53 protein-coding genes and 3 tRNA genes (2 of these 56 cut by a window edge) are annotated in these 56284 nt (G+C 72.3%); 25 read left to right on the top strand and 31 right to left on the bottom strand.

Annotated features, from left to right (window positions below; genetic code table 11):
• Together FH608_RS22960 and FH608_RS22955 are read left to right on the top strand one after the other, a co-directional pair.
• Nucleotides 1–41: the final stretch of a TIGR00645 family protein gene (locus FH608_RS22960; protein ID WP_139632623.1), read on the top strand. 532 nt of this gene lie to the left of the window's left edge; the window shows 41 of its 573 coding nt (coding positions 533–573); its start codon lies off the left edge, out of view; its stop codon occupies nucleotides 39–41.
• Between the two features lie 10 nt (nucleotides 42–51).
• Nucleotides 52–315, top strand: a complete 264-nt coding sequence (locus FH608_RS22955; protein WP_139632622.1) for a hypothetical protein — start codon at nucleotides 52–54, stop codon at nucleotides 313–315.
• Between the two features lie 164 nt (nucleotides 316–479).
• Here the strand turns inward: FH608_RS22955 and FH608_RS22950 are convergent, their stop codons facing one another.
• Nucleotides 480–1274, bottom strand: a complete 795-nt coding sequence (locus FH608_RS22950; RefSeq protein WP_193318568.1) for a Cof-type HAD-IIB family hydrolase — start codon at nucleotides 1272–1274, stop codon at nucleotides 480–482.
• Nucleotides 1275–1323: 49 nt separating this feature from the next.
• A complete protein-coding gene (locus tag FH608_RS22945; RefSeq protein ID WP_139632621.1) occupies nucleotides 1324–1800 on the bottom strand; it encodes a DUF2283 domain-containing protein in 477 nt (158 codons plus the stop codon).
• 122 nt (nucleotides 1801–1922) lie between these two features.
• Between FH608_RS22945 and pyrF the strand changes: the two genes are divergently transcribed.
• Nucleotides 1923–2756, top strand: a complete 834-nt coding sequence (pyrF, locus tag FH608_RS22940) for an orotidine-5'-phosphate decarboxylase (protein ID WP_139632620.1) — start codon at nucleotides 1923–1925, stop codon at nucleotides 2754–2756.
• Here pyrF and leuA read toward each other — a convergent pair.
• A complete protein-coding gene (leuA, locus tag FH608_RS22935; RefSeq protein WP_226899794.1) occupies nucleotides 2747–4492 on the bottom strand; it encodes a 2-isopropylmalate synthase in 1746 nt (581 codons plus the stop codon). The genes pyrF and leuA overlap by 10 nt on opposite strands.
• A gap of 176 nt (nucleotides 4493–4668) precedes the next feature.
• Here leuA and FH608_RS22930 point away from each other — a divergent pair, with 176 nt between their 5' ends.
• Nucleotides 4669–5367 carry a FadR/GntR family transcriptional regulator gene (locus FH608_RS22930; protein WP_139632619.1) on the top strand — a complete coding sequence of 233 codons (699 nt, stop codon included), beginning with the start codon at nucleotides 4669–4671 and terminating at the stop codon, nucleotides 5365–5367.
• A 46-nt stretch (nucleotides 5368–5413) separates the two neighbouring features.
• Here the strand turns inward: FH608_RS22930 and FH608_RS51595 are convergent, their stop codons facing one another.
• The 6 genes from FH608_RS51595 to FH608_RS22900 form a co-directional block, all read right to left on the bottom strand.
• Complete coding sequence (locus tag FH608_RS51595) at nucleotides 5414–7225, bottom strand: hypothetical protein (protein ID WP_193318567.1); 1812 nt, start codon at nucleotides 7223–7225, stop codon at nucleotides 5414–5416.
• A gap of 35 nt (nucleotides 7226–7260) precedes the next feature.
• Nucleotides 7261–7965, bottom strand: coding sequence for a FadR/GntR family transcriptional regulator (locus FH608_RS22920; RefSeq protein WP_139632618.1), 705 nt, complete (start codon nucleotides 7963–7965; stop codon nucleotides 7261–7263).
• 60 nt (nucleotides 7966–8025) lie between these two features.
• The gene (locus FH608_RS22915) at nucleotides 8026–8853 is read right to left on the bottom strand and encodes a carbohydrate ABC transporter permease (RefSeq protein ID WP_226899793.1); all 828 of its coding nucleotides are present in this window, start codon (nucleotides 8851–8853) and stop codon (nucleotides 8026–8028) included.
• Nucleotides 8850–9785: a carbohydrate ABC transporter permease gene (locus FH608_RS22910; protein ID WP_226899822.1), complete on the bottom strand. Its 936-nt coding sequence runs from the start codon at nucleotides 9783–9785 to the stop codon at nucleotides 8850–8852. Before FH608_RS22910 ends, FH608_RS22915 begins: the two co-directional genes overlap by 4 nt.
• A gap of 25 nt (nucleotides 9786–9810) precedes the next feature.
• The gene (locus FH608_RS22905; RefSeq protein ID WP_139632616.1) at nucleotides 9811–11061 is read right to left on the bottom strand and encodes an ABC transporter substrate-binding protein; all 1251 of its coding nucleotides are present in this window, start codon (nucleotides 11059–11061) and stop codon (nucleotides 9811–9813) included.
• Between the two features lie 120 nt (nucleotides 11062–11181).
• Nucleotides 11182–11391 carry a hypothetical protein gene (locus tag FH608_RS22900; RefSeq protein WP_139632615.1) on the bottom strand — a complete coding sequence of 70 codons (210 nt, stop codon included), beginning with the start codon at nucleotides 11389–11391 and terminating at the stop codon, nucleotides 11182–11184.
• 44 nt (nucleotides 11392–11435) lie between these two features.
• On the opposite strand from FH608_RS22900, the gene FH608_RS22895 reads away from it, so the two are divergent.
• Nucleotides 11436–11927: an NUDIX domain-containing protein gene (locus FH608_RS22895; RefSeq protein WP_139632614.1), complete on the top strand. Its 492-nt coding sequence runs from the start codon at nucleotides 11436–11438 to the stop codon at nucleotides 11925–11927.
• Nucleotides 11928–11935: 8 nt separating this feature from the next.
• Here the strand turns inward: FH608_RS22895 and rbsK are convergent, their stop codons facing one another.
• Genes rbsK through FH608_RS22850 form a run of 9 tightly spaced genes read right to left on the bottom strand, consistent with a single transcriptional unit; the run spans nucleotide 11936 to nucleotide 21436 of the window.
• Entirely contained in the window at nucleotides 11936–12820 is an 885-nt protein-coding gene (gene rbsK / locus FH608_RS22890) for a ribokinase (RefSeq protein ID WP_139632613.1), read from the bottom strand.
• Nucleotides 12817–14223 (bottom strand): ADP-ribosylglycohydrolase family protein, encoded by a 1407-nt coding sequence (locus tag FH608_RS22885; protein WP_139632612.1) that lies wholly within the window; start codon nucleotides 14221–14223, stop codon nucleotides 12817–12819. The genes rbsK and FH608_RS22885 overlap by 4 nt, the downstream gene beginning before the upstream one ends.
• Nucleotides 14220–15359, bottom strand: coding sequence for an ADP-ribosylglycohydrolase family protein (locus FH608_RS22880; protein WP_139632611.1), 1140 nt, complete (start codon nucleotides 15357–15359; stop codon nucleotides 14220–14222). The genes FH608_RS22885 and FH608_RS22880 overlap by 4 nt, the downstream gene beginning before the upstream one ends.
• Nucleotides 15356–16330 carry an ADP-ribosylglycohydrolase family protein gene (locus FH608_RS22875; RefSeq protein WP_139632610.1) on the bottom strand — a complete coding sequence of 325 codons (975 nt, stop codon included), beginning with the start codon at nucleotides 16328–16330 and terminating at the stop codon, nucleotides 15356–15358. Before FH608_RS22875 ends, FH608_RS22880 begins: the two co-directional genes overlap by 4 nt.
• A 6-nt stretch (nucleotides 16331–16336) precedes the next feature.
• On the bottom strand, nucleotides 16337–17308 hold the full coding sequence (locus FH608_RS22870; protein WP_139632609.1) for an ADP-ribosylglycohydrolase family protein: 972 nt from the start codon (nucleotides 17306–17308) through the stop codon (nucleotides 16337–16339).
• Nucleotides 17305–18615, bottom strand: coding sequence for an ABC transporter substrate-binding protein (locus FH608_RS22865; RefSeq protein ID WP_139632608.1), 1311 nt, complete (start codon nucleotides 18613–18615; stop codon nucleotides 17305–17307). The genes FH608_RS22870 and FH608_RS22865 overlap by 4 nt, the downstream gene beginning before the upstream one ends.
• Before the next feature lie 9 nt (nucleotides 18616–18624).
• On the bottom strand, nucleotides 18625–19470 hold the full coding sequence (locus FH608_RS22860) for a carbohydrate ABC transporter permease (protein WP_193318566.1): 846 nt from the start codon (nucleotides 19468–19470) through the stop codon (nucleotides 18625–18627).
• Nucleotides 19467–20381 carry a carbohydrate ABC transporter permease gene (locus FH608_RS22855; protein ID WP_139632607.1) on the bottom strand — a complete coding sequence of 305 codons (915 nt, stop codon included), beginning with the start codon at nucleotides 20379–20381 and terminating at the stop codon, nucleotides 19467–19469. The genes FH608_RS22860 and FH608_RS22855 overlap by 4 nt, the downstream gene beginning before the upstream one ends.
• On the bottom strand, nucleotides 20378–21436 hold the full coding sequence (locus tag FH608_RS22850; protein WP_139632606.1) for a LacI family DNA-binding transcriptional regulator: 1059 nt from the start codon (nucleotides 21434–21436) through the stop codon (nucleotides 20378–20380). The genes FH608_RS22855 and FH608_RS22850 overlap by 4 nt, the downstream gene beginning before the upstream one ends.
• Nucleotides 21437–21698: 262 nt before the next feature.
• Between FH608_RS22850 and FH608_RS22845 the strand changes: the two genes are divergently transcribed.
• Nucleotides 21699–22130 (top strand): MFS transporter, encoded by a 432-nt coding sequence (locus FH608_RS22845; RefSeq protein ID WP_139632605.1) that lies wholly within the window; start codon nucleotides 21699–21701, stop codon nucleotides 22128–22130.
• Between the two features lie 251 nt (nucleotides 22131–22381).
• Here FH608_RS22845 and FH608_RS22840 read toward each other — a convergent pair whose 3' ends face one another.
• Nucleotides 22382–23731, bottom strand: a complete 1350-nt coding sequence (locus tag FH608_RS22840) for an MFS transporter (RefSeq protein WP_226899792.1) — start codon at nucleotides 23729–23731, stop codon at nucleotides 22382–22384.
• 26 nt (nucleotides 23732–23757) lie between these two features.
• On the opposite strand from FH608_RS22840, the gene FH608_RS22835 reads away from it, so the two are divergent.
• The 3 genes from FH608_RS22835 (at nucleotide 23758) to mihF (ending at nucleotide 26001) form a co-directional block, all read left to right on the top strand.
• Complete coding sequence (locus FH608_RS22835; RefSeq protein ID WP_226899821.1) at nucleotides 23758–25080, top strand: ROK family protein; 1323 nt, start codon at nucleotides 23758–23760, stop codon at nucleotides 25078–25080.
• A gap of 106 nt (nucleotides 25081–25186) precedes the next feature.
• Nucleotides 25187–25591, top strand: coding sequence for a GlcG/HbpS family heme-binding protein (locus tag FH608_RS22830; protein WP_139632603.1), 405 nt, complete (start codon nucleotides 25187–25189; stop codon nucleotides 25589–25591).
• A gap of 104 nt (nucleotides 25592–25695) precedes the next feature.
• Nucleotides 25696–26001 (top strand): integration host factor, actinobacterial type, encoded by a 306-nt coding sequence (gene mihF / locus FH608_RS22825; RefSeq protein WP_043641121.1) that lies wholly within the window; start codon nucleotides 25696–25698, stop codon nucleotides 25999–26001.
• A 124-nt stretch (nucleotides 26002–26125) separates the two neighbouring features.
• Here mihF and FH608_RS22820 read toward each other — a convergent pair whose 3' ends face one another.
• Together FH608_RS22820 and FH608_RS22815 are read right to left on the bottom strand one after the other, a co-directional pair.
• Nucleotides 26126–26773, bottom strand: a complete 648-nt coding sequence (locus FH608_RS22820) for a response regulator transcription factor (protein WP_139632602.1) — start codon at nucleotides 26771–26773, stop codon at nucleotides 26126–26128.
• The gene (locus FH608_RS22815) at nucleotides 26764–28011 is read right to left on the bottom strand and encodes a sensor histidine kinase (protein ID WP_139632601.1); all 1248 of its coding nucleotides are present in this window, start codon (nucleotides 28009–28011) and stop codon (nucleotides 26764–26766) included. Before FH608_RS22815 ends, FH608_RS22820 begins: the two co-directional genes overlap by 10 nt.
• A gap of 185 nt (nucleotides 28012–28196) precedes the next feature.
• On the opposite strand from FH608_RS22815, the gene FH608_RS22810 reads away from it, so the two are divergent.
• The 4 genes from FH608_RS22810 (at nucleotide 28197) to FH608_RS22795 (ending at nucleotide 33242) form a co-directional block, all read left to right on the top strand.
• The gene (locus FH608_RS22810; protein ID WP_139632600.1) at nucleotides 28197–29471 is read left to right on the top strand and encodes an acyltransferase family protein; all 1275 of its coding nucleotides are present in this window, start codon (nucleotides 28197–28199) and stop codon (nucleotides 29469–29471) included.
• Between the two features lie 47 nt (nucleotides 29472–29518).
• Nucleotides 29519–30016: a GNAT family N-acetyltransferase gene (locus FH608_RS22805; RefSeq protein ID WP_139632599.1), complete on the top strand. Its 498-nt coding sequence runs from the start codon at nucleotides 29519–29521 to the stop codon at nucleotides 30014–30016.
• A 30-nt stretch (nucleotides 30017–30046) separates the two neighbouring features.
• Entirely contained in the window at nucleotides 30047–32554 is a 2508-nt protein-coding gene (locus FH608_RS22800; RefSeq protein WP_139632598.1) for a DEAD/DEAH box helicase, read from the top strand.
• Nucleotides 32555–32744: 190 nt separating this feature from the next.
• Nucleotides 32745–33242, top strand: coding sequence for a DUF2087 domain-containing protein (locus tag FH608_RS22795; protein WP_193318565.1), 498 nt, complete (start codon nucleotides 32745–32747; stop codon nucleotides 33240–33242).
• Between the two features lie 64 nt (nucleotides 33243–33306).
• Here FH608_RS22795 and FH608_RS22790 read toward each other — a convergent pair whose 3' ends face one another.
• The 7 genes from FH608_RS22790 to FH608_RS22760 are packed head-to-tail and all read right to left on the bottom strand — an operon-like array spanning nucleotide 33307 to nucleotide 42850.
• Nucleotides 33307–34905 carry a beta-N-acetylhexosaminidase gene (locus FH608_RS22790; RefSeq protein ID WP_394367694.1) on the bottom strand — a complete coding sequence of 533 codons (1599 nt, stop codon included), beginning with the start codon at nucleotides 34903–34905 and terminating at the stop codon, nucleotides 33307–33309.
• A 26-nt stretch (nucleotides 34906–34931) separates the two neighbouring features.
• Nucleotides 34932–36896: an NPCBM/NEW2 domain-containing protein gene (locus FH608_RS22785; RefSeq protein ID WP_139632596.1), complete on the bottom strand. Its 1965-nt coding sequence runs from the start codon at nucleotides 36894–36896 to the stop codon at nucleotides 34932–34934.
• Between the two features lie 12 nt (nucleotides 36897–36908).
• Complete coding sequence (locus FH608_RS22780) at nucleotides 36909–38456, bottom strand: alkaline phosphatase D family protein (protein WP_139632595.1); 1548 nt, start codon at nucleotides 38454–38456, stop codon at nucleotides 36909–36911.
• A gap of 8 nt (nucleotides 38457–38464) precedes the next feature.
• Complete coding sequence (locus FH608_RS22775) at nucleotides 38465–39772, bottom strand: ABC transporter substrate-binding protein (RefSeq protein ID WP_139632594.1); 1308 nt, start codon at nucleotides 39770–39772, stop codon at nucleotides 38465–38467.
• Between the two features lie 31 nt (nucleotides 39773–39803).
• Nucleotides 39804–40613 (bottom strand): carbohydrate ABC transporter permease, encoded by an 810-nt coding sequence (locus FH608_RS22770; RefSeq protein WP_139632593.1) that lies wholly within the window; start codon nucleotides 40611–40613, stop codon nucleotides 39804–39806.
• Nucleotides 40614–40622: 9 nt separating this feature from the next.
• Entirely contained in the window at nucleotides 40623–41552 is a 930-nt protein-coding gene (locus FH608_RS22765; protein ID WP_226899791.1) for a carbohydrate ABC transporter permease, read from the bottom strand.
• Nucleotides 41549–42850, bottom strand: a complete 1302-nt coding sequence (locus FH608_RS22760; RefSeq protein WP_139632592.1) for a glycoside hydrolase family 36 protein — start codon at nucleotides 42848–42850, stop codon at nucleotides 41549–41551. Before FH608_RS22760 ends, FH608_RS22765 begins: the two co-directional genes overlap by 4 nt.
• Nucleotides 42851–43015: 165 nt before the next feature.
• Here FH608_RS22760 and FH608_RS22755 point away from each other — a divergent pair, with 165 nt between their 5' ends.
• Nucleotides 43016–44170 (top strand): ROK family transcriptional regulator, encoded by a 1155-nt coding sequence (locus FH608_RS22755; protein WP_139632591.1) that lies wholly within the window; start codon nucleotides 43016–43018, stop codon nucleotides 44168–44170.
• Here the strand turns inward: FH608_RS22755 and FH608_RS22750 are convergent.
• Nucleotides 44167–45039 (bottom strand): AraC family transcriptional regulator, encoded by an 873-nt coding sequence (locus tag FH608_RS22750; protein ID WP_226899790.1) that lies wholly within the window; start codon nucleotides 45037–45039, stop codon nucleotides 44167–44169. The genes FH608_RS22755 and FH608_RS22750 overlap by 4 nt on opposite strands.
• 56 nt (nucleotides 45040–45095) lie before the next feature.
• On the opposite strand from FH608_RS22750, the gene FH608_RS22745 reads away from it, so the two are divergent.
• Nucleotides 45096–45875 carry a phytanoyl-CoA dioxygenase family protein gene (locus FH608_RS22745; RefSeq protein ID WP_226899789.1) on the top strand — a complete coding sequence of 260 codons (780 nt, stop codon included), beginning with the start codon at nucleotides 45096–45098 and terminating at the stop codon, nucleotides 45873–45875.
• On the opposite strand, the gene dusB is transcribed toward FH608_RS22745, so the two are convergent.
• On the bottom strand, nucleotides 45872–46984 hold the full coding sequence (gene dusB, locus FH608_RS22740; protein WP_139632588.1) for a tRNA dihydrouridine synthase DusB: 1113 nt from the start codon (nucleotides 46982–46984) through the stop codon (nucleotides 45872–45874). The two genes, FH608_RS22745 and dusB, sit on opposite strands and share 4 nt — an antisense overlap.
• Before the next feature lie 123 nt (nucleotides 46985–47107).
• On the opposite strand from dusB, the gene FH608_RS22735 reads away from it, so the two are divergent.
• The 6 genes from FH608_RS22735 to FH608_RS22710 all read left to right on the top strand — a co-directional run bounded on the left by FH608_RS22735 (nucleotide 47108) and on the right by FH608_RS22710 (nucleotide 50212).
• Nucleotides 47108–47179: transfer RNA gene (locus tag FH608_RS22735), tRNA-Gly, on the top strand.
• Nucleotides 47180–47195: 16 nt separating this feature from the next.
• Nucleotides 47196–47269, top strand: a tRNA-Cys gene (locus FH608_RS22730).
• Nucleotides 47270–47271: 2 nt separating this feature from the next.
• Nucleotides 47272–47346: transfer RNA gene (locus tag FH608_RS22725), tRNA-Val, on the top strand.
• 159 nt (nucleotides 47347–47505) lie between these two features.
• Nucleotides 47506–47856, top strand: coding sequence for a YciI family protein (locus FH608_RS22720; protein ID WP_139632587.1), 351 nt, complete (start codon nucleotides 47506–47508; stop codon nucleotides 47854–47856).
• Nucleotides 47857–47861: 5 nt separating this feature from the next.
• Nucleotides 47862–49100 (top strand): RNA polymerase sigma factor, encoded by a 1239-nt coding sequence (locus FH608_RS22715; RefSeq protein ID WP_226899788.1) that lies wholly within the window; start codon nucleotides 47862–47864, stop codon nucleotides 49098–49100.
• 95 nt (nucleotides 49101–49195) lie between these two features.
• Complete coding sequence (locus FH608_RS22710) at nucleotides 49196–50212, top strand: LacI family DNA-binding transcriptional regulator (RefSeq protein ID WP_226899787.1); 1017 nt, start codon at nucleotides 49196–49198, stop codon at nucleotides 50210–50212.
• Nucleotides 50213–50305: 93 nt separating this feature from the next.
• Here the strand turns inward: FH608_RS22710 and arfA are convergent, their stop codons facing one another.
• Nucleotides 50306–51796 (bottom strand): arabinosylfuranosidase ArfA, encoded by a 1491-nt coding sequence (gene arfA / locus FH608_RS22705; RefSeq protein ID WP_139632586.1) that lies wholly within the window; start codon nucleotides 51794–51796, stop codon nucleotides 50306–50308.
• Between the two features lie 219 nt (nucleotides 51797–52015).
• Here arfA and FH608_RS22700 point away from each other — a divergent pair, with 219 nt between their 5' ends.
• The 4 genes from FH608_RS22700 to FH608_RS22685 form a co-directional block, all read left to right on the top strand.
• On the top strand, nucleotides 52016–53350 hold the full coding sequence (locus FH608_RS22700; protein WP_193318564.1) for an extracellular solute-binding protein: 1335 nt from the start codon (nucleotides 52016–52018) through the stop codon (nucleotides 53348–53350).
• Nucleotides 53347–54267, top strand: coding sequence for a carbohydrate ABC transporter permease (locus FH608_RS22695; protein WP_139632584.1), 921 nt, complete (start codon nucleotides 53347–53349; stop codon nucleotides 54265–54267). The genes FH608_RS22700 and FH608_RS22695 overlap by 4 nt, the downstream gene beginning before the upstream one ends.
• Nucleotides 54264–55097 (top strand): carbohydrate ABC transporter permease, encoded by an 834-nt coding sequence (locus FH608_RS22690; protein ID WP_139632583.1) that lies wholly within the window; start codon nucleotides 54264–54266, stop codon nucleotides 55095–55097. Before FH608_RS22695 ends, FH608_RS22690 begins: the two co-directional genes overlap by 4 nt.
• A gap of 155 nt (nucleotides 55098–55252) precedes the next feature.
• Nucleotides 55253–56284: the 5' portion of a glycosyltransferase family 4 protein gene (locus FH608_RS22685; RefSeq protein WP_139632582.1), read on the top strand. It continues 147 nt past the right edge of the window; the window shows 1032 of its 1179 coding nt (coding positions 1–1032); its start codon is at nucleotides 55253–55255; its stop codon lies off the right edge, out of view.

Genomic DNA, 56284 nt, shown 5'->3' with positions numbered 1-56284 from the left:
CGCGACGTCCGCACCTCCAGCAGAAGCGGGTCGCCGCCTAGGGGCGCCGCGGTGAGGCGGCCGAAAGTCACGGCCGGCCTCGCCGCCATCACCGCTACCGTCATCGCCGCACCCGTCGTGCTTCTCCCCCAGGTCGCGTACGCGTCCGCCCAGGGCGGCGGCACCTCGCTCATCGGCGATGTGATCATCTTCAACGACGAGATCGTCGAGCCCGTGTCGCTTCCGGTGAGCACCTGCGGCGCGCTGCTGCCCGTGCTCGCGAAGTCGCCCAGCACGTGCGAGGGCGCCTCGCGTGTGTCGGACGACGACGCCTGACGTCCCCGGCGCCTGCCCGCTCCCCTGAACCCACCCCCGCGGGCAGGCGCCGGGGCACCCCCCTCCACCACACCCAGCAGGCCCTCCACCGCACCTCGGCGCACCTCCACCGGGCCTCGCCGGCGCGGCCGCCACCGGCTCCCGGCCGCGCGCTCAGGCGCCACTCAGCCGTAGAGCTCCTCCAGGACCGCGGCCACGCCGTCCTCGTCGTTCGACGACGTGCGGCGCTCGATCGCCGCCAGCACCAGGTGGTGCGCGTTGGCCATGGCGTAGCCGGCGCCCGCGTACGCGAGCACGGCCAGGTCGTTCGGCATGTCGCCGAAGGCCACCACCTGGGCGGGCTCGATCCCCCGCTCCCGGCACAGCCCGTCCAGGGTGCCCGCCTTCGTCACCCCGGGCGCGCTGATCTCCAGGAGCCCGTGCACGCCGGAGTGCGTCACCTCGGCCAGGCCCTCGATGGCCGCCACCACGGCCGTGAACATCTCGTCCGCCGTGTGGCCGGGCGACTGGGCCAGCAGCTTGACGATGGGCTCGTCGCCGTCGAAGACGGAGCTCACCTCCCGCTGATACGCCATGTCGTGCTCGATGCGCCGCGTGTAGGCGGGCTCCCGCAGCACGCCCCTGCCGGTCTCGACGGCCAGGCCGATGCCGGGCAGCGCCTCGGCCAGGGTCCGCGCGACCTTCATCGCCGCTTCCCGGTCGAGGGGGTGGTCGGCGACGATCCCGTCGGTGGCCAGGTCGTACACGATGGCGCCGTTGCTGCAGACCGCGGTGCCCGAGACGCCCGCCTGGACGGCGATGTCGCGGACGCCGCGCGGCGGCCTGGCGGTGACGAAGACGATCTCGGCCCCGGCCGAGCGGGCGAGCTGGAGCGCCTTCCTGGTGCGCGGGGTGATGGAGCCCGCGGAGTTGAGCAGGGTGCCGTCGAGGTCGGTGGCCACGATCTTGGGAAGAGTCACGGTGCCGATTATCCCGGTACGTGCTGCTCAGGCTCAGGGTGGTGGGGATTCAGAGCCGCATCTCGGACGGGAGCCGCGTGGCCGCCTCGCTCAACTCCAGGCCCAGGAGCTGCCCGGAGTCGCCGTAGTCGAGCACCGCACCCTCCGCGGTGACCTGGTGGACGACCTCATCTGGCACTATTTCGTGCTTCATCGCGATATAGGCGGCATCGCGGTCCGTGTCCACGGTCACGTACACCGTCTGCGCCCGCCGCCCCGCCGGCGCCTCCTCCCAGCGCAGCAGCCCCTCCCTGGCCTCGTGCGAGCCGGCCAGCGCCGCCCGCACCATGACCAGCGCCAGCTCCATCGACTCCAGCGAGTCGAGCCCGGTGACCTTCCGCTCGTGCTCCCACCCGGCGAGCCCGTCGATCCGGTACGGGCACGACCAGTCGCCCGCCGGCTCCTCGTAAGGCAGGCCGACCGTGACGGTGACCTCACGCGGCGGATCGGTACGCAGCACCAGCACCCGATGGGCGATCTCGTACATGTAGCCTGATCTACCCCCAAGGCCGCTCCTGGAAGACACCGGCTCATACCATCGCCGCAGTAAACATTCCTGGCCGCGCCCATGCCGGGCTAGGCTGCGTTAGGTCGTTAGGGGGCCTTGGGATGAACGAGTCGTTCGGGACACGCCTGCGAGGCAGGCTCGACAAGTACGGACCTCTCTGTGTGGGCATCGATCCGAGTCCGGCGCTGCTGCACGCCTGGGGGCTCGACGACTCGCCCGCCGGCCTGGAGAGTTTCAGCCGCACCGTGGTCGACGCGGTGAGCGACGTCGCCGCCGTGGTCAAGCCCCAGTCGGCCTTCTTCGAGCGCTGGGGCAGCCGGGGCATCGCCGTGCTGGAGCGGACCATCGCCGACCTGCGCGACGCCGGCACGCTGGTGCTGCTCGACATCAAGCGCGGCGACATCGACAGCACGATGGCCGCCTACGCCGAGGCCTACCTCGACCGGGGCAGCCCGCTGGCCGCCGACGCCGTGACGCTGAGCCCGTATCTCGGGTTCGGGTCGCTGGAGGGCGCGATCCTGTCGGCGGTGGCCAACGACGCGGGCGTGTTCGTGCTGGCCCGCACCTCCAACCCGGAGGCGGCCCCGCTGCAGCGGCCGGTCGCCGGCCAGGTGCTGGCCGGCGCCGCCGCGGCGAACGCGGGGCACGCGCCGTTCGGGCCCGTCGGTGTGGTCATGGGCGCAACCCTGCCCGCGTCGGACGACGCGCTCACCGCGCTGACCGACCTCAACGGGCCCATCCTGGCTCCGGGGCTGGGCGCCCAGGGCGCCACCCCCGCCGACGTGGCACGGGTGTTCGGCCCCGTACGCCACGCCGTCGTGCCCTCGGTGTCGCGGGCCGTGCTGGCCGACCCCGGCCGGCTGCGCGCCCGCGTCCTCCACTACCGGGACGAGTGCGTCGCCCACCTGACCGCGGAGATCGCCACTCAGAGCTGAGCCGTCCCAGCGGGCGTCCGTGCCGAGGTGCGCGCCCGGTGGACGGCGGCGAGCAGGGCGTGCACCGAGGCGGTCAGGACGGAGGTGTCCTGGGCCGCGCCCCAGCGGGTGACACCGTTCACGCGGGCCTCCACGTACGCGATGGCCCGCCCGCCCCGGCCCGGGTCGAGGGCGTGCTCGGCGTAGTGCAGGATGTCCACCTCGGTCCCGTCGCCCGCCAGCGCGGCGGCCAGCGCGGACAGCGGCCCGTTGCCCGTGCCGCGCAGCCGCCGCCCGTCGCGCAGCGTCCCGGTGAACTCGTGCGTCCCCGGCCCGGTCTCCCGCGTGCTCCACTCGGCCGGCCCGCCGCTCTCCCCCGGAGCCAGGTAGGTGGCGTGGAACAGCTCCCAGAGCTGCTCGGCCGTGATCTCCTCGCCGCTGCCGTCGGTCGCCCGCTGGACGACCGCCGAGAAGTCGATCTGCAGTCGGCGCGGCAGCTCCAGGCCGTACCGGGTGCGGAGGAGGTAGGCGATGCCGCCCTTGCCCGACTGGCTGTTGACGCGGATGACCGCCTGGTAGTCGCGGCCGATGTCGGCGGGGTCGATCGGCAGGTACGGCACCTCCCACGGCGCCTGCTCCGGCGGCACGCCCAGCTCGGCGGCCCGCTTGGCGTGGTGGGCCAGGCCCTTGCCGATGGCGTCCTGGTGGGTGCCGGAGAAGGCGGTGTGGACGAGGTCGCCGGCGTAGGGGTGGCGGTCGGGGACGGGCAGGCGGTTGCAGTGCTCGACGACCCGGCGGATCTCGTCGATGTCGGAGAGGTCGAGCATGGGGTCGACGCCCTGGGTGTGCAGGTTGAGCGCGAGCGTGACCAGGTCCACGTTGCCGGTGCGCTCGCCGTTGCCGAACAGGCAGCCCTCGACCCGCTGCGCGCCCGCCAGCAGGGCCAGCTCGGCGCAGGCCACGCCGGTGCCGCGGTCGTTGTGCGGGTGCACGGACAGGATCACGGCGTCCCTGCGGTCGAGGTGGCGGTGCATGTACTCGATCTGGTCGGCGTACACGTTGGGCGTGGCCACCTCGACCGTCGCGGGCAGGTTGTGGATCACCGGGCGGTCCGGGGAGGCGTCCCACAGGGCAGTCAGGTCGTTGCAGATCTCCAGGACGTAGTCCGGCTCGGTGAGGTTGAACACCTCCGGCGAGAACTGGAAGCGCACGTCCCGGCCGTCCGCGAGCATGGCGTCCGCGAGCCTGGCGACGTGCGCGGCGGCGTCCGTGATGAGCCCGCGCAGCTCGCGGCGGTCGTGGCCGAGGACGACGTCGCGCCAGGTGGGGGCGGTGGCGGTGTAGAGGTGCACGACCGCCCGGGGCAGGCCCTCGATCGAGGCGAAGGTGCGCTCGATGAGGTCCCGCCTGGCGGCCGTGAACACCACCACGGTCACGTCGTCCGGCACGGCTCCGGGCGTGGCGAGCTCGCGTACGAAGTCGAAGTCCGTCTGGCTGGCGGACGGGTAGCCGACCTCGATCTCCTTGAAGCCCATGCGGGTGAGCAGGCCGAACATCCGGCGCTTGCGGGCCGGGTCCATCGGCTCGGCCAGCGCCTGGTTGCCGTCGCGCAGGTCGACGGGCACCCAGAGCGGGGCCCGGGTGATGCGCCGGGCGGGCCAGCCGCGGCCGGTGAGCGGCACGTCGACGCGCTGGTGGGCGGGCTGGTAGCGGTGGTACGGCATGGCGCTGGGGCGCTGCCGGTTCCAGTCGTACATGGCTGATCTTCCTTCTCCGTCGTCGGTGGGAAGGACCGGCGAGCACCCTGACCACCGCGGCGGGGTGCCGGTCCGGTCAGGCCCCGCCGCGGCGGCCGAGAAGGAGACCGTACGACGTCATGGGAGCTACACTAGCCACAACACAGGTCCTCAGACAACCTGAGAGGTAGGGTGTGATGCCGCTCGGCTCCCTCCGTCCCAGCCCGCTCGTCGAGCAGGCCACCGAGCGCCTGCGCGAGCAGATCACGCAGGGCGAGTGGCCCGTGGGCACCCGCCTGCCCGGCGAGAACGCGCTGGCCAAGGCGCTCGGGGTGGGCCGCTCGACCGTGCGGGAGGCGCTGCGCGCGCTGGCCGGGGCGGGGCTGGTGCGGGCCCGCCAGGGGTCCGGGGTGTTCGTGATCGCCACCGACCCGGTCGACGACTGGCCGGCCCGGCTGCGGCGGGCCGCCGTCGCGGACGTCTACGAGGTGCGCATGATGGTCGAGACGCAGGCCGCCCGGCTGGCCGCGCGGCGCCGTACGGACGAGGACGTCGCGGCGCTGGAGTCGGCGCTGGCGGCGCGGGCGGGGGCGGCGGCGCAGGACGACGCGGCGTTCGTGGACGCCGACATCGCCCTGCACGCGGCGGTCGTGGCGGCGGCCGGCAACCCGGTGCTGACCGACCTGTTCGCGGAGTTCGCGCCGGTGCTGCGCGAGGGGCTGATCGGGCTGGTGGAGGTGCTCGGGCTGCGCTCGCACGAGCGCAACCCCGGGCACGACACGCACGCGGCGCTGGTGGCCGCCATCCGCCGGGGGGACGGGGCGGCGGCCGGCGACGTCCTGCAGGAGGAACTGGAGCGCACGCTCGCCCTCCTCCACGGGAGGCCGGGAGCCTGAGTGGTCAGGTCCCGTGCGGCCTTGGACGGCAGGCGCCCCTCGGGGGTCAGGTCTGGGCGCCGACCACAGTGCCGTCCGTGTCGGAGGTGAACGCGCTGCTCTTGATCCGCAGCAGCCCGGACCCGTCGGCGTGCAGGGCGCCGCCGCCCAGCGGCAGGTGGTTGGGGCCGGTGCCGGTGACGCCGGTGTTGGCGAAGCAGGCGCCGGCGTACAGGGTGCCGCCCTGGAACTCGATGGACGAGCCGGCCCCGAACGTGTTGAGCGCGATGAGCACCGACGCCCCCGGCATGACGATCACGCGGCGCTCGCCGGTGCCCGCCAGGTGGTTGCCGACGCACTGGGCGTCGGGCCCCTCGAAACGGCCGACGAACGGCGCGTCCGGCGTCTCGAACCGGTTGCCCTGGATGATCGCGCCGGGTCCCTTGACCCGGAAGGCGGAGGCCGACCCGGCGGTGAACCGGGAGCCCGTGAGCATCAGCCCTGCGGCGGCCGGCGGGCCGTTGAGCACCAGCGGCGCCGCGCATTCCCGCACCTCGACGCCGTCGAGCGCGACATCGGCCGCGGAGACCAGGATCGCCTCGGGCGCGGCGGTGTTCCGGTGGCCGAAGGAGCCGCCGGTGAAGCGGTTGCCCGGCCCGGCGCAGTGGATGGCCCTGCCGTCGCGGGCGGTGCCCTGCGTGGAGCCGAAGCGGAAGTCCTCCACCGCGCAGCCGCTCACGTCCTTGTCGAAGAAGATCATGCGGCGGGCGGTGTCACCGCCGCGGATGCCGCGCACGTGGCTGTCGCGCACCCGGCGGGTGAAGATGACGAACGAGCCCGCGCCCGCCGTGTCGCCGAGGTCGACGTTGTCGAAGCGGACCCGGTAGGCGTTGGAGACGACGATGTAGTTGTAGCCGGTGCTCGCGCAGTCGACGTCGGCGAAGGTGATGTTCGACATGTCGGCGCCGAGGAGGTCGTCGGTGCTCGACACGCCGCCCGGGTAGTAGCTGAGGTCGACGCCGGCCGTCAGCCCCTCGACGCTCACGGCGGCGAACGTCGAGCCCGGCTCGGTCGCGGTGTCGTGGATCGTGATGTCCCGGCAGTGCACGTTGCGGCAGTGGTACTGGAAGGTCAGCGCCTTGCGGCCGATGCGGGAGAAGGTCATGTTCTCCACCCGGACGTCCGCCAGGAAGGAGCCGCCCAGGCCGTTGTTGTTCCTGGTGCCGCGGGTGTCGAGGTGCAGGCCGGAGACGTGGACGCCGCGCACGGTGCGGGCGGGCGGCCCGGCGGCGGTGGTGGGGGCGTCGCCGTGGATGCCGATCAGGGCGCCCGCGCCGCTCTCGGCGGAGAACAGGGTGATCTTCGACCGGTGGCCGTCGCCGTACCAGGTGGTGCCGTCCCTGGTGAGGGAGATCTGCTCGGTGCAGTGGTACGTCCGGGCGGTGCCGGGCACGTAGATGACCCGGTCGAGCCTGGCGGCGGCGAGCAGGGCCTCGGTGTCGTCAGAGCCCGTGCCGGCCTCCTCGTCGTAGTCGCCCCTGGCGCCGAGCGCCCTGACGGAGACGACGTCGTCGGCGATCTCCCACCAGGTCCCGTCGGCGGAGCGTAAGTGCCACCGGTCGGGGCGGTCGGGCGCGCCGGCGAGCCGCCGGTACGTCGCGCCGCCGCCGTCACCGGGCGCCGAGTATCCGTCGGTGCGCAGCGTGCGGTACTTGCGGGGGACGTGCTCCCTCGCCACCTGGGCCGCGCTCGACACGGGCAGCGCCGCCGCGTCGGCGGTGGCCGCCTCGGCGGACTCGGCGCCGACCAGGACGGCACCGGTCGCGCCCGCGCCCGCGTAGCCGAGCAGCCGTCTCCGCGACAGCGGGGTTTCGGCCATGAGGACTCCTTCCGAACGGTAAGGGTGATCAGCGATCAGACCTGCGGGACGCCGGTACGGGCGGCGCCGGGGTCGAGGATGGCGGCGCGCGCCCGTACGTCGTCGAAGTGCGCGCGCATGCTCGCGGCGGCCGCCTGCGCGTCGCCGGCCCGCAGCGCGTGGACCACGGCCAGGTGGATGGCCCCCACCTCGGTGCCCTTCGCCCGCGGGATGGCGTCGCCGAGCCGGGAGAACATCTCCCAGAACGTCTCGATGACCTGGTCGACCAGGGAGTTGTGCAGCCCCCGGTACAGCATCAGGTGGAACTGCTTGTCCACGTCGGCGCTCGACTCGCCCGCCGCCTCGCGCTCCTCCATGACCCTGGCCAGCCGCTCGCACTCCTCGAGCTCCGCGCCGGCGCCGAGCCGGGCCGCGAAGTGCATCAGCCCGACCTCCATCGCCTCGCGGGCGACGAGGATCTCGGCGAAGTGCGCGTCGCTGTCGACCAGCCCGTACGGGAGCTGCTCGATGATGGGGCGGAAGGAGAAGGCCGCCACGAACAGCCCGTTGCCGTGCTGCGCCTCGATGACGCCGAGCGTCTGCAGGCTCTTGGTCGCCTCGCGCAGGGACGGCCTGCTGACCCCCAGCTCGGCGGCCAGCACCGCCTCGGCGGGCAGCCGGTCGCCCGGACGCATGCCGTGCTGCTGGATGTACTCCTTCAGCCGGGCCTGGGCCTCCCGGTAGATGGGCCGCCTGCTCACGTCGTCACCCCATGAGCGGCTTCGCGGTTACGGTGCATCAACCATCCTTGTCTGTCGGCGTCAACTCTTGCTCGCCCCGGCGGTGAGCCCTCCGACGACGAAGCGCTGCAGGAAGAGGAACGCCAGGAAGATCGGCAGGGCCACCACCGCGGAGACGGCCATCACATCGTTCCACCGCGTCCCAAACGCGTTGGTCAGACCGGCGAGAACGACGCTCACCGGCTGCATCTCCTCCTTGGTGGTCAGGGCCAGCGCGAAGACGAACTCACCCCAGGCTCCGAGGAAGCTGACCACGGCCACGGTGACGATCCCGGGCACGGACACCGGCAGCGCGATCCGCAGGAACGCCGACCACTGGTTGCAGCCGTCGACCGTGGCGGCCTCGACCACCTCGCCCGGCACGGTCAGGAAGTACGGGCGCAGCACGGTCACCGCCAGCGGCACGGCCAGCGAGCAGTTGGCCAGGACCAGGCCGGTGTAGCTGTTGACCATGTCGAGCCTGCTGAAGATGACGAACATGGGCAGCGCGAGGTTGATCGCCGGGATCATCTGGACCACGAGGAAGAGCAGCAGGAACGTGTTGACGAAGCGCAGCCGGAACCTGGCGAGCCCGTACGCGGCCGGGAGCGACAGGGCCAGCGTCAGCGCCGTCGTGGCGATCCCGACGATCGTGCTGTTGAGCAGCCCCCGCAGCACGCCCGAGCTGTTCAGGACGCTGTCGGCGTAGGCGCGGAACGTGACCGGCGACGGGATGAGGTCCGGCGGCGAGGCGAAGACGTCGCCGGGCTGTTTCAGCGACGTGGCCACCATCCAGTAGACGGGGACGACGTAGACGCCCGCCAGGGCGATCCCCAGCACGGAGCTCAGCCAGGCGCGCGGGATCCTCACGATGCCTCTTCCCTTCTGAGCGAGCGGAAGTAGAACAGGCTCAGCGCCAGCGGGATGAGCAGCATGACCGTGGTGGCCGCCGCGCCGGTGCCGAACCTGAAGAACTGGAACGCCTCCAGGTAGGCGTGGATGGGCAGGATCGTGGTGGCGTCGCCGGGGCCGCCCCGGGTCATCAGGTAGATCGTGTCGAAGGTCTTGAACGTCGTGACGAACAGCAGGAGCAGCACCGTCATGCTCACCGGGCGCAGCATCGGCACGGTGATGCGGGAGAAGCGCTGCCAGGGGCCGGCTCCGTCGATGCGCGCCGCCTCGTACAGCGTCTCCGGGATGCTCTGCAGCCCGGCCAGCAGCAGGATCATGGCGAACGGCGCGGTGCTCCACACCGTCGCCGTGACCACCGAGATCAGCGCGGACGTGGGCTCGACCAGCCAGAACACGCCCTTGTCCAGCAGGCCGAGGCCGCCGAGCACGGTGTTGAGCAGGCCGTAGGTGCCGTCGAGGATCCAGCGCCAGATGTTGGCGCTGACCACGGTGGGCAGCACCCAGGCGATCAGCAGCAGGGACCGCATGAGGTTGCGCCCGGGGAACGTCTTGTTGAGGAAGACCGCCAGGCCGAGCCCGCAGGCGAAGGAGACGCCGACGCTGAGCACGGTGTAGATCAGGGAGATCGCCAGCGCGGACCGGAAGTCGGGGTTGGCGAGCTCCTCGGCGTAGTTGTCGAGGCCGACGAAGTCGGCGTCTCCCGTGACGATCTGCCTGAGCCCCGCGTCGCGGAAGCTCAGGTCGATGTTGAAGACCAGGGGGTAGAGCACCGTCGCGGCCAGGAACACGACCGCGGGCAGCACGAACAGGTAGGCCGTGAGGGGAACCCGCCGCCTGTTCGGCGGGCGGCCCGTGGCCGTGGCGGCGCCGGTGGAGCGCCGCGCGATCATGGTGGTCAACGCCGGTGCCTCTTCCCTACTCGGCCAGCGTCTTGTCGATCTTCTGCTGCGCCTCGGCCAGCGCCTGGTCGACGGTCGCCGAGCCGCTGATCGCCGCCTGGAGCGCTCCCTGGACGTGGGTGAACACCTCGCTGGAGTGCTCGGCGAGGGCGCCGCTGGGGGCCCAGGCGCTCTTGAGCTGCTCGGCGAACACCGAGCGGGCCTCGTCGCCGTCGGCGGGCACGTCGTCGCGCGTGGCGAGCTTGTTGCGGTCGGGCAGGTACTCCGCCAGCGCCTTGGGGTCCTGCATCCAGGTCATCAGGTCCCATGCGGCGTCGGGGTGGCTGCTGCCGGAGGTGATGGCGAGGTTCTCGGCGGCGAGGAAGGTGACCTGCCGGGTGTCTCCGGGCAGCAGGGCGATCTTCCACTTCAGGTCGGGGTTCTCCTTGCGCAGCGTGCTCACGTACGTCGCCGAGTTGATCATCATCGCGGCGCGGCCGTTGGCGAACTGGTTCTTGACGTCCTCCTCGTTCCAGCCGATGATCCCCTTCGACATCGCGCCGCTGTCGACCAGCTGCTTGAACTGCGTCAGCGCCTTGTTCGCCGCGGGCGAGTCGATCTTGGTGACGTCGCCGCCCGCCGCGAGGATGCGGATGACGAGCGCCGTGGCGCCCTCCTCGCCCTCGACGCCGCTGACGGCCAGCCCCTGCCGGTCGCCGGAGGTGAGCTTCCTGGCCGTCTCGGCCATCTCGTCCCACGTCTTCGGCGGCTTCACGCCCGCCTCGTCCAGCAGTTCGGTGTTGTAGTAGACGGCGTAGGTGTCGGCGACGTGCGGCAGCGCGTACGTCTTGCCGCCGACCTGGGTGGTCTGCCAGATCGAGGGCAGGTAGGCGTCCTGCTTGCCCCACTTCGCGACCCTGTCGCTGAGGTCCTCGATGATCCCGGCCTCGGCCATCGCCTGGGTGGAGGTCGCGCCGATCAGCGCGATGTCCGGCAGCTCGCCGCCCGCGGCCGACTGGAGGATCGTGCGGTTGAAGTCGCCGAAGGGGATGTGGCGGGGCTCCACCTTCACGCCGGGGTGCGCCTGCTCGTAGCGCTGCAGGAACCGGACGAGCGCCCCGCCCGTCGCGCTCTCCGGCGGGCCGTAGAAGTGCCACAGCGACAGGGTGGTCACTCCGCCGGGTTCCTGCGCCTCCTCCCCTCCGCTGCCGCAGCCCGCCACTAAGGCGCCGGCGAGCAGCGCGACCGCCGAGAGCCTGCCGAGGTCGCGCATCCCACTTCGTGACATCTGTTCCTCCAGTGTCCTGAGTCACACACGAGGGAAAATAAGTAAGATGTCAAACATCTGTCAACTGGTTACGGCCACATCTCTCCCAGGTTTCGGCCCGCCGGGATGTGGAGGCGCTGGTCAGCCGGTGGGGCCCGCGTCCGGGCGGATGACGTCCTCGTCCTCGCCCGGCTCCTGCTCCGGCTCGCGCTCCTCCCACTCCTCGGGCGGGTTGGCGGGCACGGGGCGGCGGTACTTCGGCGTGATGCAGCCGGACCGTTCGGCGACGACGTCGCTCTCGCCGTCCACTCCCCGCACCGCCTCAGGCAGCTCTTCGGATTTCTCGCTCATGGCTCCCACCTGCCCCGGACAGCCGCTTTGCTACCGTTCGGTGGATGATCGAACGGATCCAGCGCCCCACGGCGCGCGTCATCCTCGCCGCCCCGGACGATCGCGTGCTGCTGTTCCGTTTCACCCCGCCGGACCCGTGGCCCAAGGAGCCCGCCTGGCACCTGCCCGGCGGCGGCGTGGAGCCGGGCGAGTCGCTGGTGGAGGCGGCCATGCGGGAGGCCCTGGAGGAGACCGGCCACGTGCTCGGCCCCGCCGACCTCGGCGATCCCGTCGCGGTGAACGAGGGCCCGTGGTCCAACCTGGGGCGCCACTTCTACTCCGTGCACACGTACTTCTTCGCGCGTGTGGCGGCGGCCACGGTGGCGCCCACCGCGCCGGAGGACTTCGACTCGGAGGACTTCGTGAACGCCAGCCGGTGGTTCGGCGCCGCCGAGCTGGCCGGGCTGACGGAGCTGGTGTTCCCGCCGGGGCTGGCCGGGCTGCTGCCCGGCCTCCTGTCGGGCGTGCGGCCCGCCGCCCCTGTCAGGCTGGGATAGGTCCGCCCCTACGGGAGGGCGTTCTCGATCTCGTGCCGGGTCGGCATCGAGGTGCTGGCGCCCTCGCGCTGCACCGACAGCGCCGCCGCCGTGGAGGCGAACGCCAGCGCGCCGGCCATGTCCTGCCCCTCCGCCCTGGCCACGGCCAGCGCGCCCACGAACGTGTCGCCCGCCGCCGTGGTGTCGACGGCCTCCACCTTGACCGCGGGCACCCGCAGCCGCCGCCCCTGCCGCGCGCCGTAAAGAGCGCCCTCGGAGCCCAGGGTGATCACCGCCTCGGGGACCCGCTCCAGCAGCGCGCCGAGCGCCGTCTCCGGATCGGTGACACCGGTGATGGCCGCCGCCTCGTGCTCGTTCGGGACGATCACGGTGACGGCGTCGAGCAGCTCGTCCGGCAGCGGCTGCGCGGGGGCCGGCGTGAGCACGACGGGAACGCCGGAGACCTGGGCGGCCTGGGCCGCCGCGACGACGGCCGCCATGGGCAGCTCCAGCTGGAGCAGCAGCGCCTCCGAGCGGGCGATGGCCGCCAGGTCCTCCCCTGAGGGGCCGTTGACGGTGCCGTTCGCGCCGGGCACGACGATGATCGAGTTGCCGCCTCCGTCGTCGACCACGATGTGCGCGATGCCGCTGGGCCCCGGCACCTGGCGCAGCCCGCGCACGTCGACGGCGGCCTCCACCAGGGTGGCGCGCATCTCCGCGCCGAACCCGTCGTCGCCCACCGCCCCGAGGAACGCCACGTGCGCGCCCGCGCGGGCGGCGGCGATGGCCTGGTTGGCGCCCTTGCCGCCGGGCACCGTCCTGAACCGGTGCCCGGTGACCGTCTCGCCCCGTTTGGGGGCCTCGGAGACGTACGCGACGAGGTCCATGTTGGCGCTGCCGAAAACCGAGATCATGCCCCCATCATCTCCTGTGTACGGGCCGCCAGCGCGGCGAGGCTCACCCCGTCGAACCCGGTCAGGCTGCTGCTCAGGCTGTCGCGCATCCGCCACTGATCCGGCACGCCCCCGTGGAGCGCGCCCGCGATCGAGCCGGCGGTGGCCCCGGCCGAGTCGGTGTCCCAGCCTCCGGCGACCGCTCCGGCGATGGTGGCGGTGAAGTCGCCCCGGCCGTGGACGAGCGTGGCGGCGACGAGCGCGGCGTTGTTGATGGTGTGCACCCAGTGCAGGCTTCCATGGCGCTTGTGCAGGAGGTCGACGACACGCTCGAAGTCGTCCTCGCGGGCGGCGTCCGCGGCGGCCAGGCGTACGGCCCCGTGCAGGCGCGAGCGCTCGGGCACCACGGACAGTCCCGCCCGCACGACCTCCGTCGCGTCCGTGGCGACCATCGAGGCGGCGCACATCGCGGCCACGAACATCGCCCCGTAGATCCCGTTGGCGGTGTGCGTGAGCCGGGCGTCGCGCCAGGCCAGCTCGGCCGCCGCGGCCGGGTCGCCCGGGTTGACCCAGCCGTACACGTCCGCCCTGATCAGGGCGCCGATCCACTCCCTGAACGGGTTGCGGTGAGTGGCCGTGCGCGGCGGCTCGACGCCGTCCAGCAGGTTGCGGTACGCCACGCGCTCGGCGGTGAACGTCCGGCCCGCGGGCAGCTCGTCCAGCCACAGCCTGGCCACGTCCTCGGTGGTGAAGCCGCGGCCGTGCCGCTCCAGCACGGACAGGGCCAGCAGCGGGTAGTTGAGGTCGTCGTCCTCGGGCACGCCGTCGATGGTCTCGGCGAGGGAGTTGACGGCGCTGCGGCGGTTCCACGGCCAGCGGCGGGCCACGTCGTCCGGCAGGCCCGTGGCGGTGAACCAGCCGCGGATCGGCCAGTTGCCGGTGGCCTCGGCGATCTCCCTGATGCCCGCGCGCGGGATCTTCTCGACGGGCTTGCCCAGCACGCACCCGGCCGCCCGCCCGAGCCACGCCCCCAGCACCCGCGCCGGATCGGCCCGGCGAGCGGCGCCGGGGCGCGAGCGCGGGTCCGGCGAGGCGGGGTGGGCGGAACCGGCGGGAGTGGCGCGCGGGCGCGGCCAGGCGGGGCAGGCGGCGATGATCCCGGCCAGGTCGGACGGCTCGTCCAGCGGCGACGGGATCGCGGCCAGCTCGTCCAGCAGCTCCTCCGCCAGCCCCCGCAGCCGCGCCGCGCCCGGCTCCGAGGCCCCGGCGCGCGGCGGCGCGTCGTGGCCGCCGGCCGCGTGCCACCGCCGCGCGATCCCCCGCACGCGGTCGCCGTCGGGGCCGGACGCCCGCCCGTCCTCGGCGGCCTGGCGCACCTCGTGCCCGACCAGGTCCTCCGGCTGGACCCAGGTGAGCCTGATCACCGGCGGTCCAGCTCGGCGAAGGCGGCCTCGTGGTCGCGGCGCCGTTCCAGGTCGCCGGCGTGCACCCGGCGGGCGACCTCCGCGATGGCCCGCCCGGGAGCCACCAGGTCCGTACGGCTGGCCTCCCCCACCTGCGCGACCCACTCCGGCGGCACCGCCGCGAGCCCGCCGAGCGCGCCCGCGACGGCCCCGCCCATGGAGGCGATCGAGTCGGCGTCGCGCCCGTAGTTGACGCCGCCCAGCACGGTGTCGCGGTAGTCGCCCTTGGCGATCACCAGGAAGCCGAGCGCCAGCGGCAGCTCCTCGATGCTGTGCACCCGGCTCGGCCGCCGCGCCCCCAGCCCCTGGTCGCGGTAGGTGTCGGCGACCGTGTCGTACGGCCGCATCGCGGCGCGCAGCGCCTCGAACGACCCGTCCCAGTGCCCCAGCCCGGCGGCGGCCTCGCACACCGACTCGATGGCGGCCCTGGTGCCGTCCTTGGCCAGGCGCAGGCAGGCCGCGACCACGGAGTCGGCGGTCGCGCCGGGCCGCATGGCCTCGGCAACGGCGGCGGCCATCACGCCGGCGGCCTCGCGGCCGTAGCTGGACTGGTGGGCGCCGGCCAGGTCGACGGCCTCGGCGTAGGCGGCGTCGGGGTCGGCCGCGTTCACGATGCCGACGGGGGCGACGTACATGGCGGCGCCGCAGTTCACGATGTTGCCCACTCCCGCCTCGCGCGGGTCGGCGTGCCCGTAGTGGAGCCTCGCCACGATCCACTTCTCGGCCAGGAAGATCCGCTGCAGCGGGAGGGCCTCTGCCTCCAGCTCGGGGATCCAGCGCCGCTCGCCCATGAGCTCGGGCACCAGGTGCTCGGCCATCGCGTACGCGTCCAGGTGCGCGCCGGTCTTCTCGTACACGCGGATCAGCGCGTGCGTCATCAGCGTGTCGTCGGTGATGTGCCCGTCGCCCTTGTGGTACGGGGCGATGGGGCGGGCGTTGCGCCAGTCCTCGTTGAACGGCGGCACGACGCCTTCGACGCGCCCGCCGTACCTCTCGACGATCTGCTCGGGGGTCCAGCCCTCGGTCGCGCCGCCCAGCGCGTCACCGACCGCCGCCCCCGCCACGCAGCCAGTCGCCCTGTCCTCAAGCGGCGTCATGCGATTCCCTCCGATAGTCCTACCGTCAACTCGATCAGATCCCGGCCCGCCAGATCGGGCAGGCAGCAGCCGGCCAGGGTGCGGGCCGACACGGCCCACCCCTCCGGGATGGCGTCGTACCCGCCGCACGCCCCCGCCAGCGCCCCGGTCAGCGCGGGCGCCGAGTCGGCCAGCGCGGCCAGGCAGGCCGCCGCCGGCACGGCGCGGGCGAGCTCGCCGCCCGCCGCCTCGGCCAGCGCCAGCGCGACCGGGACGGTCTGCGCGGCGCCCACGCCGTAGCTGTAGACGTGGTCGAGGAGCGCGGCGTCGAGCGCGGGCACGGCCGCGAACGGGTCGCCCGCCCGGCGGGTGACCTCCAGCGCGAGCCGGGCGTTGTGGCCGATGGCGGTGTCCCGCGGCAGTACGGCCAGCGCCGCCTCGACCGCCTTCCGCGCCGACCCCGACGCCACGGCCTCGGCCACCGCGGCGGCCATGGCCTGGGCGCCCAGCACGCCGTCGTAGGCGTTGGTCACCTGGGCGTCCTGCGTGGGGTCCCGGCCCAGGGCCCCGAACGCGACGGCCCTGACGGCGGCGGCGTCGTCGAAGTGGTGCGGGTTGTCGTGCCCGGACGCGGGCGGCTCGACGCCCCTGGCGAGGTTGCCGAGCGCGGTGGTCACCGAGATGCGGGCCCGTATCCCTTCCGGCAGCTCGCGGAAGGCCTCGGCCCTCGGGCGGTCGATCGTGAGCGCCGTCCAGGCGAGCCACTCGGCGTCGTCGGACGGCCCGACGGCCAGCGGGGCCGTGGGCTGGTTCAGCGCGAACGGCACCGGCAGCGTGGTGACCCGGTGCTCCTCGGCGAACGCGTCGAGCTCCCGGTGCAGTCGCCGGCTCCACGGGGCGTGCAGGGCCGCTCGGTGCCTGGCCGCGGGCCAGCCCACGGCGTCACCGACGGCGAGCCCCGCGAAGGCCCCCCTGATTCTGTCCCCCGACATGATGATCTACAGTCCTCCCGCCAGTTCGTCGGCCAGTTCGTCGGCGATGTCCAGCACATGTCTTCCGGCCACGACGGGCAGGCACTTGCCTGTCGCGGGCGCGATCCTGGCCGCCCACCGTTCGGGCACGCCGCCCTCGCCGCACATCGCTCCGGCGATCGCGCCCGCGATGGCGCCGATCGTGTCGGCGTCCCTGCCCAGGCTCACCCCGAACGTCACGGACGCCTCGACGTCGCCGCCGCCCGCCAGCACCGCTCCCATCGCCAGGGCGACGGCCTCGGGGGCCAGGTCGGTCCAGGGGTAGTCGTGGACGACCGCGGCCTCGTGCAGCGCCTCCTCCAGCCCGCCTGCGGGCGCGGCGGCGACGGCGGAGCGGGCGCGGCGGATGGAGCGGGAGGTCCACGAGTCGGCGGGGATCACCGACAGCGCGGCCTCCACCGCGTCCTGCGCCGGTGCCCCGCCCATCGCGGCGGCCACCGCCCCGGCGACCGCCCGGCCGCCGAGTATGCCCTCGCCGGACGCGCTGACCAGGCCGTCCTGCTCGATCAGCCGGGCCGCCTCCGCCGGGTCCCCCGGGCAGAAGATCCCGTACGGCGCGGCGCGCATGGCGAGCCCGTCCGACCAGCCGTGCGAGTGCACCAGACCGGTCAGCGGCGGTTCCAGCCCCCGGCGGAGCGCCTCGACGGTGCCCAGCTCGGAGAAGCCGGCCCCCCGCATGGGCCCGGTCACCCGCGGGATGATCTCCCGCCGGTAGGCGGCCGCCACGTCGGCGGAGGTCAGCGCGTGCCCGTGGCGGACCAGCAGGGACGCGGCGAAGATGGCGTACTCGGTGTCGTCGGTGCCGCCGCCCTCGATCTCGGTGAGCCGTCCCCACCGCCGCCGGATCTCCGACGGCGGCAGGTTCTCGGCCGGCGCCCCGAGGGCGTCCCCGGCCGCGAGGCCGAGGAGACACCCGCGGGCTCTGTCCCGGTGGTTCAACGCTGGTACCGCTCCAACACCTCGTTGCCGTCCTCGACGAGCTTCGCCGCGGCGTCGTCAATGGTGATCTTGTTGCCGAAGTACTGCTGCAGCACCGGCGTGGCCACCTTCGTCTTCCACTCGTCGAAGCCCTTGACCTTGAGGAACGGCGCCACGACGAGGTTCTTGGCGGAGGCGGTGGCGACGTCCCAGCCGTTCTCCTTGGTGGTCATGGCCGGGTCGTCGGCGGCCTTCTGGGAGGTCGGCAGCAGCCAGTCGCCCTTGGCGAGCTTCGCCTGGTTGGCGCCGTTCAGGAAGAACGCGATGAACTTCATGGCCTCGTCTACGTGCTCGCTGTCCTGCGAGATCGACAGCGTCTGCGAGACCGCGCCCTGCTGGGCGCTGGTGCCCGTGGGGCCGGGGAGCGTGACCCACTCGAAGCCCTCGGGGGCCTGCTCGGCGACCTGCTGGCGCAGGTAGACGCCCGCGGGCAGCATGGCGAACTTGCCGTCGTAGAAGGCGGGCAGCGGGTCCGCGGTGCCCTGGCCGAGCGCGCCCGGGTCGGCGGACTTGTCCTTGTAGAGCTGGTCGTGGATGCGCTGGAGCACCTCGCGCTCCTCCGGCCCCACCTTGACCGTGGTCTTGCCGCCGGAGGTCTGGAAGAACGTGCCGCCGAAGTTGAGCGCCAGGTTGAGCGTCTTGTTGACCGGCGACTTCATCGCCCAGGCCACGCCGTACGTGCCGCCCTTGGTCATCTTCTTGGCCGCCGCCGAGAACTCGTCCCACGTCCACGGCTGGTCCGGCGTCGGGACGCGCACGCCGGACGCGTCGAGCAGCTTCTTGTTGGCGATGATGACCTGCGACTCCTGCAGGAACGGCACGCCGTACACGCCCTGCGCACCCTTGCCGTCGTCGAAGGTGACGGTGTCCCAGGCGGCCTGCGGGATGTCGCTCTTGAGCTCGGCGGGCAGCTTGTCCTTCAGGTCCAGCAGGTAGCCGTCGGAGGCGAAGCCGGCCAGGGCGGGCGAGTCGTTGTGGATGACGTCGGGCGCCGTGCCGCCGGCGAACTGCGTCACGAGCTGGTCGTTGACGTTGTCCCAGCTGCCCTGGACGTAGGTGACCTGGATGTTGGGGTTGGCCTTGTTCCACTCGTCCACGATCTGCTTGTTCGCGGCGACGGACTCCTTCTGCCAGGCCAGGCTGAGGAAGTCGAGTTTCACCGGCTCGTTGCCGGAGGACGAGGACGAGTCGCCGCCGCCTCCGCCGCTGCCACACGCGGCGGCGAGCGCGACGATCGCCGCCGCCGCCAGAGCGGACTTGATTCGCATATGAGCCTCCTAGCCCTTGACGGCGCCGGCCATCAGGCCGGACTTCAGTCGCCGCTGAATGATTGCGAAGAAGATCAGGCTCGGGATCGTCGCCATGAGCGACGCCGCAGCCAGCGGGCCGAGCCTGGCCACCCCCTCCGGGCCGGTGAAGCGCACCAGCGTGAGGGGCAGCGTCATGACGCCGGGATCCTGCAGGATCACGAGCGCGAACATGAACTCGTTCCACGAGGAGATGAAGGCGAACAGCAGCGTGGCCACCACGCCGGGCATGAGCAGCGGCGCCACGACGCTGGCGATCGAGCGCAGCCGCGTCGCGCCGTCCACGGCCGCCGCCTCCTCCAGCTCGCGCGGCACGGCGCGCACGTAGCCCTGGAGCATCCACAGCGCGAACGGCAGCGTGAACGTGACGTGCACCGCCACCAGCCCCGGCAGCGTGTTGATCAGTCCGATGTCCCGCAGGATCATGAAGAGCGGGATGATGATCAGGATGAACGGGAACACCTGGCTGACCAGCACCCAGCCGATCGCGACGCGGTTGACCAGGCTGCGGTAGCGGGCCATCGCGTACGCGGCGGGCAGCGAGACCAGCACCGTGATCACGCTGCTGAACAGCGCCACGACCAGGCTGCGCGCCGCCGCGCCGACCAGGTCCTGCTCGCCGAACGCGTCGGAGAAGTTGGCCAGCGTCGGGTTGTCCGGGATCCACGTCGGGTCGGTCAGCGCCAGCTCCCGCGGGGTCTTCAGCGCCGTGGACAGCAGCCACAGCAGCGGGAAGGCCAGGAAGACGATGAACGCCGCCAGCGCGACGTACTGCAGGACCCGGATGCCGACCGGGCTCGAATCGGCGCGTCTCACTTCGTCTCCCTCATCTGCCGCCACAGGTAGAGCCCGAGGACGGCCAGCACGACGATCGCCATGGTCAGGCCGAGCATCGAGGCGTAACCCGCCATGCGGTACCGGAACGCCTCCTCGTAGGCGAACAGCATCGGCAGCCGCGTCTGGCCCCCGGGCCCGCCCTGGGTGAGCACGTACACCAGGCCGAACTGGTTGATGTTCCACACGAAGTCCAGCGAGGTGATCGCCACGATCACGGGACGGAGCTGCGGCAGCGTGATGTTCCAGAACCGCCGCCAGCGGCCCGCGCCGTCCACCTCGCCCGCCTCGTACAGCTCCTTGCCGATGCCCTGCAGGCCCGCCAGCAGCACGACCGTGGTCTGCGGCATGCCGGTCCAGACGCCGACCACGATGATCGCGGGCAGTGCCAGCGAGAAGTCGGCCAGCCAGTTGATGTCCGTGCCCAGCAGGTCGTTGAGGATGCCGGCGTCGGGGTGGTAGACGAGCTTCCACATCAGGCCGATGACCACGGGCGGCATCGCCCACGGCACCACCGCCAGCACGCGGGCCAGGCCCCTGAACCAGAGCCGCTCGTTGAGCAGCAGCGCCAGGCCGAGCGCGGCCAGGAACTGCAGCACGGTCACCGACACCGCCCAGATGGCGCCGATCTTGAACGAGGACCAGAAGTCCTCGGCGCTCAGCAGCTCGGCGAAGTTCTCCAGGCCGACGAAGCTCGTCTCGTGGTTGCGCGTGTTGCGGGCGTCGGTGAACGCCAGGCCGACGCCGTACAGCAGCGGCCCCACGCTGAACAGCAGCACCGGCACCATCGCCGGCAGCATGAGCAGCCACAGCTCGCGGGTCTGGCGCGAGATGCGGCGGCGCCTGCCCCGCGACCGCCGCGGCGGCGCCGGCCTCGTCACGGTCGCCGTCACTCGGCGCTCTCCTTCCTGTCCGTACGGGATTCCGCCGGGAAGTCCGCCACCGGCGCGCCGGCCGTGGACGCCCGCACCACGAGGCGGGGCGCCACGGTGACCAGCCGGGGCTCGCCGTCGCCGCCCTGCAGGCGTTCGAGCATCAGCTCGGCGGCGGCCCTGCCGCGCTCGGCCGACCCGAGCGAAACGCTCGACAGCGACGGCCAGGAGGCCGCCGCGAGGTCGGTGTCGTCCATGCCGACCACCGCCACGTCCTCGGGCACCCGCCGGCCGGCGGCCCGCAGCACGTCGAGCGCGCCGAGCGCGATGAGGTCGTTGGCGCACATGAGCGCGTCCACGTCGGGGACCCTGTCCAGCAGCTCCGCCACCGCGCGGCCCCCTTCCGCGCGGTAGAAGTCGCCGATCTGGACGAGGTCCTCGTCGTAGGGCAGGCCGACGCCGCCGAGCGCCTCCCGGTACGCCGCGCCGCGCGCCGCCCCGGGGACGGTGTCGAGCGGGCCGTTGATCATGCCGATCCTGCGGCGGCCGAGCGCGTGGAGGTGGTCGATGGCCAGCTTGACGCCGGTACGGGAGTCCGCGCGCACGTTGTCGACCCGGGTGCCCTCCGGCACCTGACCGATGATCACGACGGGCGCCCTGGCGGCGTCCAGCATCTCCAGGTGCGCCTCGGTGACCCGCAGCGGAACCATGATCAGCCCGTCCACGTACCGCTCGCCGAGGCTGTGCAGCACGTCGATCTCGTCGGCGACGACGGCGTCGGTGGAGTGCAGCACGAGCCGGTATCCGGCGTCCTTCAGCACGGGCTGGATCTGGCGCAGCATGGCCAGGTAGGCGGGGTTGCCGACGTCGGCCATGGCGAAGGCGACCTGGTGGGTGCGGCGCGACTTGAGCGACCTGGCCACGGCGTTGCGCACGTAGCCGAGCTCGTCGGCGGCGGCCATCACCTTGCGCACGGTCTCCTGCCTGGTCGGCAGGCCGTTCAGCACCCGCGAGACGGAGGCGATCGAGACACCGGCGCGCTCGGCGATCGTGTTGATCGTGGGTCCGTCGGCCAAGGTTGTCCCTTTCATCGTCTGTAAACGTTTACGGAATGCGGTAGATCAGTTCTGTAAACGTTTACCGTTGTTGGGACATGAAACCGGGATGCAACTTGCAGGTCAAGTCACGATCGCATAACACCAGGTCAGCAGGGGTTCTGGCAAATTCAGGCCACCGCCGCGACCCCGGCGATGCCGGTTTCGGGCGCGCTCCTCCACGTGGGACGCGGGCGGCGACATTTCGGCGAGCGCCGTAACGATCCCGTACGAGGCTGGAGCCATGACAGTCCCCACGACGACCGCGGCCCACCGGACCGGACGGCTGCCGCTCATCGCGGTCTGCCTCGGATATTTCCTGGTCATCCTGGACGTCACGGTGATCAGCGTGGCCATCCCGGCGATCGGCGCGGACCTGCGTACCGGCCTGACGGCCCTGCAGTGGATCGTCGACGGTTACACGCTCGCGTTCGCCGGGCTCCTGCTGCTGTGCGGCGGGCTCAGCGACCGGCTGGGCGGCAGGCGGATCTTCCTGACCGGGCTGGCCGTCTTCACCCTCGCCTCGGCCGGCTGCGGGCTCGCGCCGTCCACCGGCGCGCTGATCGCCGCCCGGCTGGTCCAGGGCGCCGGGGCCGCCCTGCACGCCTCGGCCACGGCCGGCGGGCTCGCCTTCCTGACCGCCGCCGCGCTCACGGTGCTCACCATCCGGCCCTAGCGGCTCCTCCCCTGGATCCGGCGGCCCCGGTCCGCCTCGGCATCGCCCCTCGACGCACTACCGCCCTGGCTCCCCGCTGCACCCGAGCACGCGCGACCGACGTGACGCGCCCCCGACGCGTGCACGGCCGTGAACCGTGACGAGGCGCCGGCCCGGGGCTCGGCGCACGACCGTCACCCGGCGGGCCAGGCACCCCTCACAACGCCGCGCACCTCCGACGCGGGCACGAGGGGCGTGAGGAGGTTCTGCGGTCAGTCGCGGGCGGGGGTGGGCCTGGGGTGGTCGTCCACGTCGGCGAGAGCCGTCCCGTCCACGGTGGTCGACCCGTTCCCGAGAGCGGGCCCGTCCACGGTGGCCGCGCCCTCGACGGCGGAACCGCCCTCGGCGGGTGGTGCGGTTTCGGGGGCCGGGCCGGAGAGGCGGGTCAGGGAGCGGATGGCGGGGGCGCCGCTGAGGGCGACGACGGCGGCCAGGACGGCGGGGATGAACAGGGCGATCGGCAGCGACGACGCCTCCGCCACGTAGCCGAGCACCGCCGGCCCCAGGAGGAGGCCGCTGTAGCCGAAGGCGGTCACCATGGCCAGGGCGCGCCCCACGCGGCCCCCGGCGGCGCCGACCGCGCTGAACAGGACCGGGACCACCGTGGCGAGCCCCACGCCGGCCAGGGCCCAGCCGGTCCAGGCGCAGACGACCCGCAGGGCGCCCTCGGCGGCGGGCGAGACCAGGACGAGGGCGTACCCGCAGGTGGCGAAGAGGCCGGCGAGCTGGATGGTGCGCACCGAGCCGAGCCGGGCCCTGATCGGGTCGCCGAGCAGGCGGATGGTGGTCATGGCCACCGAGAAGGTGGTGTACGCCAGGGGCGCCGCCGCCGGGTCGGTCTCCAGCACCCAGCGGGCGTGCAGGGCGGCCCAGTCGATGGCCGCGCCCTCGCTCAGGTGCCCGGCGAACGCGGCGAGGCCGAGGAGCGCGATCAGCCCCCAGCCCAGGGAGGAGCCGCGCGAGCCGCCCTGGTCAGGGGAGGAGGCGTGCTCGGGCGGGTCGGGCAGCAGCAGGCGCGCCGCCGGGACGTACAGGAGGGGCACCACCACCGCCGCCGCGACCAGCAGCCACTGCGGGTCCGCCCCGGCCTTCAGGGCGAGCGAGGTGAGGCCGCCGCCGGCCGCGCCGCCGAGGCTCCACGTGCCGTGGAAGGCCGAGATGATGGGGCGGCCGTAGCGGCGCTCGACCTCGACGGAGTGGGCGTTCATCCCGATCTCGGTCACCCCCAGCCCCATCCCGAACACCACCGCCAGGACGGCCAGCGCCCAGTACGACGGCGCGAGCGCGGGGCCGAGCAGCACCAGCCCGGAGAGGGGGCCGGCCACCCAGCACACCCGCCGGCTCGACCACCTGTCCACCAGCGGCCCGGCCACCAGCATCGACACCAGCGCGCCGCCCGAGATCAGCAGCAGCACGCTGCCCAGCCGGGCGGGACCGAGGTCGAGCCGGTCGTTCAGGGACGGGAGCCCCGCGGCCCACAGACCCATGACGAGTCCGGCAAGGAAGAAAAATCCGAAAACTCCGGCACGGGCACGCCTGGCGTCCATGAGGCTTTTGTTCACGGCTAGAGCATAAACTGTGGACCGTGATGGGTGCTACGACGAGTGGCGAGATTCGCGCGCACAACCGGGTACGCCTGCTGCGTGCCGTGCACGACTGCGGGGCCGGCCGCACCAGGTCGCAGCTGACCCGCGACCTGCGGCTGGCCAGAGGGACGGCGTCGGTGCTGGTCGCCGGGCTGGCCGAGGACGACCTGCTGCACGAGGAACCGGCCCGCGAGCACGCGCGCGGGCGGCCGACGCAGGTGCCGGGGCCCCACCCGCGCGGGCCGCTGGCGCTGGCGGCGGACGTGCGCGAGGACGCCTGGGAGCTGGCGGCCTGCGAGCTCGGCGGCGGGACCACGGTCCTCGAACTCCGCCCGCACGACGGCACCCCCGACGGGGCGCTCCGCCCGCTGGGCGCGGCGATCGCCGCCCACGGGCGCCGCCTCGGGCACCGGGTGATCGGGGTCGGGGTCGCGCTGGCCGGTCCCGTACGGCACGGCGGCCTGGTGGACATCGCCCACCTGGGATGGCGCTCGGTGGACGTCCCCGGCGTGCTCCGCTCAGGAGCCTCGGAGACACCGCGCCCAGGGGACCCGGAAGCGCCGCGCCCCGATGGTCGAGGCGATCAGGAGGCACCCCCCTGGAGGCTCGGGGAGGGCGTGCCGGGCGCGCCCGTCGTCGGGAACGACACGGCGTTCGCGGCGCTGGCCGAGGCGCGGCGCGGGCGGCTGCGGGGCGTGCGGGTGGGCCTGCACCTGCACGTCGACTTCGACCTCGGCGGCGTGCTGGTCGTGGACGGCCTCCCGCTGGGCGGGGCGAGCGGCACGGGCGCCGAGTTCGGGCACATGCCGCTCACCGGCAGCGACCGGCTCTGCCCGTGCGGCGCGATCGGCTGCTGGGGCATGGACGTCGGCGCGAACGCCCTCCTGCGCCACGTCGGCCTCGCCTACGGCGGCGGCCGGGGCCGGGCGCAGGCCGAGGAGGTGCTGGCCACCAGCGAGGAGGCGGTCGCGGCCAACGCCAGAGCGCTCGGACGCGGCGTGGCGGCCCTCGTGAACGCCCACGACCCGGAGGTCGTGACCCTCTCGGGCCACGGCGTGGAGCTGCTGGAGCGGGCCGGGGCGACGCTGAAGGACAGTTGCGCGCCCGGCCTGATGGCGATCCGCCGCGACGACCCGCCCCCGATCGAGGGCTCGGCGCTGGGCTGGCGGGGAGCGCTGCTGGGCGCGATGGAGTCGGTGTTCGACGCCTTCCTCACTCCGGAGGGCCTCGAACGGTGGCGCGAAAACCACCCTGACCAGGGTCACGACACGCCCGATCAGCGGAATGTGACGCATTCCACGATGAAGGGGGCCGAGCCGACATAGCCCGCACCCCAGCAGAGCCATGTTAGCGATCTTGCCGCGCCCGGCCAAGGGGTTGTACGCATGGAAGCGAGACGTACAGGAGCTCAGGGACCCGAGGGCGGCACACGTGAATCTGGAACTCGCGCTCCGCATGACCGAGGCGGCCGTCAGGCAGGCGGTGCGCGAAGGCGTGCCGATCTCCGTCGCCGTCCTGGACGAGGGCGGGCATCTGGTGTCTTTCCAGCGTATGGAGGGTGCGGGCATCGCGGGGCCGGGCCTGGCGCAGGGCAAGGCGTACACCGCGGTGGCCCTGCGCGCGTCCACCGCGGAGCTGGCCCCGCGGACGGCTCCCGGCGGTGACCTGCACGGCCTGCCACGGGACGGTCTCGTCTGCGTCGGCGGCGGCATCCCGCTGTGGGCGGACTACGGCGAGGGGTGGCGCGTGGTGGGCGGCATCGGGGTCAGCGGAGGCACCACCACCCAGGACGTGGAGTGCGCGGAGGCCGCCGCCGAAGTCTGGCGGACACGTTGAGCGGGCTTTTCCGCAACACGAACCGCTGGTATCCGCCATGATTAGCCACTGCACCACGGGTAACAGATGCCCGGAACGTAAACTCCCCGAGGAGAGAACTAGAGATGGCACTTCCCACTCTCACCCCCGAGCAGCGTCAGGCGGCGCTGGCCAAGGCGGCCGAGGCCCGTGCGGCCCGCACCGCCCTGCTCGCCAAGGTCAAGGCCGGCGAGCTGACGTTCGCTCAGCTGCTGGAGCGCGACGACGACATCGCGAAGAAGATCAAGGTGTCTCAGGCGCTGCGCGCCGTCAAGGGCGTGGGGCCGGCCAAGGCCACCGCGCTGATGGAGGAGGCGGGCGTCGACGAGAAGCGCCGTCTCGGCGGCCTGGGCGCCCAGCAGCGCAAGAAGCTGGTCGACGCGCTCGGCTGATCCCCCGAGCGGCCAGGTCCGCGCGCGGCGCCGCGCGGACCGGCCGGCCAGAACGCCGCAGGGGCCGGCCCCCCGAAGCCGCCAGGGGCCGACCTCCCACCCCCGCCACGCGCGCCGACGGGGGTCAGGAACGCAGATAGGTGAGCACGGCGAGCACCCGGCGATGCTGGTCGCTGTCCTCCGCGTAGAGGCCGAGCTTGTTGAAGATGCTCCTGATGTGCTTCTCCACGGCCCCGTCACTGATCACGAGCTGCCGCCCGATGGCCGGATTGGACTTCCCCTCGGCCATCAGCCCGAGCACCTCGCGCTCCCGTGGCGTCAGCTGCGCCAGCGGGTCGTCCTTGCGTCTGCGCACCATCAACTGGGACACCACCTGCGGGTCGAACACCGTGCCGCCCGCGGCCACCCGCCGCAGGCCCTCCAGGAACTCGTCCACGTCCACGACCCGGTCCTTCAGCAGGTAGCCGACCGCGCCCCTGGCGTCGGCGAGCAAGTCGTCGGCGTAGGAGACCTCGACGTACTGCGACAGGATCAGCACGGGCGCCCCGGGCACCCTGCGCCGGGCCTCAACCGCCGCTCTGAGCCCCTCGTCGGTGAACGACGGCGGCATGCGCACGTCGACCACCGACACGTCCGGCTTGTGCTCGGCGATCGCGTCCACGAGGGCGTCGCCGTCACCGACGGTCGCGACCACCTCGCAGCCGAACTCCTCCAGCAGCCTGACCAGGCCCTCCCTGATCAGAACCGCGTCATCGGCCACGACTACCCGCACGGCACCTCCGCCACGATCAACGTCGGCCCGCCGTCCGGCGACTGCACGCTCAGCTCCCCGTCGACCGCGCGGAGCCGGTCGGCCAGCCCGGCGAGACCGTGTCCCTTGGCGACGTGTGCGCCGCCGACCCCATCATCCCCGATCGTGAGCATGAGCACGTCGCCGATGCGGGTCAGCTGGACGGTGCAGGCGGTGGCGCGGCTGTGCTTGGCCACGTTGGTGAGGGTCTCGGCGCAGACGAAGTAGACGGCGTTCTCCACGGCGGCCTGGTAGCGGTCGACGGTCTGCACGTCGAGGTCGACGGGGACGGTGCAGCGCCCGGCCAGGGCGGCCAGCGCCGGCGCGAGTCCGCGGTCGGACAGGATGGGCGGCGCGATGCCGCGCGAGAGCGCGCGCAGTTCGTCGAGCGTCTCGCGGGTGGCGCTGATGGCCGACTTGAGCGTGGCCTGCGCCGCCTCCGGGTCCTTGACCATCTGCCGCTGGGCCCTGGACAGCTCCATGGCGAGCGAGACGAGCCGCTGCTGCGGCCCGTCGTGGATGTCACGCTCCAGCTTGCGCAGCGCGTTGGCCTCGGCGGAGACGGCCGCGGCCCGGCCCTCGGCCAGGTCGTCGATGCGCTCCTGCAGCTCGGCCACGCCGGTCAGCAGTGCCCGGCCGAGCCCGGCGCGCAGCAGCGCGGAGCCGCGCACGGCGAACGGCAGGATCAGCATGAAGATCAGGCCGAGGCTGACGTAGTAGAACGAGTTGACGGTGTAGCCGCTGCCCAGGCCGAGCAGCTCGGGCAGCTCGACGTTGCCGGGGATGCGCGAGGTGATCAGCCCGTACAGCGGGTAGGTCAGGCCGGCCAGCGGGACGGCCCAGAACACCACCGTGAGTACGAACGACACGATCGCGAACGGCAGGTTGACGATGCCGTGCAGCAGGTCGAGCCAGGACTGCCCGCTGGTCATCGGGTTGACCAGGCGGCGGAAGCGGCCCGCGCCCGGCGGGGCGGGCTTGTAGCGGGGCCGTACGGGCGGCCGCTTGAGCACGTCGGACAGCCAGCCGCGCTCCGCGTCGGCGAAGCCGCGGGCGGCCAGCAGCGTGGCGGCCAGGAGGGGGACGCCCACCCACACGATCGTGGTGCCGACGCCGGCGGCGAAGCCCGCGAGCATGATCACGAAGCCGATGACGGCCGTGGGGAAGCCGACCAGCGTGTAGCGGGTGTCGAGGAGGACCCGTCTCATCCGGGAGCGCATGGCCTCAACGGTATGGCCTGGGATCCGCCGATACGAGCGGGTGCGCAGGTGTGCTGGGGTAGGGCCAGCCCTACCGGTAGGGGTGCCGGGATCTCGACCGGAAGACGGCGGTGAGCGGCAATGTGCCGGGGCGCCCGCGACGGGAGTCTTGAGCCATCCGCTCGCTCCCGAATCGAGGCTCCCCCATGACCGTCCTGATGGACCGCCCCATCCAAGCGGCCACACGGCCGCGCGGCGCGGAAGGCGCGCGCACGGCGGTGCGGGACCCGTTCATCGACCTGCTGCGGGTGCTCGGCATGGCGCTGATCGTGTTCCAGCACTGGACGATCCCCGTGCTCACCTACGACGGCGGCCGGCTGACCACGGGCAACGCGCTGTCCACCCCGGGCGTGTGGGTGGTGACGTGGATCAGCCAGGTCATGCCGCTGGTGTTCTTCGCGGGCGGCGCGGCGAACGCGATCAGCTTCGGCCGCTCCGGCGCGAACCCGCACCGCTGGCTGGCGGCGCGGCTGCGGCGGCTGGCCTGGCCGCTGCTGCCGCTGGCGGCGGTGTGGATCCCGCTCCCCCACGTGCTGCTGTCGCTGGGCGTGCCGGCGCAGCCGCTGGAGGTCGGCGCGAAGCTGACCGGCCAGCTGCTGTGGTTCCTCGCCGTCTACCTGATCGCCGTCACGGCCACCCCGCTCGCGCTGCGCCTGCACGAGAGGTACGGCCTGCTGGTCCCCGCCGCGCTGGCGGCCGGGGCGGTGCTGACGGACGTGGCGCGCTTCGCCACCGGGTTCGAGGCCGTGGGCTACCTGAACATCGTGTTCGTCTGGATGGCGGTGCACCAGTTCGGCTTCTTCTACGTCCAGGGCCGCCTGCGGCGGCCGTGGGCCCTGGCCCTCGGCGGGTTCGGCGCCGCCGCGCTCCTGGTGGCCTACGGCCCGTACCCGGGCAGCATGATCGGCCTGCCGGGCGCCGAGGTGTCGAACATGGCCCCGCCCACCCTCGCCATGCTGGCCGTGGGCATCGGGCAGATCGGGCTGGCCGCGCTGCTGCGGCCGTGGCTGGTGCGGCTGCCCACGGGCCGGCTGCTGGCCTGGGCGAGCCCGCGGATCATGACGGTGTACCTGTGGCACATGCCCGCCCTGTTCACCGTGACCGGCGTGGTGGTGGTCCTGCTGGGCGTCGACACGCCGCGGCCAGGCAGCGCGCTGTGGCTGGCCGGGTGGCCGGTCTGGTTCGGGCTGCTGTGCCTGGTCATGTGGCCGCTGCTGAAGGGGTTCGCCAGGTTCGAGGCGCCGCCCGCGCTGCCGTACGGGCGGGCCGGGTGGGGCGGCACGCTCGCGGCCGTGGCGCTGATCGGCGGCGGGGTGCTGACGTTGACGGTCGGCGGGTTCGCGCCCGGCGGCGGGCCGTTCCTCGCGGTGCTCGCCCTGCTGGGCGGCCTGCTGATGACGGCCCCGCGGGCGCGGGTGTGAGGGTTCGGAAACACGGCCGTCACATGGCCGCGGGCAGAATGTGGCCCATGACGAACGTCCGGGCGCTCACCGAGTCCGACCTCCCCGCCGTCGCCGCCGTCTACGGCCACTACGTGACCGGCAGCGTCGCCACGTTCGACGAGACCCCGCCCGCCCTGGACCAGTGGCGGGCGAAGGCGGACGGCATCGCGGGGGCCGGCCTGCCGTTCCTGGTGGCCGAGGTGGACGGCCAGGTCGCCGGATACGCCTACGCCTCCCAGTACCGCCCCAAGCCCGCCTACCGCCACACGCTGGAGGACTCGATCTACCTGGCGCCGGGGTTCACCGGACGGGGGCTCGGCGGGCTCCTGCTCGGCGAGCTGATCGCGCAGGTCCGGCGGACGCCCGCCCACCGCCTCGTCGCGGTGATCGCCGACTCGGGGGACCCGGCCTCGGCGCGGCTGCACAAGGCGTTCGGGTTCGAGGAGGCCGGGCGGCTAAGCGCGGTGGGATTCAAGCACGGGCGCTGGATCGACACGGTGCTGTTCCAGCTCGCCCTGGATTGACGGTTCGACCACACGGCAAACTTCGGCAGGATAGGAGGCGTGAGCCTTCTCGTTGACCGCCTGCCCGACGACATCGACGCCGACCCCGACGCCATCTTCGACGCGTTCGTCCAGTGGAATGCCGAGCGCGGGCTCACCCTCTATCCCGCCCAGGAGGAGGCGCTCATCGAGGTCGTCTCCGGCAGCAACCTGATCCTGGCCACGCCGACCGGCTCCGGCAAGTCGCTGGTGGCGGCGGGCGCCCACTTCACCGCGCTGACGCGCGACCAGCGCACCTTCTACACCGCGCCGATCAAGGCGCTGGTGTCGGAGAAGTTCTTCGACCTGTGCGCGATCTTCGGCACCGAGAACGTCGGCATGATGACGGGCGACGCCAGCGTCAACGCGGGCGCGCCGATCATCTGCTGCACGGCCGAGATCCTGGCCAACGTGGCGCTGCGCGACGGCGCGGCGGCCGACATCGGCCAGGTCGTCATGGACGAGTTCCACTTCTACGCCGAGCCCGACCGCGGGTGGGCCTGGCAGGTGCCGCTGCTGGAGCTGCCCAACGTCCAGTTCGTGCTGATGTCGGCCACGCTCGGCGACGTGTCGATGTTCGAGCGCGACCTGACCAGGCGCACGGGCCGGCCCACGGCGGTGGTCAAGCACTCCGAGCGCCCGGTGCCGCTGATCTACTCCTACGTGATGACCCCGCTGCACGAGACGCTGGAGGAGATGCTCAAGACCGGGCAGGCGCCGGTCTACGTCGTGCACTTCACGCAGGCTGCGGCCATGGAGCGGGCCCAGGCGCTGATGTCGATCAACATGGCGACGAAGGCCGAGAAGGAGGCCATCGCCACGATGATCGGCGGCTTCCGGTTCACCACCCGGTTCGGGCGGGCGCTGTCGCGGCTGGTGCGCCACGGCATCGGCGTGCACCACGCCGGGATGCTGCCCAAATACCGGCGGCTGGTGGAGCGGCTGGCCCAGGCGGGCCTGCTGAAGGTCATCTGCGGCACCGACACGCTCGGCGTCGGCGTCAACGTGCCGATCAGGACGGTGCTGTTCACGGCGCTGTCGAAGTACGACGGCAACAAGGTGCGCCGCCTGCGCGCCCGCGAGTTCCACCAGATCGCGGGCCGGGCCGGCCGGGCCGGGTTCGACACCATCGGCTACGTCGCCTGCCAGGCCCCCGAGCACGACATCGAGAACGCCAAGGCCCTGGCGAAGATCGGCGACGACCCCAAGCGGCGGCGCGGCTACGCCCGCAAGAAGCCGCCGGAGGGGTTCGTGGGCTGGAGCGAGGACACGTTCCAGAAACTCCAGGCCGCCGAGCCGGAGCCGCTCGCCTCCCGGTTCAAGGTCAGCAACGCCATGCTGCTCGCGGTGATCAACCGGCCCGGCGACTGCTTCCAGGCGATGAAGCACCTGCTGACCGACAACCACGAGGACCGCAAGTGGCAGCGGCGCCACATCAGCCAGGCCATCGCGATCTACCGGTCGCTGCTGGCGGGCGGCATCGTGGAGCAGTTCGCCGAGCCCGACGAGCAGGGCAGGCGGGCCAGGCTGACGATCGAGCTGCAGGAGGACTTCGCGCTCAACCAGGCGCTGTCGACGTTCGCGCTGGCCGCCTTCGACCTGCTCGACCGCGAGTCGCCGTCCTACGCCCTCGATCTCGTCTCGATCGTGGAGTCGATCCTCGACGACCCGCGCCAGATCCTGTCGGCGCAGCTGAAGAAGGCGCGCGGCGAGGCGGTCGCGCAGATGAAGGCCGACGGCATCGAGTACGAGGAGCGCATGGAGCAACTGGCCGAGGTCATGTATCCGATGCCGCTCGACGACCTGCTGCTCGGCGCCTACGAGACCTACCGGCGCGGGCACCCGTGGGTGGGCGACTACACGGTCAGCCCCAAGTCGGTCGTGCGCGACATGTTCGAGCGGGCCATGACCTTCAGCGAGTACATCCAGTTCTACGAGCTGGCGAGGTCCGAGGGCACGGTGCTGCGTTACCTGGCCGACGCCTACCGCACGCTGTCGCGCACGGTGCCCGAGCACCTCAAGACCGACGACCTGGTCGACCTGATCGAGTGGCTCGGCGAGCTGGTCCGCCAGGTCGACTCCTCGCTCATCGACGAGTGGGAGAAGCTGACCAACCCGGCCGAGGCGCTGGAGCGGCAGGAGCAGCTGGAGACCAAGGTGCGGCCGGTCACGGCCAACCCGCGCGCCTTCCGCGTGCTGGTGCGCAACGCCATGTTCCGCCTGGTCGAGCTCTGCGCGCTGGAGAAGGAGGACGAGCTTGAGGAGCTCGGCCCCGACGTCGACTGGGGCGCGGCGCTCGACGCGTACTACGCCGACCACGAGGAGATCTTCACCGACGCCGACGCCCGCGGGCCCGCGCTGCTGCGCATCGAGGAGGAGAGCGGGCTCTGGAAGGTGCGCCAGACGATCAAGGATCCGGCCGGTGACGGTGACTGGGGCATCGACGCCCAGGTCGACCTGGCCGCGTCCGACGAGGAGGGCCGCGCCGTCCTGCACGTGATCGGGCTCAACCGGCTCTGAGAGCTGGATAAGGACAAGCCGTGTGCCGGAACGGACTGGCAAGGGCGCCCCGGCACAGGCCTGTCGATTCAGTGTCGCCCGGAGTACGTCGGGGTCGTGTCATGGCAATGTCGCAAGATCGAGACATTTGCCGCCCGCCCGAGGTCGCGGCCGGTAACGGGGCCCTGGTGGTGAGGCCAGAATGGAAGCGATGAACGACGAAGAGATCAGGCGCGTCCTCGGGCTGCTCTCCCAGGACGACACGTTACGCGCCTTCGCCTCCCTGGTGCTGGGCGAGGCGGCCGACGGCGTGCCGCCCAGGACGTTCGCGAAGCTCGCCGGCGCGGGCCTGGCGGCGTGCGACGAGAGCGGCAAGTGGCGGGCCACCCCCGAGCGCTTCCGCGAGCTGCTGCGGGCGCGGGCCCAGCCGCCCGAGCGGCTGAGCGCCGAGGAGCGGGTGCTGCGCACGTTCCTCGTGGACGGGCGGCTGACGACGACGGCGATGCGGCGCGACAAGCGGCTCGTCGTGCTGCGCTACATCGCCGCGGTGTTCGAGCCGGGCGTGCGCTACGCCGAGAAGGACGTGAACGTGGCGCTGCGGGCCTTCCACGACGACTACGCGGCGCTGCGGCGCTACCTGGTGGACGAGGGGCTGCTGTCGCGCCGGGACAACGTCTACTGGCGCAGCGGCGGGCCCGTCGACGTCTGACCGGCCGGCCCGGCGCCATCGCGACGTCCGATCGGCCGGGCTCAGGGCGAGCGATCGGCCGGGCTCAGGGCGAGCGCAGGTTGCTGGTCCAGGCGTCGAGCTGGGCCTGCCACCGCTCCGGGTCCTCCGGCCGGCCCGGCACGCCGGGCCGGGTCTGCCAGGGCAGCGGCCCGTCCGCGCGCCTGTACTCCACGCCGATCGCGTCCAGCCGGGGCAGGTGCCCCGCCAGCCGCGCGTGGAAGTCGGGCAGGTCCCGCTCCGGCGGGCACCACACCGTCTCGGCGAAGGCCGCCAGCCGCGGGAAGGCCATGTAGTCCACGCGCCGGCTGGAGTCGATCAGCTCCGTCCAGACGCCGCACTGCGCGCCCAGCACGCGCTCGGCGGCCGGCTCGCCGCGCAGCTCGGCGGGCACGGGCTCGAAGGCGTAGACGTCCTCCAGGGTGAGCACGGTCCCGAACGGCACCGGCTCGTCCTCCCCCGGCCCCTGCCGGTAGTCGAAGTAGACGCTGGTGTTGGAGCAGTTGACCACGTCGTGGCCGGCCCTGGCGGCGGCCACCGCGCCCAGCTCGCCCCGCCACGAGGCGACCACCGCGCCGGGCGCGAGCCCGCCCTCCAGGATCTCGTCCCAGCCGACGAGCCGGCGCTCGCGCGCCGCCAGGTAGACGTCGAACTGGCGCATGAACCAGCTCTGCAACTCCTCCTCGTCCCGCAGGCCCAGCTCGGCGATGCGCCGCTGCGCCGCAGGGCTGGCCCGCCACTGGTCCTTGCGGCACTCGTCGCCGCCGAGCACGATGTACGGGCTGGGGAAGAGCTCGAGCACCTCGTCCAGCACGTCCTGGAAGAACTTGACCGTGCCGTCCTCGACGTTGAGCACGTTCTGGCCGATGCCCCAGGTGGTGCGCACCTCCAGCGGCGTGTCCAGGTTGCCCAGCTCCGGGTAGGCGGCGATGGCGGCCTGGGTGTGCCCCGGCAGGTCGATCTCGGGGACGACCATGACGTGCCGGGCGGCGGCGTAGGCGACGATCTCCTTGATGTCCTCCTGGGTGTAGTAGCCGCCGTGCGGGCGGCCGTCCATGGCGCCGTTCCAGCCGGTCTGGCTCTCCTTGCGCCACGCGCCGACCTCGGTGAGCCTGGGGTGGCGGCGGATCTCGATCCGCCAGCCCTGGTCGTCGGTGAGGTGCAGGTGCAGCACGTTCAGCTTGTGCAGGGCGATCAGGTCGATGAAGCGGAGCACGTCGGCCTTGGTCATGAAGTGCCGGGCGACGTCGAGCAGGCAGCCGCGCCAGCCGAACCTGGGCGCGTCCTCGACGTACGCGCCGGGCACCTCGAACGGGCCGCCTCCCGCTCTCCTGAAGGCGGCGGGCGGGAGGAGCTGACGGAACGTCTGCGCGCCGTAGAACGCGCCGGCCGGCCCGCCCGCGACGATCTCCACCGTGCGGCCGACGGTCAGCCGGTACGCCTCCGGCGGCAGGTCGCCCAGTGTCAGCCTGATCCCTCCCGAGCCCGCCGGCGGCAGCTCGCCACCGGTGACGGGGGCGAGCTCGCCGCGCAGCCAGGCGGCCACCGCGCTGAGCGCCGGGTCGGCGGCGAGCGAGGTCTCCCGGTCGAGGACGAACGTCCCCGGCCTGGGCTCGTGCTTGACGGGCTTGGGAACGATCAGCAACGGCGATCTCCTTACGGGCAGGTGCCTTACTGGCAGGTGATGGTGGCGTCGGCGAAGTCGACGTGGTCGGAGGTCGCGTTGTCGCCTCCGTTGGTCGCGACCAGCCGGATGTATCGGGCGCCCTCGACGGAGGCGGTGACCTTCGCGGCGGGCATGGCGCCCGTCAGCAGGCCCGTGTGGGCGACCCGGCCCCCGTCGGCCCAGACCTCGAAGACGGCCGAGCCGGCGGAGCCGACCTCGTCGTCGATCCCGGCCTGGAACTCGACCGTCGAGCAGCGCCCGCCGGCGTAGTACTCGATGTCGGCGGGCGCGTGGGCGCCGAGGCCCTTGGCGTACGTGACGCCGCCGATGGTGATGGGGTTGCCGTCACCGGCGGCGCGCTCGCCGTTGCTGGTGTCCTTCTCGACGGGACCGAAGTGGCTCGTGGCGCGGGTCCAGGCCGCGTCGCTGAGGTAGGTACGGCCGGAGCCCGGCGCGGTGGCGACGGTCACCACGGCCACGGCGCTGCGCGTGCCCTGCCCGTCGGACTGGGTGAACGTGAGGTCGTAGGAGCCCGGCGCGGTCCCGGCGGGCGGGGTGACCGCCCACGTCACCGCGAACGTCTCGCCGCCGTCGAGCCGGCCGGCCGTCGCCGGCGTGCGGGCCTCGGCCCGCCACCCGTCCGGTACGCGGGCCGCGACCTCGACGTCGCGCAGCCGCCCGGTGTCGCCGGTGTTCGTGACCTTGGTGATGATCTCCCCGGTTTTGCCCGGTTCGAGGGTGGAGGGCCGGTCGTCGCCGAGGAACCGGGGCGGGTCGGCCTCGAACGTCACCAGCGGCGGCGCCTGCCCGCGGCTCTCGGACACCCGGTAGAGCAGCGCGGAGTGCGCGGGGACCTGGGCCGACAGCTCGCCCCTGGTGGAGGCCACGGCGCCGCTCCACAGCTCCTCGACCCGGTAGCGCGACCCGCCGCCCAGGTCGGTGGAGACGGTGGCCGCGCGGTCGCTCTCGTTGAACAGCGCGACGGCCCGGTCGCCGCCGGCCAGCGGCTTGGCCAGCACGTGGTACCAGCCGTCGGTCGAGACGAACGTGCCGTGCACGCCGAGCGGGTCCTGGTCGACCGCGATCACCTTGGGGTTGGCGACGACAGCGGGCGGCGCGGCGGCCGGGTCGGCTTGGAGGATGAGCGGGGCGGCGCCCATCGCCCACAGCGTGAACTGGGTGCGGTACTCGGCCTCGGTCATCCCGCCCCGCCCGGCCTGGATCAGGTCGGGGTCGGCCCAGCTGCCGGGGCCCGCGTACTCGGCCCTGAGCTGGTTGAACTCCCAGATGTCGACCATCGTGGGGTAGGCGTCGGCGATGGGCCGGTTGTAGACGTTGGTGCGCCAGGTGGTGGCGCCGGCGTCCTTGCCCCACAGCCACGGGACGGTGCTGCCGTCCTCGTTGTTCATGGCGAAGACGACGTCGTCGCCGAGGGCCTGGCGCATGGGCGGGTAGAGGGCCTGGGCGATCTGCTGCACGTTCTGGCCGGGGAAGTCGGCCGTGGGCACGCTGCACCAGTCGTACTTGACGTAGTCGACGCCCCAGTCCCTGACCTGCCGGGCGTCGGCGGCCTCGCTCCTGTAGGAGCCGGGGCCGCCGCCGGAGCAGGCCTGGGTGCCGGCCGACAGGCTGAGGCCGAGCTTCATGCCCTTGCCGTGCACGTAGTCGGCGAGGGCTTTCATGCCGCTCGGGAAGCGGGCGGCGTCGGGGGCCAGGGCGCCGTCGGTGCGCTGGGCGGCCAGCCAGCAGCCGTCGATGACGACGTACCGGTAGCCGAGGGGGACGAGCGGCGTGAGGGCGTCGGCGGCCTGGCGCACCGACGACTCGGAGACCGAGCAGCCGAGCGAGCGGCTGTTCCAGCCCATGGGCGGGGCCGCGGCGGCCCCGGTGGATGAGGCGGCGGTGCTGGATAAGGGCATGAAGGGCACGGCGAGGAGGGCCGCCGCGGCGGCGGCCGTGAGGATGCGCATGGGGAGGTCCTGTCAGGCGGGGTTGAGCCGGGGGGTGCCCGGCTCGATGACGAAGGAGCCGGAGGTGTAGGCGGGGGCGTACGGCTCGGTGATGCGGGAGAGCGACCGGAAGTCGACCTTCATCTCCTGCTGCGTGAGCTTGGCGCGCACGTAGCCGCGGCGGCCGTTGAAGAACTTGACGTGCGGGTTCTCGTCGAGCAGCACCTGGGTGTTGGGGTATTCGTCCAGGCCGTTGCCGGCGCTCGTCACCGAGGTGGTGACCAGCTCGACGGCCACGGACTTCGACTCGGGGTCCTGGTAGTCGCGCTTGACCTCGCCGGCCCAGTGGGAGTGCACGTCGCCGGTGAGCACGACGGCGTTGCGCTTGTAGTCGTCGATGGCGGCGGTCAGGCGGTTGCGGGAGGCGACGTAGCCGTCCCAGCCCTCGTTGGAGTAGCCCTTGCCCTCGCCGTTGGTCCAGTCCATCTCCATGAAGAAGACCTGCTGGCCGAGCAGGTCCCAGGTGGCGCGCGAGCCGCGCAGCTCGCCGTCCAGCCACGCCTCCTGCTCCTGGCCGAGGATGGTCCGGTTGGGCTCCAGGCGGTCGAGGCAGTCGGGGCCGACGGTGCCGCTCCTGCCGGTGCACGCGTACAGGTCGCGGTACTGGCGGGTGTCCAGCATGTGCAGGTTGGCGACGGCGCCCCAGCGGATGCTGCGGTAGAGCCTGAGCGCGGAGCCGTCCGGCTTCTGGGCGCGGCGCAGCGGCATGTTCTCGTAGTACGCCTGGAAGGCGGCGGCCCTGCGCTCCAGGAACGGCGGGTCGGGCTGCTCCGGCACGTCGCCGGCCCAGGCGTTCTCGATGTCGTGGTCGTCCCACACCACGACCCACGGGGCGATGGCGTGGGCCAGCTGCGACTCGGGGTCGGCCTTGTGCTGGGCGTGGCGCAGCCGGTAGCCGGCCAGGTCGAGGCATTCGCCGCCGGCCTGGTCGCGGACGGGGTACTTGTAGTCGCCGTACTCGTAGATGTAGTCGCCGAGGAAGGCGATCAGGTCGGGCTGGTCCTCGGCCATCCGGCGGTACGGCGTGAACCAGCCGGTCTGGTAGTCGGCGCAGGAGGTGAACGACAGGTTCAGCGCGCGGGTGCGGGTGCCGGGGGCGGGGGCGGTGAGGGTGCGCCCGACGGGGCTGATGTCCTGGCCGGTCCTGAAGCGGTAGAAGTACTCCGCCCCCGGGTCGAGGCCGTCGAGCTCGACGTGCACGCTGTGGGCCGCGTCGGGGCGGGCCACCTCGGTGCCGTGGCGGACGACCTGCCGGAAGTTCTCGTCCTTGGCGAGCTGCCACTGGACCGGCACCGGACGGCCCGGCATGCCGCCGAGTCCGTCGAGCGCGACGGGGTCCATGGCGAGCCGCGTCCATAAGACCACGCCGTCGGGCGTGGGCTCGCCGGAGGCGACGCCGAGCTGGAAGGGGTCGGTGACGGGGGTGCGGCGGGCGGCCGCGCGCACGGGGGCGGCGGCGCCCAGTGCGGCGGAAACGCCCAGGCTCGCGCCCCCGGCGAACAGTGAACGCCGGGTGATCATGGGGGTCCTCACTTGATGGTGGCGTTGCCTTCGGCGACCGCCTGGTCGGCGGCGGCCTGCGGGGAGAGCTTGCCGAGATACATCTCGTTGAAGATCTGGTTGAGCTTGGTCTCGAAGCCGGTGAAGCCCGTGGTGATCGGCAGGGGGAAGGTCGAGCCCTCGGCCTCCTCCACGAACGGGGTCACGTCGACCTTCTTGGCCTTCCAGTAGTCGACGTAGCCCTGGCTCAGGCCGTTGAGCGCGGGGAAGACGTAGCCGCCGTCGGCCATCAGCTTCTGCGGCTCCTCGGTGCCGAGGTAGGCGGCCAGCTTCATGGCCTCCTCGGGGTGCTTGCTCTTGGCGTAGACGGCCTCGGCCAGGCCGTTCAGGTTGACCGAGCGGCCCTTCGGCCCCTCCGGCATGGCCGCCACGCCCACCTCGAACGTCGCCTCGGGCGCCACGAACGGCAGCAGCGCGTTGTTGGCGGGGAACATCGCGACCTGGCCCGCCTTGAACATGTCGGTGACCTTGCCGGTGGGCGGGTTGGTCTGGGTGGCGGGCGGGGAGACGTGGTACTTGTTCACCAGGTCGACGCCGAACTGCAGCGCCTTGACCGAGGCGGGGTCGTTGAAGGCGTACTTGCCGAAGGGCTGGTCGACGAGCTTGCCGCCGTTGGAGCTGACCCAGTTCATCCACTGGGTCTGGTAGTGGTTCCAGGAGGCGAAGCCGTACGTCTTGACCTTGGCGGGGTCGAAGCCGGCCTCGTCCGGGTGCTTGCCGGCCTCGTCCACGGTGAGCTTGCGCGCCGTGTCGAGCAGGGTGCCGGTGCCGTCCTCGGCCCAGGTCAGCTTCTCCGGCATCTCCACGCCGGCCTGCTCGAACAGGTCCTTGTTGTAGAGCAGGCCGACGATCCCCCAGTCCTTGGGCATGCCGTACAGCTTGTTCTCGTAGGTGAAGGACTGGACCACGGTCTGGTGGTACTTCGCGGTGTCGGCCTGGACCGGGGCCAGCACGCCCTTGGTGACGTACTCGGGGAACTGGGTGGGCGTCATCCAGAACACGTCGGGGGCGGTGCCGGCGACGGCGTCGGCGGTGAGCTTCGTCCAGTACTGGTCGTACGGCAGCAGCTCGATGGTGACGTCGATGCCCGGGTTGGCCTTCTCGAAGGCGGCCATGACCTTCTCGTAGCCGGCCTTCTGCTGTTCGTCCCAGAGCCGGTACGTCAACGTGACCTTCTCTGATCCGCCGTCTGACCCGCCGCCGCCCGAGCCGCAGGCGGTGAGGGCGAGCATGACGGCGCCGAGCAGCGCCCAGCGAACCGGGGGGTTGAGCGACATTCGCTGACCTCTTCTTACTTGGAGCCGATTCTTACTTGAGGCCGGTCAGGACGACCGATCTGACGATGTGCTTCTGGAAGAAGACGAAGATGGCCACCATCGGCACCAGCGCGATCAGGCTGCCGGCCATCATGAGGTTGTAGTCGACGCCGATGCCCTGCTTGAGCGTGGCGATGGCGACCGTGATGACCTTGGTGTCGTCACCGCTCGTGATGATCAGCGGCCAGAGGAAGCTGTTCCACGACGAGATGACCGTGATGATCGCCAGCGTGCCCAGCGCGGGGCGGCAGAGCGGGAGCATGACGCGCAGGAGGATCGTCAGCGGGCCCGCCCCGTCGATCCGGGCCGCCTCCTCCAGGCCGGCGGGCAGGGTCTTGAAGAACTGCCGCATCAGGAAGATCCCGTACGGCGTGCCGAGCACGTAGGGGGCGAGCAGGCCGTACCAGGTGTTGATCAGCCCCAGCTCCCGCATGATCAGGAACAGCGGGATCATGGTGACGGCGCTGGGCACCATCATCGTCGCCACGAACAGCCAGAACAGCAGATCCCTGCCCCGGAAGCGGAGCCGGGCGAACGCGTACGCGGCGAACGTGGTGAACACCAGCTGGCCGACCGTCAGCAGTGCCGTCATGACGGCGGTGTTGAGCAGGAAGCGCGGGAAGTCGCTCTCCAGCATCTCGACGAGGTTGTCCGCCGTCGGCGGCAGCCCGGGCAACCACGGCGCGGTCTGGCTGAGCTGCGCCTGCGTCTTGAACGCCGTCAGCACGACCAGCAGGTACGGGAAGACGGAGACGAAGGCGCCGACGGCGAGCGCGGCGTACAGGAGGATTCGCTTGGCCATGGCTTCTCCTCAGCTCAGGTCGTAGGTGGTGCGCTTGCCGAAGAACCTGACCTGCGCCATCGTCACCAGGAAGATGATCAGGAAGAGCAGCGTCGACAGCGTGGCCGCGTAGCCGAAGTCGAACTCCTTGAACGCGGTCTGGTAGATCCGGAAGTTGATCACTTCGGTGGTCTGGCTGGGGCCGCCGGCCGTCATCGCGTAGATGGTGTCGAACACCTGGAACGCGCCGATCAGGTTGGTCACGCTGACGAAGAACATCGTGGGGTTGAGCAGCGGCAGCGTGACCCGCCAGAACCGCTGCGCCGGGGTGGCGCCGTCGGTCTCGGCCGCGTCGTGCAGCTCCTTCGGGATGCCCTGGAGCCCGGCCAGGAAGAACAGCATGTTGTAGCCGGTGTACTGCCAGACGCTGACCAGGGCCACGGCGGGCAGCGCCCACGTGGGGTCGGACAGCCAGTCGGGGCCGGTGACGCCGACCAGCGCCAGCGCGCTGTTGATCGCGCCGTCGCGGGGGTCGAAGATCCAGTTCCAGATCAGGGCCAGCACGATGGGGGTGGCCATCCACGGCACGACGAACAGGGAGCGGTAGAACCTGACGCCCTTGACCCGCTGGTTGAGCAGCATGGCCAGGGCCAAGGCGAGCACCGTCTGCAAGGGGATCGACAGCAGGACGTAGGCGATCGTCACCCCGAGCGAGTGCCACGCCTCCCCGTCGCCGGCGAGGCGGACGTAGTTGTCCAGGCCGGCGAACTCGGGGGCCGACAGCAGCTCCCAGTCGAACAGGCTGAGGACGAGCACGATCACCATGGGCAGCAGCAGGAACGCCACCACGCCGAACAGGCTGGGGGCCACGAACAGGTAGGCGTGCCACCCGCCCCGGCGCCGCCTCTTGACAGCCGGTTCGGTCAGGCCGGCGGTCCCGCTCACGGTCTGGCTCGTCACGACGGGTCCGTCGCCGTCGGGACCATGAGGCGCCGGGTGGTCTCCAGGCCCCAGTCGTCCAGCGCGGCGATCGGATCGCTCGACCCGCGCAGGCCGCCCGTGGCGGCGATGTGCGCCGCCCACTCCTCCCGCGCCTCCACCTCGGGGCGCAGGATGATGCAGTCGGGGTCGTTGACCCACCAGCGGGCGTGCAGGAACTCGCGGGCCGCGCCCGTGAGGCGGGCCCCGAGCTGCGACGGCTGGCTGATGTCGCCCGACTTGGGCTGCAGGGTCGGCGCGATGTCCGGGCTGACCCGCATGACGTCCACCAGGCCGATGCTGGGCAGCATCGGCGCGCCGCACCCGTGCAGGGTCGCCTGCTCGCCCGCGCCCCGGCGGACGAGCTCCAGGCCGCGCCGGTAGGCGGCGATGGGGTCCAGGTCCTCGTGCCGGCCGCCCGCGAGCGCGCCGGCGTAGACGAAGTCGAGCTTGAAGTGGCTGATCCCCATCGCGGCGAACGTGCGGAAGACGTTCACGAGGTGCTCGGCCGCCTCGGGGTGGGTGACGTCGAGCACCGCGAGCTCCTGGTCCCACATGCGGCCCGCGTACGCGCCCTGGACCAGCCAGTCGGGGTGCTCGCGGAACAGGCGGCTGCGGTGGCCGACGAGGAACGGCGCCGTCCAGATGCCGGCGCGCCGCCCGGCGCCCGTGACGGCGTCCACGGCCCGCGCCAGCGACCCGAACTCGGGCCGCCCGTCCAGCCAGTCGCCGATCTCGGCCTCGTAGCCGTCGTCGATGAGGAACATGTCGGCGCCCAGGCCGTGCCGCTCGGACAGCTCCAGGTTCTCGATGACGTCGGCGTCGGTGACCTTGCCCCAGTAGCCGTACCAGGTGCACCACATGGGCGGGACGGCCGGGAACGCCCGCGGCTCCGCCATGGTGTCAGCCCAGTCGCGCAGGGCCCGGTCGAGGCCGTGCTCGCCGCGGTGGTGGCGTACCGGGCCGTCGGCGGAGATCACCAGCCGGCCGCCCTCCTCGCGGGCCCGGATCGAGGGCACCTGGAGGGGGCTCGGCGCCGACCAGAGCTCGACGGAGCCGTCGCCCGGCTCGACGGCCAGCAGCCCCTCGCCCTGGAAGGTTCCGTCGGGTACGGGGGTCTCGGGGCGGTAGGCGAGGATCTGGATGGTCTCGTCGGCGGGCCTCGGCGGGGTGTCCGCCAGGCGGTACGCGCCCGTGGGGCTCCACGACTGCCAGCCGTGCTCGAACACGCGGGCCCGGCCCGGGTCGTACATGATCTCGCCGATGTCCGCGAACGACATCTCAATCCTCTCGACTTACGAAGGAGCGCTTCATTAGTAGCATCGGCGTACTGGTGGGGTCAATGACCGCTTTTCCCGGCAATAACGGGAGATGAGCGTGGCGCGTACACCCGCCGATCGCTGGCATAATCTACGGTTACAGAGGACACCTACTTAAGGACGGCGATGGTTGACGTTCGCGGCGGCGACCTGTCCCGGCTGCGGCAGCTCAACTCTCTGACGGCCATCCGGGAGCTGCGCAGGGCGGGCCCGCTTACCCTGTCGGCACTGGCCGAGCGGACCGGCCTGTCGCGCCCGTCCATGAAAGAGGTCACCGCCGAGCTCATGGAGCTCGGCTGGGTCGAGGAGGTGCCGCCGAGCCCCGGCACGATGGGCCGCCCGGCCCGCCGCTACCGCTTCCGCGCCGACAGCGGCTACCTGGTCGGCGTGGACATAGGCGGCCACAACATCCGCGCCGCCCTGTCCGACCTCGATGGCGAGATCCTCGCCGAGACGCGGCAGCCGGTGCTGCCCGACGCCTCGCTGGAGGAGCGCCTGTCGGCGATCGAGCGGGCGGTGTCCGGGTGCCTGGCGCTCAGCCGCACGTCGGTCTCCGACCTGTGGACGATCGCGGTGGGCACCATCGGCGTGATCGACGTCGAGGGGCGCGTCATCTACTCCGCCGCCGTGCCCGCCTGGCGCGACCTCGACCTGGCGGGCAAGCTGCGGGAGATGTTCCCCTGCCAGGTGCTCATCGAGAACGACAGCCGCCTGGCCGCCATGGCCGAGTCCAGGCGCGGCGCCGCCAAGGGCGTCAGGGACCTGGTGTTCCTGCACGTCGGCCGCCGCATGGGGGCCGGGCTGGTCATCGACGGCAAGGTGCACAGGGGGTTCGGGGCGGCGGCCGGCGAGATCTCCATGTTGCCGGAGTCCCGCTGGTTCGACGCCCCCGAGCACCTCAACACCTGCCCGTCGGTCCCCGAGGACACCGCGCCCGAGGACGCGGCCGGGTGGACGCTGGCCGCCGCCCGCGCCGGCGACCCCGTGGCGCTCGCCGCCGTCGAGCGGTACGTCGACGACCTCGCCGTGGGCACGGCCGCGATGGTGCTCATCCTCGACCCGCAGATGGTGGTGCTGGGCGGCGGGTTCTCGCGCTCGTCCGACGTGCTGCTCGGGCCGCTGCGGGAGCGGCTGCGGCGCACGTGCATGCGGATGCCCGAGGTGCTGCCGTCGACGCTCGGGGACGAGTGCGTGGTGGTGGGGGCCATCGAGTACGCGGTGGACCACCTGGACGACCAGCTCTTCACCCCCGACAGGGGTCCCCTGCCCGTCACCCGCTAACCGCTCCGCAGCCGGGCGCGGTAGTCGCGGGGCGGCACCCCGTACTCACGCTTGAACGCCCGGCTGAAGTGGAACGGGCTGACGAACCCCGACGCCGCCGCCACCTGCCCCACGTCCAGGTCCGTCACCTCCAGCAGGCCGGCCGCGTGCCGCACCCGGGCCTCCCTGACCGCGCGCATCGGGGTGCGCCCGGTCTCGGCGGCGAACAGGTGGGCGAAGCGGGACGGCGAGAGCGCCGCGACCCGGGCGAGCGAGCCGACCGTGTGCGGCGCGCCCGGCTCCGCCGCGATGAGCGCGAGGACGCGGCGTACCCGCTCGTCGCCCTCCTCGGGCCTCGCCGCCCCCTCCGGCCGCGCCGAGGCGGTGGCGAGCACCAGCACCTCCTCGACCGCGCCCAGCACCAGCTCGAGGGCCGGCCCGGCCACGACCACGGCGGGCGTTCGCATGGTGCCGCGAGCCGGGAGCGGCGCGCCGGGCACCCACCGGGCGTCCCGGAGCGCCCGCTCGAACGCCGTCCCGATCCGCTCGCGCACCCCGTCCGGTACGCCGTCGACCAGGTGGGACCCGCCGCCCCGCGCGTACGGGCCCAGCCAGGCCGCCCACGGGGCCCGGGGCTGGAAGTGCACCCACCAGAAGCGCCACCGTTCCTCGCCGGGCAGCACCCGGTAGAACTGGGACACCCCCGCCCCGAGCACCACCAGATCCCCCGCGCGGGCCGCGAACGACGCCCCGCCTTGCTCCACCAGCCCCGCCCCCGCCTCGGTCCACAGCAGCAGCCAGCTCGGCGACCCGGTGGGCCGGCGCGTGGCGTAGCCGGGCGCCTTGTCGTAGTGGCCCACGATCGTCAGCTCGGCAGCAGGAACGGACATGTCCTCAGCGGTCACAGGCATACCGTTACCCGATGGCGCTCCGTAGCGTGGGACATATGAGGCTCAACGACTTCCGCGATCAGGGATACGTGCTGGTGTCCGGGCTGCTCGACCCCGAAGAGGTGGCCGGGCTGCGCGACGAGTTCATGGCGCTGCACGCCAGGGGGCCGATCGAGGGGCACTTCTCCCCTCAGCCGCAGGTTCCCGGCGAGCCGTACGACATTCTCCGCGACTACCCGCGCATCATGCACCCCCACCAGGTGAACGACCTGGCCCTGCGCTACCTGCTCGACACGCGTATCGCCGCGATACTCCGCGAGCTGCTCGGCGAGGAGCCGATAGCAGCCCAGAGCATGTTCTACTTCAAGCCGCCGGGCGCCAGGGGCCAGGCGCTGCACCAGGACAACTTCTACCTCCGGGTCGAGCCGGGCACGTGCGTGGCCGCGTGGGTGGCGCTCGACCGGGTGGACCGGGCGAACGGCGGCCTGGAGGTCGTGCCGGGGACGCACCTGATGGACCTGTTCTGCCCGGAGGAGGCCGACCAGGGCGTCTCGTTCACCCGGGAGTACGTCCCGCCGCCGCCCGGCCTGGAGAGGGTGCCCGTGGACATGGAGCCCGGTGACGTGCTCTTCTTCAACGGCAGCCTGGTGCACGGCTCGGAGCCCAACACCACCGCCGACCGCTTCCGGCGCAGCTTCATCTGCCATTACGCCGGCCGCTCGGCCGAGCGGATCGCCGAGTACTACCCGACGCTCACGATGTCGGGCGAGCCCGTCCGGCTGGAGCCGGCCGTGGGCGGCGGCCCCTGCGGCACCGAGGCCACCGGCCCGCACTAACCACCCGAGATGTCCGACTCGGCGTCGCCACCGGGGATCGGGCAGTCCCACGGGTCGTCCAGCCATCCGTCCGGCAGCAGCACCTTGGAGCGCTCACCCGACTTGCCCCTCGGCGTGTCCGTGTTGGGCGGCCACGGCTGGTCGTGCTCCAGCTTCGCCAGGCTCTCGCGCAGGCCGTCCAGCGACTCCGCCGTGGCCAGCTCCCGCCGCAGCTCGGACCCGACCGTGAACCCCTTCAGGTACCACCCGACGTGCTTCCTGAAGTCGGCGATGGCGTAGCGCTCGATGTCGAAGCAGGCGGTGAGGCCCTCGGCGTGCCTGGCCATCACCTCGGCGACCTCGCCGAGCGACGGCCGGGCCCGCTCGGGCCTGCCGTTGAACGCATTGTCCAGGTCCCTGAACAGCCACGGCCGCCCCAGGCACCCACGCCCCACGACCACGCCGTCGCACCCCGTGCGCGCCACCATCCGCAGGGCGTCGTCGGCGCACCAGATGTCGCCGTTGCCCAGCACGGGGATGTCCTGCACGGCCTCCTTCAGCCGGGCGATCGCCTCCCAGTCGGCCACTCCCCCGTAATGCTGCTTGGCCGTGCGGGCGTGCAGCGCGACGGCCGCGACCCCCTCCTCGGCGGCGATGCGCCCGGCGTCGAGGTAGGTCAGGTGGTCGTCGTCGATCCCCTTGCGCATCTTCATCGTCACCGGCAGCGACCCGGCGGCGGCGACCGCCTCCCGCAGGATGCGCCGCAGCAGATTCCGCTTGTACGGCAGCGCGGACCCGCCGCCGCGCCTGGTCACCTTGGGCACGGGGCAGCCGAAGTTGAGGTCGACGTGGTCGGCCAGGTCCTCCTCGGCGATCATCCGGACCGCCCGCCCCACGATCGCGGGGTCCACGCCGTACAGCTGGATGCTCCTGGGCCGCTCGGAGTCCGCGAACCTGATCATCCGCAGTGTCTTGGGATTGCGCTCGACCAGGGCGCGCGTCGTGATCATCTCGCACACGAACAGCCCGGCGCCCTGCTCCCTGCACAGCACCCGGAACGGCGCGTTGGTGATGCCCGCCATCGGCGCCAGCACCACCGGCGGCCACACCTCGATCGGCCCAATCTTCATCCCGACAGTTGTAGCGCAGGTGAGGACGTAAGGGGTATTCGAGGGGACCGGCCGCCGCGGCGCCGGGGAGCATCCGGTCGGCAAACGCGCTAAAGTTGTGCATGGCGGCGTTCATGCGGCCGTGCGGAAGTGGCTCAGTGGTAGAGCATCACCTTGCCAAGGTGAGGGTCGCGGGTTCGAATCCCGTCTTCCGCTCGGAGAGGTTCGACTCGGTGGAGTGGCCGAGAGGCGAGGCAGCGGCCTGCAAAGCCGTTTACACGGGTTCAAATCCCGTCTCCACCTCCAACGGACGATTAGCTCAGCGGGAGAGCGCTTCCCTGACACGGAAGAGGTCACTGGTTCAATCCCAGTATCGTCCACCACCGCCTCGAGAAGCCCCGCACGTCACGCGTGTGGGGCTTCTCGCCGTCCCGGCCTCTTCGCGGGCGTGAAAAGAATCTTCGAGGGAGATGTCCATCTGACGGGGGCCGCCTCGTAGTGATGGTGTACGGCACGTTCGCCACGACACGGAAGGACACCCCATGAAGTACATGCTCCTGATCAACAGCGCCCCCACCGGCGCCGACACCGCCGACGCGTGCACGTTCGAGGACTGGCAGGTCTACGACAAGTCCGTGAAGGAGGCCGGCATCCTCGTGGACGGGCACTCCCTGGCCGACCTCACCACCGCCACGACCGTCCGGGTCGCGCCGGACGGCGAGCGGACCGTCGCCACCGACGGGCCGTTCGCCGAGACGCGGGAGGTGCTCGGCGGCTACTACGTCATCGACGTGCCCGACCTCGACGTGGCCCTCGACTGGGCGGCCCGCTGCCCGGGGGCGCGTGGCGGCGGCTCGGTCGTGGTGCGCCCGGTCGCCGACTTCGAGGGCTGAGTCCCGTGGACGGGCGGGCCGCCGTGGAGGCGGTCTTCCGCGAGGAGCAGGGCCGGCTGCTGGCGTCGCTGGTGCGCCGCTTCGGCGATCTCGACCTGGCCGAGGAGGTGACCGCCGACGCCATCGAGACGGCCCTGGTCCGCTGGCCGGTCGACGGCATCCCGCCCAAGCCGGGCGCCTGGCTGCTGACCACGGCCCGGCGCAAGGCGGTCGACCGCCTGCGCCGGGACAAGGCGCACGCCGCCCGGCTCGCCCTCCTGCAGGTGGAGGTCGACCGCGCCGCACCGGCGCCGGCGGCCGAGCCCGGCGCCGACCTGCCCGACGAGCGGTTGCTGCTCTTCTTCACCTGCGCCCACCCCGCCCTCCCCTCCGAGGACCGCATCGCGCTCACCCTGCGGTGCCTGGCGGGGCTGAGCACGCCCGAGGTGGCCAGGGCCCTGCTGGTGTCGACCGAGACGATGGCCAAGCGGATCGTCCGCGCGAAGCACAAGATCCGCACGGCCCGCATCCCGTTCCGCGTCCCCACGCCGGGCGAGCTGCCGGGCCGCCTGCCCGGCGTGCTCCAGGTCATCTACTCGATCTTCACCGAGGGCTACGCGGCCAGCTCCGGCCCGGACCTGCAACGGCTCGACGTCGCCGAGGAGGCCCTGCGGCTGGCGCGGGTCCTGCACCGGCTCCTGCCCGCCGAGCGGGAGGTCGCCGGGCTGCTCGCGCTCATGCTGCTGGTCCACGCCCGCCGCGAGGCGCGGACCGGGCCGGACGGCGACCCGGTGCTCCTGGCCGACCAGGACAGGAGCCGCTGGGACCGCACCATGATCGAGGAGGGCCGCGCGCTGGTGAAGCCCGCCCTGACGGGCGGCGCGCCCGGCCGGTACGCCGTGCAGGCCGCCATCGCCGCCCTCCACGACGAGGCCGCGGACCTCACGACCACCGACTGGCCCCAGATCGTGGCCCTGTACGACGTGCTGCTCGCGATAGTCCCCTCGCCGGTCGTCGCGCTGAACCGGGCGGCGGCGATCGCCATGCGCGACGGGCCGCGGGCCGGGCTCGCGCTCCTCGACGAGCTCGCCGGCGAGCCCCGGCTGCGCGACTACCACCCGTACCACGCGGCGCGGGCCGACCTGCTGGCGCGGCTCGGCCGCCGCGCCGAGGCCGCCACCGCCTACCGGCGGGCCCTGGAGCTGGCCGGGACCGAACCGGAACGCCGGCACCTGCGGCGCGAGCTCGGCTCGATGGAGGGATGAGCATGGACGGGGACACGATCCTGTCGTGGCCGACGGCGATCCGCGCGTCCGGCGGAATTGCCTGTTAGCGTTATCGGTATAAGGGGGTGGGCATCGTGCGATCCAGGAATGGCAGGCCCGCGGTGCTCATGGACGTCGCCGTCCGCGCCGGCGTCTCCGCCATGACCGTCTCGCGGGTGCTCAACGCCCCCGACCGGGTGAAGGCGGAGACCAGGGCGCGGGTGCTGGCCGCCGTGCGCGAGCTCGACTACCGGCCCAACCAGGCCGCGCGGCAGCTCGTCACCGGCCGGTCCGGGGTGCTCGGCGTCGTCAGCATCGACACCACGCTCTACGGCCCCGCCTCCACGCTCTACTGCATCGAGCAGGCCGCCAGGAACGCCGGCTTCAACGTCAGCATCGCCAGCCTGCCCTCGCTCACCCGCAGGTCGATGGAGGAGGGCGTGGAGCGGCTGCGCGCCCAGTCCGTCGACGGGGTGATCATCGTGGCGCCGCACGAGTCGGCCGCCGACGGGCTGCGGCACCTGCCGCCCGAGATGCCCGTGGTCGCGGTCGACGCCGGCGACGACATCCCGGTGCCGGTGGCCAAGGTGGACCAGCGGGCCGGGGCCGTGCGCGCGACCAGGCACCTGCTCAGCCTCGGCCACCGCACCGTGTGGCACGTGGCCGGTCCGGCCGACTGGCTCGACGCCAACGGCCGCATCGAGGGCTGGCGCGAGGTGCTGGAGTCCGCGGACCGGCCGGTGCCCGAGGTGCTGCGCGGCGACTGGAGCTCGCGCTCCGGCTACCAGCTGGGGCAGCGGCTGGCCCCCGACCCCGAGGTCACCGCGGTGTTCGTGGCCAACGACCAGATGGCGCTCGGCGTGGTGCGCGCCCTGCGCGAGGCCGGGCGGCGGGTGCCGGAGGAGGTGAGCGTGTCCGGGTTCGACGACATCCCCGAGTCCGCCTACTTCTGGCCGCCGCTGACGACCGTGCGCCAGGACTTCGGCGAGGTCGGGCGGCACGCCTTCCACCTGCTGCTCGACCGGATGGCGGGCACCGAGCCCGACCAGCGCCGGCTGATCGAGCCCGAGCTGGTCGTCCGCGAGAGCACCGCCCCGGCCCCGACCACCTGAGCGTTCCGGGTCAGGCCATCCCGGGTCCGTCCGGCCACCTGACCGTTCCGGGTCAGGCCGCCCCGGCCCCTGCCGCCTGAGAGCTTCGCGAGGTCAGGCCAGGCGGATCACGTTCCACGACACCGGGGGCAGCAGCACGCGGAGCGGGTCCTGCTCCACGTCCGCGTTGGCCCGCGGCGCGACCCGGTCCGGGTCGTCGGCGGTGTTCCTGGCGTGGACGTCCTCATGGGTCAGGGTCGTGGCCTCGACGACGCGCACGCCGCCGAGCGCCCGCGCGTCGATCTCCAGGGAGAGCGGCGCGTCGGTCGAGCGGTTGACGGCGAACACCGTGGTGCCCCGTTCCGCGTGCGTGGCCACCGCGTGCAGCAGCGGCACCTCGCCGTGCCGGGCCGTCTCGTACACCGGCGAGACCGGCTCCACCCGCAGCACGTCGCCGGCCGCGAGCCGGGAGGCCTGCGCGAACGGGTGGAACGTGGTCTGCTTCCACGCCCGCCCGCCCGGCTCGGTCATGATGGGCGCGATCACGTTCACGAGCTGCGCCAGCGACGCGGCGGTCACCCGGTCGCTGTTGCGCAGCAGCGTGATCAGCAGCCCGCCGAAGGCGACGGCGTCGGCCAGGTGGTAGTGGTCCTCCAGCAGCCGCGGCGCGACCGGCCAGCCGGCGGGCGTCCCGTCGTCGCGAAACCGTGACTGGTACCAGATGTTCCACTCGTCGAACGAGATGTCGATGCGCTTGCGCGACTTCAGCCGGGCTCCGACGTGGTCGGCGGTGGCCACGACCGAGGCGATGAAGTACTCCATGTCGGTCGAGCAGGCCAGGAAGCTGCCGAGGTCGCCGTCCTTCTCCTCGTAGTAGGCGTGGCAGGAGATGTAGTCGACCAGGTCGTACGCCTCCTCCAGCACCTCGGCCTCCCACGCGCCGAAGGTCGGCATGCTGGAGCTGGAGCTGCCGCACGCGACGAGCTCCAGCGACGGGTCCACCATGCGCATGGCGCGGGCGGTCTCGGCGGCGAGCCTGCCGTACTCGCGGGCGGTCTTGTGGCCGGTCTGCCAGGGGCCGTCCATCTCGTTGCCCAGGCACCACATCGCGATCCCGTGCGGGTCCTTCGAGCCGTTGGCGACGCGCAGGTCGGACAGCGTGGTGCCGGACGGGTGGTTGCAGTATTCGAGCAGGTCGAGGGCGGCCTCGATGCCACGGGTGCCGAGGTTGACCGCCATCATGGGCTCGACGCCTGCCTTACGGCACCAGCGGACGAACTCGTCGACGCCGACCTCGTTCGTCTCGGTGCTGTGCCAGGCCAGGTCAAGGCGGCGGGGGCGCTCGGAGCGTGGGCCGACGCCGTCCTCCCAGCGGTAGCCGGAGACGAAGTTGCCGCCCGGGTAGCGGACCGTGGACACGCCGAGTTCCCGGGTCAGGGCGAGCACGTCGGCGCGGAAGCCGTCGTCGTCGGCCGTGGGGTGGTCCGGCTCGTAGATGCCGGTGTAGACGCAGCGCCCGAGGTGTTCGACGAACGTGCCGAAGGTGCGCCGGCGTACCGGGGCGACCTTGAAGGCGGGATCGAGCGTGAGCGTGGCCTGGTGCACGGAAGTGGCTCCTGGTTCGCGGGCGTGAGGTGCTCAGATTGTTAGCGATAACAAGCGCTCTGGTCAAGAGTGCGCGGACCCGCACCCGCTCGGCTGGGATGGGGGGTTGACATGCGACTTGTTACCGCTAACACTCGGGTAACCCGAAACCCATCTTCCGAGCCCCTACCTCCAGCGAGAGCTCCCCCCAAGCAAGACAGCTCGTAGGAAGAGGCCATTGTGCAAGGTCCTCCCGACATCTCCCGCCGGCTCCTCCTCGGCGGCAGCCTGGCGCTCGCCGGCGCCGCCGCCACCGGGTGCGCCATCCCCGTGGGGCTCGGCTCGCCCCAGACCCGTGTCAAGTACTGGCACTTCATGGGCGCCAGCGACGGGATCATCATGAACAAGATGGTCCAGTCGTTCGCCAAGGACAATCCCGACATCTTCGTCGAGGAGAACGTGCTCGCCTGGGGCGAGCCGTACTACACGAAGATCGCGATGGCCGGGTCGGGCGGCCGCTCGCCCGACCTCTCCACCTTCCACCTGGCCCGGCTGGCCGGGATCGGCGCCGGGCGGATCCTCGACCCGATCAACGTGAAGCTGCTGGAGGAGGTCGGGCTGCGGGCCGCCGACTTCAGCCCGCCGATCTGGGAGCGTGCCCACCTCGACGGGGTGCTGTACGCGATCCCGTTCGACGCCCACCCGATGGTGCAGTACTACAACACCGACATCTGCGGCAAGGCGGGACTGCTCGGCTCCGACGGCAAGCTGAAGCCGACCACCGGTGTGGACGAGCTGATCACCCAGCTCACCAAGGCCAAGGAGGTGATGGGCGGCAAGCCGCCGCTCGCCTTCGACGCGCTCGGCCTCGGCACGGTCGGGCCCTGGCGCGTGTGGTGGTCGCTGTATCCGCAGAGCGGCGGCACGCTGCTGTCGGACGACGGCACGAAGATCACCATCGACGACGCCAAGGCGCTCGACGCGCTGCGGCTCATGCGCCGGCTCGGGCAGGAGGGGCTGTGCGACTGGCGCACCGACTACGGCGCGTCGGTGGCCAACTTCACCAACGGCCAGGCCGCGTTCCTGTGGAACGGCGACTGGGAGACCACCGGGCTCAAGGAGCGCGGGACGCCCTTCAGCATGACCCGCTTCCCCAACGTCTTCGGCAGCGGCTCCGCGCAGGCCGACTGCCACTCGTTCGTGCTGCCGCACCAGCGCAACCGCGATCCCGAGGTCGAGCGGGCCACCTACCGGTTCATCGCCTACCTCGTCAAGAACAGCGCCGACTGGGCGGTCGCGGGGCACGTGCCCGCGTACCTGCCGGCGCTGCAGGAGCCCGAGTACCTGGCGCTGGAGCCGCAGTCGGAGTACCGCTCGGTCATCACCGAGGTCGCGCTCGACCCGCAGGTGTGGTTCGCGGGCTCCGCGTCGCGGATGTGGATCGAGTTCGGCGAGGCGTTCTCCCCCGTCATCAGCGGTGAGCGCTCGCCGGAGGACGGCCTGGCCGCCGCCAAGGCGTCGCTGACCAGGCTCATGTCCGCCCCGAACCCCTTCCCCGCCGAGGAGCGCCGATGACCACGACCGTCGCGGCCCCCGCGACCGCCGCCCCCGTCGCGCAGGCCAAGGTGCGGCGCGGCTGGACGCAGCACGGGCTGCTGTTCGTGGCGCCGTTCCTGCTGATCTACGTCGTCTTCCTGGTCTGGCCGGTGCTGCTGGGCTTCCGGATGAGCCTGTCGAGCGTGAACATCGCGGGCGGCAACGACCATCTCGTCGGCTTCGCCAACTACGCCGAGGCGTTCTCCGACCCGCGCATGTGGCGCTCGCTCTGGAACACGCTGGTCTTCACCGTGCTGAGCACCGTCCCGCTGGTGCTGCTCGGGCTCGGCTTCGCGCTGCTGGTGCACCACCTGCGGTTCGTGCAGTGGCTGTGGCGGCTGTCGTTCTTCGGGCCGTTCCTGCTGCCGTCCGCCGTGGTGTCGCTGCTGTGGCTGCAGATGATCTACCCGCCCGACTACGGCCTGCTGAACGGCACGCTCGGCACCGACGTGCTGTGGCTGGGCGACCCCTCGACGGCCATGTGGTCCGTGGTGATGACCACGGTCTGGTGGACGGTCGGCTTCAACTTCCTGCTCTACCTGGCCGCCCTGCAGTCGATCCCGCAACATCTCTACGAGGCCGCCTCGATCGACGGCGCCTCCGCCTGGGACAAGCTCCGCTCGATCACCATTCCCCTGCTCGGCCGCACGACCGCGCTCATCGTGGTGCTGCAACTGCTGGCCTCGCTGAAGGTGTTCGACCAGATCTACCTGATGACCGGCGGCGGGCCAGAGGACTCCACGAGACCGATCATCGAGTACGCCTACGACATGGGCTTCACCGGCTACCGCATCGGCTACGCCTCGGCCGTGTCGTACATCCTGTTCATCTTGATCGTCATCGTCTCCCTGGCGCAGCTGCGGCTGTTCCGCAAGCGGGCGGAGGTCTCGTCATGACCAAGCGGTTCAGCGTCAGCCAGCTCGTCCTCATGGTGGTCGCGCTCGCCCTGGCGATCGTCTGGCTGGCTCCCCTGGCCTGGGCCGTGGCCACCTCGCTCAAGCCCGAGGACGAGACGACGAAGATCCCACTGCAGTGGTTCGGCAGCGAGCTCACCCTGGACGCGTACCGGCTGGTCCTGGGGACGGGCGGGATCGTCAAGTGGGCGGTGAACTCGACGGTGACCGCGGTGGTCGTCACGTTCATGACCGTGCTGTTCTCGGCGATGGCGGCCTACGGGTTCGCGCGCACGCAGTTCAGGGGGCAGCGGGCGCTCCTGGCGATCATCCTGGCCGGGATCATGGTGCCGCCGCAGGTGCTGATGGCGCCGCTGTTCGCGGAGATGGTGGCGCTCGGGCTGGTCGACACCTGGTGGTCGATCATCCTCCCGCAGGTGGCGGCGCCGCTGATCGTGTTCATCCTGTTCAAGTTCTTCCAGGACGTGCCGCCCGAACTGGAGCAGGCGGCGTTCGTGGACGGGGCCGGGCGCTGGCGGGTGTTCTTCACGATCGTGCTGCCGCTGTCGCGCCCGGTGCTGGCCGCGGTGTCGATCTACACGTTCATCTCGACGTGGAACAACTTCCTGTGGCCGTTCCTGGTCTCCACCGACCCGAACACGATGACGCTGCCGGTGGGCCTGGCGAACGTGGTGCAGGGCACCTTCGGCCTCCGGTACGCGCAGATCATGGCCTCGGTGGTGCTGGCCGGGCTGCCGCTACTGGTGATCTTCGTGCTGTTCCAGCGGCAGATCGTCCGCGGCGTCGCCCACACGGGACTCGCCGGCCAGTAAGGGCTCCCCGGGCGGGCGTTGCCAGGGAACTGCCAGGAAGGCTCGGTAGTCTGCCTCGGCATGAACTGGCCCGCCCGCTTACCGCCACGTCGTCCGACGGCCGTGCGGCCGGCACGCGAGCGCCTCCCCGGGCACCGGATCCGGGGGTGCCTCTCGTGAAGATCCGCTACCTCATGCTGCACGCGTACGGCATGGGCGGGACCATCCGCACGGTCGTCAACCAGGCCAACGCGATGGCCGCCGCGGGTCACGACGTCGAGCTGGTCAGCGTGATACGGCGGCGCGAGACCCCGCAGTTCGCGCTCGACCCGCGGGTCCGGATCACCACGCTGGTGGACCAGCGCGGCGGCAGGCAGCCTGACTCGATCGCGCGCAAGGCCTGGCGCAGGGTACGCGGCAAGATCGTGCCGCGCGGCGAGTTCGCCGGGAACCAGTTCACCGAGCGGGTCGAGCGGGCGGCCATGGAGTACGTCGCCGGCCGGCGCGACGAGATCCTGGTCACGACCAGGCCCGCGCTGAACCTCATCGCCGCCCGCCGCGCCCCCGGGAACGTCGTCAAGGTCGCCCAGGAGCACATGAACCTGTCGGCGTACCCCGACACGATCCGCAGGCAGATCGCCCGCTACTACGGGCGCTTCGACGCGGTGACCGTGCTGACCGGCACCAACCGCCTCGAGTACGAGCGGCTGCTGCCGACGACCCCCATCGTGCAGATCCCGAACGCGGTCCACAAGGTCGAGCAGGAGCCGTCCCGGCAGGTCAACCCCATCGTGATCGCGGCCGGGCGGCTGGTGCCGCAGAAGGGCTTCGACCTGCTCATCGAGGCGTTCGCGCAGGTGGCGCCCGAACATCCGGACTGGCGGCTGCGGATCTTCGGCACCGGGCCGCGCAGGGGCGAGCTGGCGGGGCTCGTCGAGCAGCACGGGCTGGGCGGGCACGTGGAGCTGCCGGGGCGTACCGACCGGCTGGACAGGGAGCTGACCGCCGCCTCGGTGTACGCGCTGAGCTCGCGGTTCGAGGGCCTGCCGATGGTGATGATCGAGGCCATGACGCACGCGCTGCCCGTGGTCGCCTACGACTGCCCGACCGGGCCGCGCGACGTGCTGACGGACGGGGTGGACGGGGTGCTCGTGCCGCCGAGGGACGTGAACGCGCTGGCCGCCGCCCTGAACCGGGTGATCGGGGAC

The sequence above is a fragment of the Nonomuraea phyllanthi genome (assembly GCF_006334985.2).
GTDB classification, from domain to species: domain Bacteria; phylum Actinomycetota; class Actinomycetes; order Streptosporangiales; family Streptosporangiaceae; genus Nonomuraea; species Nonomuraea phyllanthi.
This window is presented reverse-complemented; position numbering and strand designations above follow the sequence as displayed.

Bases quoted from the DNA above. Each gene is read 5' to 3' on its own strand.
- leuA (WP_226899794.1), bottom strand. From the start codon at position 4,492: ATGTACGACTGGAACCGGCAGCGCCCCAGCGCCATGCCGTACCACCGC.
- FH608_RS22865 (WP_139632608.1), bottom strand. From the start codon at position 18,615: ATGCGAATCAAGTCCGCTCTGGCGGCGGCGGCGATCGTCGCGCTCGCC.
- FH608_RS22760 (WP_139632592.1), bottom strand. From the start codon at position 42,850: ATGTCGTTCGCGGACATCGGCGAGATCATGTACGACCCGGGCCGGGCC.
- FH608_RS22690 (WP_139632583.1), top strand. From the start codon at position 54,264: ATGACCAAGCGGTTCAGCGTCAGCCAGCTCGTCCTCATGGTGGTCGCG.
- rbsK (WP_139632613.1), bottom strand. From the start codon at position 12,820: ATGATCTCGGTTTTCGGCAGCGCCAACATGGACCTCGTCGCGTACGTC.
- FH608_RS22810 (WP_139632600.1), top strand. From the start codon at position 28,197: ATGACCGTCCTGATGGACCGCCCCATCCAAGCGGCCACACGGCCGCGC.
- FH608_RS22880 (WP_139632611.1), bottom strand. From the start codon at position 15,359: ATGACGCCGCTTGAGGACAGGGCGACTGGCTGCGTGGCGGGGGCGGCG.
- FH608_RS22795 (WP_193318565.1), top strand. From the start codon at position 32,745: ATGAACGACGAAGAGATCAGGCGCGTCCTCGGGCTGCTCTCCCAGGAC.
- FH608_RS22775 (WP_139632594.1), bottom strand. From the start codon at position 39,772: ATGTCGCTCAACCCCCCGGTTCGCTGGGCGCTGCTCGGCGCCGTCATG.
- FH608_RS22875 (WP_139632610.1), bottom strand. From the start codon at position 16,330: ATGTCGGGGGACAGAATCAGGGGGGCCTTCGCGGGGCTCGCCGTCGGT.
- FH608_RS22900 (WP_139632615.1), bottom strand. From the start codon at position 11,391: ATGAGCGAGAAATCCGAAGAGCTGCCTGAGGCGGTGCGGGGAGTGGAC.
- FH608_RS22695 (WP_139632584.1), top strand. From the start codon at position 53,347: ATGACCACGACCGTCGCGGCCCCCGCGACCGCCGCCCCCGTCGCGCAG.
- FH608_RS22845 (WP_139632605.1), top strand. From the start codon at position 21,699: ATGACAGTCCCCACGACGACCGCGGCCCACCGGACCGGACGGCTGCCG.
- FH608_RS22780 (WP_139632595.1), bottom strand. From the start codon at position 38,456: ATGATCACCCGGCGTTCACTGTTCGCCGGGGGCGCGAGCCTGGGCGTT.
- FH608_RS22720 (WP_139632587.1), top strand. From the start codon at position 47,506: ATGAAGTACATGCTCCTGATCAACAGCGCCCCCACCGGCGCCGACACC.
- FH608_RS22815 (WP_139632601.1), bottom strand. From the start codon at position 28,011: ATGCGCTCCCGGATGAGACGGGTCCTCCTCGACACCCGCTACACGCTG.
- FH608_RS22835 (WP_226899821.1), top strand. From the start codon at position 23,758: ATGGGTGCTACGACGAGTGGCGAGATTCGCGCGCACAACCGGGTACGC.
- dusB (WP_139632588.1), bottom strand. From the start codon at position 46,984: ATGAAGATTGGGCCGATCGAGGTGTGGCCGCCGGTGGTGCTGGCGCCG.
- FH608_RS22750 (WP_226899790.1), bottom strand. From the start codon at position 45,039: ATGTCCGTTCCTGCTGCCGAGCTGACGATCGTGGGCCACTACGACAAG.
- FH608_RS22745 (WP_226899789.1), top strand. From the start codon at position 45,096: ATGAGGCTCAACGACTTCCGCGATCAGGGATACGTGCTGGTGTCCGGG.
- mihF (WP_043641121.1), top strand. From the start codon at position 25,696: ATGGCACTTCCCACTCTCACCCCCGAGCAGCGTCAGGCGGCGCTGGCC.
- FH608_RS22770 (WP_139632593.1), bottom strand. From the start codon at position 40,613: ATGGCCAAGCGAATCCTCCTGTACGCCGCGCTCGCCGTCGGCGCCTTC.
- FH608_RS51595 (WP_193318567.1), bottom strand. From the start codon at position 7,225: ATGGCCGAAACCCCGCTGTCGCGGAGACGGCTGCTCGGCTACGCGGGC.
- FH608_RS22945 (WP_139632621.1), bottom strand. From the start codon at position 1,800: ATGTACGAGATCGCCCATCGGGTGCTGGTGCTGCGTACCGATCCGCCG.
- FH608_RS22905 (WP_139632616.1), bottom strand. From the start codon at position 11,061: ATGTCACGAAGTGGGATGCGCGACCTCGGCAGGCTCTCGGCGGTCGCG.
- FH608_RS22895 (WP_139632614.1), top strand. From the start codon at position 11,436: ATGATCGAACGGATCCAGCGCCCCACGGCGCGCGTCATCCTCGCCGCC.
- FH608_RS22930 (WP_139632619.1), top strand. From the start codon at position 4,669: ATGCCGCTCGGCTCCCTCCGTCCCAGCCCGCTCGTCGAGCAGGCCACC.
- FH608_RS22785 (WP_139632596.1), bottom strand. From the start codon at position 36,896: ATGCGCATCCTCACGGCCGCCGCCGCGGCGGCCCTCCTCGCCGTGCCC.
- pyrF (WP_139632620.1), top strand. From the start codon at position 1,923: ATGAACGAGTCGTTCGGGACACGCCTGCGAGGCAGGCTCGACAAGTAC.
- FH608_RS22910 (WP_226899822.1), bottom strand. From the start codon at position 9,785: ATGATCGCGCGGCGCTCCACCGGCGCCGCCACGGCCACGGGCCGCCCG.
- FH608_RS22805 (WP_139632599.1), top strand. From the start codon at position 29,519: ATGACGAACGTCCGGGCGCTCACCGAGTCCGACCTCCCCGCCGTCGCC.
- FH608_RS22755 (WP_139632591.1), top strand. From the start codon at position 43,016: ATGGTTGACGTTCGCGGCGGCGACCTGTCCCGGCTGCGGCAGCTCAAC.